The 57,259-nt window shown below is 65.2% G+C and carries 52 protein-coding genes and 1 tRNA gene (1 of these 53 only partly in view); 27 read left to right on the forward strand and 26 right to left on the reverse strand.

Features of this window, described 5'->3' with window-relative positions; translation table 11 throughout:
• The first annotated feature begins 127 nt into the window (after window positions 1-127).
• From ASD67_RS09940 to ASD67_RS09970, 7 genes are all read left to right on the forward strand, one after another.
• Window positions 128-856, forward strand: a complete 729-nt coding sequence (locus tag ASD67_RS09940; RefSeq protein WP_156377638.1) for a hypothetical protein — start codon at window positions 128-130, stop codon at window positions 854-856.
• 2 nt (window positions 857-858) lie between these two features.
• Window positions 859-1,965: a glycosyltransferase gene (locus ASD67_RS09945; RefSeq protein ID WP_056346428.1), complete on the forward strand. Its 1,107-nt coding sequence runs from the start codon at window positions 859-861 to the stop codon at window positions 1,963-1,965.
• Entirely contained in the window at window positions 1,962-2,714 is a 753-nt protein-coding gene (locus ASD67_RS09950; RefSeq protein WP_056346430.1) for a DUF2334 domain-containing protein, read from the forward strand. The genes ASD67_RS09945 and ASD67_RS09950 overlap by 4 nt, the downstream gene beginning before the upstream one ends.
• A 232-nt stretch (window positions 2,715-2,946) precedes the next feature.
• Window positions 2,947-3,702: a hypothetical protein gene (locus ASD67_RS09955; protein ID WP_235535623.1), complete on the forward strand. Its 756-nt coding sequence runs from the start codon at window positions 2,947-2,949 to the stop codon at window positions 3,700-3,702.
• Window positions 3,699-4,220 carry a DUF2141 domain-containing protein gene (locus ASD67_RS09960; RefSeq protein WP_327197010.1) on the forward strand — a complete coding sequence of 174 codons (522 nt, stop codon included), beginning with the start codon at window positions 3,699-3,701 and terminating at the stop codon, window positions 4,218-4,220. The genes ASD67_RS09955 and ASD67_RS09960 overlap by 4 nt, the downstream gene beginning before the upstream one ends.
• Window positions 4,217-5,389, forward strand: coding sequence for a glycosyltransferase (locus ASD67_RS09965; protein ID WP_056346435.1), 1,173 nt, complete (start codon window positions 4,217-4,219; stop codon window positions 5,387-5,389). The genes ASD67_RS09960 and ASD67_RS09965 overlap by 4 nt, the downstream gene beginning before the upstream one ends.
• Window positions 5,389-6,588: an LptF/LptG family permease gene (locus ASD67_RS09970; RefSeq protein WP_056346437.1), complete on the forward strand. Its 1,200-nt coding sequence runs from the start codon at window positions 5,389-5,391 to the stop codon at window positions 6,586-6,588. Before ASD67_RS09965 ends, ASD67_RS09970 begins: the two co-directional genes overlap by 1 nt.
• Before the next feature lie 159 nt (window positions 6,589-6,747).
• Here the strand turns inward: ASD67_RS09970 and ASD67_RS09975 are convergent, their stop codons facing one another.
• Complete coding sequence (locus ASD67_RS09975; RefSeq protein ID WP_056346439.1) at window positions 6,748-7,479, reverse strand: HAD family hydrolase; 732 nt, start codon at window positions 7,477-7,479, stop codon at window positions 6,748-6,750.
• Window positions 7,480-7,566: 87 nt separating this feature from the next.
• On the opposite strand from ASD67_RS09975, the gene ASD67_RS09980 reads away from it, so the two are divergent.
• The 8 genes from ASD67_RS09980 to ASD67_RS10015 all read left to right on the forward strand — a co-directional run bounded on the left by ASD67_RS09980 (window position 7,567) and on the right by ASD67_RS10015 (window position 16,702).
• Window positions 7,567-8,769 carry a hypothetical protein gene (locus ASD67_RS09980; RefSeq protein WP_056346441.1) on the forward strand — a complete coding sequence of 401 codons (1,203 nt, stop codon included), beginning with the start codon at window positions 7,567-7,569 and terminating at the stop codon, window positions 8,767-8,769.
• Window positions 8,750-10,075 (forward strand): lipopolysaccharide biosynthesis protein, encoded by a 1,326-nt coding sequence (locus ASD67_RS09985; protein WP_056346442.1) that lies wholly within the window; start codon window positions 8,750-8,752, stop codon window positions 10,073-10,075. Before ASD67_RS09980 ends, ASD67_RS09985 begins: the two co-directional genes overlap by 20 nt.
• 113 nt (window positions 10,076-10,188) lie before the next feature.
• Window positions 10,189-10,767, forward strand: coding sequence for an RNA polymerase sigma factor (locus tag ASD67_RS09990; protein WP_082545002.1), 579 nt, complete (start codon window positions 10,189-10,191; stop codon window positions 10,765-10,767).
• Window positions 10,754-11,704, forward strand: a complete 951-nt coding sequence (locus tag ASD67_RS09995) for a FecR family protein (protein WP_056346444.1) — start codon at window positions 10,754-10,756, stop codon at window positions 11,702-11,704. Before ASD67_RS09990 ends, ASD67_RS09995 begins: the two co-directional genes overlap by 14 nt.
• A 4-nt stretch (window positions 11,705-11,708) precedes the next feature.
• Complete coding sequence (locus ASD67_RS10000) at window positions 11,709-14,090, forward strand: TonB-dependent receptor domain-containing protein (protein WP_056346446.1); 2,382 nt, start codon at window positions 11,709-11,711, stop codon at window positions 14,088-14,090.
• Between the two features lie 65 nt (window positions 14,091-14,155).
• A complete protein-coding gene (locus tag ASD67_RS10005; protein ID WP_235535624.1) occupies window positions 14,156-14,890 on the forward strand; it encodes a phosphatase PAP2 family protein in 735 nt (244 codons plus the stop codon).
• Entirely contained in the window at window positions 14,887-15,303 is a 417-nt protein-coding gene (locus ASD67_RS10010) for a hypothetical protein (protein ID WP_056346447.1), read from the forward strand. Before ASD67_RS10005 ends, ASD67_RS10010 begins: the two co-directional genes overlap by 4 nt.
• A gap of 1,012 nt (window positions 15,304-16,315) precedes the next feature.
• Window positions 16,316-16,702 (forward strand): lasso peptide biosynthesis B2 protein, encoded by a 387-nt coding sequence (locus ASD67_RS10015; RefSeq protein ID WP_156377639.1) that lies wholly within the window; start codon window positions 16,316-16,318, stop codon window positions 16,700-16,702.
• Here the strand turns inward: ASD67_RS10015 and ASD67_RS10020 are convergent.
• Entirely contained in the window at window positions 16,650-17,741 is a 1,092-nt protein-coding gene (locus ASD67_RS10020) for a 50S ribosomal protein L11 methyltransferase (protein ID WP_082544940.1), read from the reverse strand. The genes ASD67_RS10015 and ASD67_RS10020 overlap by 53 nt on opposite strands.
• 85 nt (window positions 17,742-17,826) lie before the next feature.
• On the opposite strand from ASD67_RS10020, the gene ASD67_RS10025 reads away from it, so the two are divergent.
• Window positions 17,827-18,453: a 2OG-Fe(II) oxygenase gene (locus ASD67_RS10025; protein WP_056346453.1), complete on the forward strand. Its 627-nt coding sequence runs from the start codon at window positions 17,827-17,829 to the stop codon at window positions 18,451-18,453.
• Here ASD67_RS10025 and ASD67_RS10030 read toward each other — a convergent pair.
• Window positions 18,443-20,401 (reverse strand): acyltransferase family protein, encoded by a 1,959-nt coding sequence (locus ASD67_RS10030; protein ID WP_056346455.1) that lies wholly within the window; start codon window positions 20,399-20,401, stop codon window positions 18,443-18,445. The genes ASD67_RS10025 and ASD67_RS10030 overlap by 11 nt on opposite strands.
• 61 nt (window positions 20,402-20,462) lie before the next feature.
• On the opposite strand from ASD67_RS10030, the gene ASD67_RS23325 reads away from it, so the two are divergent.
• The 3 genes from ASD67_RS23325 to ASD67_RS10045 are packed head-to-tail and all read left to right on the forward strand — an operon-like array spanning window position 20,463 to window position 22,933.
• Entirely contained in the window at window positions 20,463-20,741 is a 279-nt protein-coding gene (locus ASD67_RS23325; RefSeq protein WP_162248562.1) for a PqqD family protein, read from the forward strand.
• Complete coding sequence (locus tag ASD67_RS10040; RefSeq protein WP_056346460.1) at window positions 20,738-22,645, forward strand: asparagine synthetase B family protein; 1,908 nt, start codon at window positions 20,738-20,740, stop codon at window positions 22,643-22,645. The genes ASD67_RS23325 and ASD67_RS10040 overlap by 4 nt, the downstream gene beginning before the upstream one ends.
• Window positions 22,646-22,657: 12 nt before the next feature.
• Window positions 22,658-22,933: a PqqD family protein gene (locus tag ASD67_RS10045; protein WP_056346462.1), complete on the forward strand. Its 276-nt coding sequence runs from the start codon at window positions 22,658-22,660 to the stop codon at window positions 22,931-22,933.
• A gap of 11 nt (window positions 22,934-22,944) precedes the next feature.
• Here ASD67_RS10045 and ASD67_RS10050 read toward each other — a convergent pair whose 3' ends face one another.
• The 7 genes from ASD67_RS10050 to moaA all read right to left on the reverse strand — a co-directional run bounded on the left by ASD67_RS10050 (window position 22,945) and on the right by moaA (window position 28,575).
• Entirely contained in the window at window positions 22,945-23,763 is an 819-nt protein-coding gene (locus ASD67_RS10050; RefSeq protein ID WP_056346463.1) for a Stf0 family sulfotransferase, read from the reverse strand.
• Entirely contained in the window at window positions 23,760-24,656 is an 897-nt protein-coding gene (locus tag ASD67_RS23330; protein ID WP_162248563.1) for a hypothetical protein, read from the reverse strand. The genes ASD67_RS10050 and ASD67_RS23330 overlap by 4 nt, the downstream gene beginning before the upstream one ends.
• Window positions 24,657-24,767: 111 nt before the next feature.
• Window positions 24,768-24,929: a hypothetical protein gene (locus ASD67_RS23020; RefSeq protein ID WP_156377640.1), complete on the reverse strand. Its 162-nt coding sequence runs from the start codon at window positions 24,927-24,929 to the stop codon at window positions 24,768-24,770.
• Window positions 24,930-25,347: 418 nt separating this feature from the next.
• Entirely contained in the window at window positions 25,348-26,274 is a 927-nt protein-coding gene (locus ASD67_RS10060; RefSeq protein WP_082544943.1) for a lipid kinase, read from the reverse strand.
• 341 nt (window positions 26,275-26,615) lie between these two features.
• Window positions 26,616-26,690 (reverse strand) — tRNA-Asn (locus ASD67_RS10065).
• Between the two features lie 61 nt (window positions 26,691-26,751).
• Window positions 26,752-27,522, reverse strand: a complete 771-nt coding sequence (locus tag ASD67_RS10070) for an NAD kinase (RefSeq protein ID WP_200938004.1) — start codon at window positions 27,520-27,522, stop codon at window positions 26,752-26,754.
• Between the two features lie 39 nt (window positions 27,523-27,561).
• The gene (moaA, locus tag ASD67_RS10075; protein WP_056346471.1) at window positions 27,562-28,575 is read right to left on the reverse strand and encodes a GTP 3',8-cyclase MoaA; all 1,014 of its coding nucleotides are present in this window, start codon (window positions 28,573-28,575) and stop codon (window positions 27,562-27,564) included.
• 62 nt (window positions 28,576-28,637) lie between these two features.
• Between moaA and ASD67_RS10080 the strand changes: the two genes are divergently transcribed.
• Window positions 28,638-29,834, forward strand: a complete 1,197-nt coding sequence (locus ASD67_RS10080) for a GGDEF domain-containing phosphodiesterase (protein WP_056346473.1) — start codon at window positions 28,638-28,640, stop codon at window positions 29,832-29,834.
• 69 nt (window positions 29,835-29,903) lie between these two features.
• On the opposite strand, the gene mfd is transcribed toward ASD67_RS10080, so the two are convergent.
• Both mfd and ASD67_RS10090 read right to left on the reverse strand, forming a co-directional pair.
• Entirely contained in the window at window positions 29,904-33,398 is a 3,495-nt protein-coding gene (gene mfd, locus ASD67_RS10085) for a transcription-repair coupling factor (protein WP_056346475.1), read from the reverse strand.
• Window positions 33,395-33,661 (reverse strand): FAD assembly factor SdhE, encoded by a 267-nt coding sequence (locus ASD67_RS10090; RefSeq protein WP_056346477.1) that lies wholly within the window; start codon window positions 33,659-33,661, stop codon window positions 33,395-33,397. Before ASD67_RS10090 ends, mfd begins: the two co-directional genes overlap by 4 nt.
• Window positions 33,662-33,736: 75 nt before the next feature.
• Between ASD67_RS10090 and recG the strand changes: the two genes are divergently transcribed.
• Window positions 33,737-35,803, forward strand: a complete 2,067-nt coding sequence (gene recG, locus ASD67_RS10095) for an ATP-dependent DNA helicase RecG (protein ID WP_056346479.1) — start codon at window positions 33,737-33,739, stop codon at window positions 35,801-35,803.
• Here recG and ASD67_RS10100 read toward each other — a convergent pair.
• Window positions 35,800-36,138: a PilZ domain-containing protein gene (locus tag ASD67_RS10100; protein ID WP_056346480.1), complete on the reverse strand. Its 339-nt coding sequence runs from the start codon at window positions 36,136-36,138 to the stop codon at window positions 35,800-35,802. The genes recG and ASD67_RS10100 overlap by 4 nt on opposite strands.
• A gap of 75 nt (window positions 36,139-36,213) precedes the next feature.
• A complete protein-coding gene (tyrS, locus tag ASD67_RS10105) occupies window positions 36,214-37,437 on the reverse strand; it encodes a tyrosine--tRNA ligase (RefSeq protein WP_056346482.1) in 1,224 nt (407 codons plus the stop codon).
• 81 nt (window positions 37,438-37,518) lie between these two features.
• Between tyrS and ASD67_RS10110 the strand changes: the two genes are divergently transcribed.
• From ASD67_RS10110 to ASD67_RS10120, 3 genes are read left to right on the forward strand one after another with little or no spacing between them, the layout of a single operon-like run.
• Complete coding sequence (locus ASD67_RS10110) at window positions 37,519-38,046, forward strand: DOMON-like domain-containing protein (RefSeq protein WP_235535625.1); 528 nt, start codon at window positions 37,519-37,521, stop codon at window positions 38,044-38,046.
• Window positions 38,043-39,251 carry an exo-beta-N-acetylmuramidase NamZ family protein gene (locus tag ASD67_RS10115; protein WP_056346484.1) on the forward strand — a complete coding sequence of 403 codons (1,209 nt, stop codon included), beginning with the start codon at window positions 38,043-38,045 and terminating at the stop codon, window positions 39,249-39,251. The genes ASD67_RS10110 and ASD67_RS10115 overlap by 4 nt, the downstream gene beginning before the upstream one ends.
• 10 nt (window positions 39,252-39,261) lie before the next feature.
• Window positions 39,262-40,506 (forward strand): M24 family metallopeptidase, encoded by a 1,245-nt coding sequence (locus ASD67_RS10120; protein ID WP_082545006.1) that lies wholly within the window; start codon window positions 39,262-39,264, stop codon window positions 40,504-40,506.
• An 88-nt stretch (window positions 40,507-40,594) separates the two neighbouring features.
• Here the strand turns inward: ASD67_RS10120 and ASD67_RS10125 are convergent, their stop codons facing one another.
• From ASD67_RS10125 to ASD67_RS10135, 3 genes are read right to left on the reverse strand one after another with little or no spacing between them, the layout of a single operon-like run.
• Window positions 40,595-41,452: a DUF817 domain-containing protein gene (locus ASD67_RS10125; protein ID WP_056346487.1), complete on the reverse strand. Its 858-nt coding sequence runs from the start codon at window positions 41,450-41,452 to the stop codon at window positions 40,595-40,597.
• Entirely contained in the window at window positions 41,445-42,251 is an 807-nt protein-coding gene (locus ASD67_RS10130; RefSeq protein WP_082544944.1) for a lipid II flippase Amj family protein, read from the reverse strand. The genes ASD67_RS10125 and ASD67_RS10130 overlap by 8 nt, the downstream gene beginning before the upstream one ends.
• 31 nt (window positions 42,252-42,282) lie before the next feature.
• Window positions 42,283-43,461, reverse strand: coding sequence for a vWA domain-containing protein (locus ASD67_RS10135; RefSeq protein ID WP_056346489.1), 1,179 nt, complete (start codon window positions 43,459-43,461; stop codon window positions 42,283-42,285).
• A gap of 1,065 nt (window positions 43,462-44,526) precedes the next feature.
• On the opposite strand from ASD67_RS10135, the gene ASD67_RS10140 reads away from it, so the two are divergent.
• Entirely contained in the window at window positions 44,527-45,924 is a 1,398-nt protein-coding gene (locus ASD67_RS10140) for a methyl-accepting chemotaxis protein (RefSeq protein WP_056346490.1), read from the forward strand.
• A gap of 145 nt (window positions 45,925-46,069) precedes the next feature.
• Here the strand turns inward: ASD67_RS10140 and ASD67_RS10145 are convergent, their stop codons facing one another.
• The 5 genes from ASD67_RS10145 to ASD67_RS10165 form a co-directional block, all read right to left on the reverse strand.
• Window positions 46,070-46,915, reverse strand: a complete 846-nt coding sequence (locus ASD67_RS10145) for an AAA family ATPase (protein ID WP_056346491.1) — start codon at window positions 46,913-46,915, stop codon at window positions 46,070-46,072.
• A gap of 82 nt (window positions 46,916-46,997) precedes the next feature.
• Entirely contained in the window at window positions 46,998-47,669 is a 672-nt protein-coding gene (locus ASD67_RS10150; protein WP_082545007.1) for a DUF6975 family protein, read from the reverse strand.
• A 248-nt stretch (window positions 47,670-47,917) separates the two neighbouring features.
• Complete coding sequence (locus ASD67_RS10155; RefSeq protein ID WP_056346493.1) at window positions 47,918-48,214, reverse strand: PspC domain-containing protein; 297 nt, start codon at window positions 48,212-48,214, stop codon at window positions 47,918-47,920.
• 313 nt (window positions 48,215-48,527) lie between these two features.
• Window positions 48,528-49,304 carry a formyltransferase family protein gene (locus tag ASD67_RS10160; protein ID WP_056346495.1) on the reverse strand — a complete coding sequence of 259 codons (777 nt, stop codon included), beginning with the start codon at window positions 49,302-49,304 and terminating at the stop codon, window positions 48,528-48,530.
• A complete protein-coding gene (locus tag ASD67_RS10165; protein ID WP_056346497.1) occupies window positions 49,301-50,152 on the reverse strand; it encodes a polysaccharide deacetylase family protein in 852 nt (283 codons plus the stop codon). The genes ASD67_RS10160 and ASD67_RS10165 overlap by 4 nt, the downstream gene beginning before the upstream one ends.
• 209 nt (window positions 50,153-50,361) lie before the next feature.
• Here ASD67_RS10165 and ASD67_RS10170 point away from each other — a divergent pair, with 209 nt between their 5' ends.
• Window positions 50,362-51,240, forward strand: a complete 879-nt coding sequence (locus ASD67_RS10170; RefSeq protein ID WP_056346499.1) for an OmpA family protein — start codon at window positions 50,362-50,364, stop codon at window positions 51,238-51,240.
• Window positions 51,241-51,355: 115 nt separating this feature from the next.
• On the opposite strand, the gene rpoD is transcribed toward ASD67_RS10170, so the two are convergent.
• The 4 genes from rpoD to ASD67_RS10190 all read right to left on the reverse strand — a co-directional run bounded on the left by rpoD (window position 51,356) and on the right by ASD67_RS10190 (window position 56,244).
• Window positions 51,356-53,383 carry an RNA polymerase sigma factor RpoD gene (gene rpoD, locus ASD67_RS10175; protein WP_056346500.1) on the reverse strand — a complete coding sequence of 676 codons (2,028 nt, stop codon included), beginning with the start codon at window positions 53,381-53,383 and terminating at the stop codon, window positions 51,356-51,358.
• Between the two features lie 30 nt (window positions 53,384-53,413).
• The gene (dnaG, locus tag ASD67_RS10180) at window positions 53,414-55,300 is read right to left on the reverse strand and encodes a DNA primase (RefSeq protein ID WP_056346502.1); all 1,887 of its coding nucleotides are present in this window, start codon (window positions 55,298-55,300) and stop codon (window positions 53,414-53,416) included.
• Window positions 55,297-55,686, reverse strand: coding sequence for an endonuclease domain-containing protein (locus ASD67_RS10185; protein WP_056346504.1), 390 nt, complete (start codon window positions 55,684-55,686; stop codon window positions 55,297-55,299). Before ASD67_RS10185 ends, dnaG begins: the two co-directional genes overlap by 4 nt.
• Before the next feature lie 105 nt (window positions 55,687-55,791).
• Entirely contained in the window at window positions 55,792-56,244 is a 453-nt protein-coding gene (locus ASD67_RS10190; RefSeq protein WP_056346506.1) for a GatB/YqeY domain-containing protein, read from the reverse strand.
• Between the two features lie 132 nt (window positions 56,245-56,376).
• Here ASD67_RS10190 and carA point away from each other — a divergent pair, with 132 nt between their 5' ends.
• Window positions 56,377-57,259 carry the 5' portion of a glutamine-hydrolyzing carbamoyl-phosphate synthase small subunit gene (carA, locus tag ASD67_RS10195; protein WP_056346508.1) on the forward strand. Its footprint extends 314 nt past the window's final position, so 883 of the gene's 1,197 nt are visible here — the first part of the coding sequence; the start codon lies at window positions 56,377-56,379; its stop codon lies beyond the right edge, outside the window.

A 57,259-nucleotide genomic window follows, 5' to 3' on the forward strand; every position in this document is an offset into this window, starting at 1 on the left:
GCACTTCGTCGGGGGAGGTGTGGAAAAGCGAGGTCGATGGCGTCTGATCCCTCGAGCGCCTGGCTGGCAGGCGCCCCACGAACCCGGGGGATATGTCATGAGGGTTTTGGCGACTGGTGCCGCTGCGATGAGCGCCCTGCTGTTTCCCGGCTCCTTGATGGCGCAGGAGGCAGCGCCAAATATTGCCGTCACACATGTGGCGCTGTCCCATCCCGCCCGCTCAGGGGAGAGGGCGCCGCTTGCGATCCTGCCGGCCGAAGATTTGGCAACAAGCACGTCCGAGGCCATGACGACGAGCGGCGGCGTGGCCGCCCTCGGGATCGTCAAAAGTCACGCGGTCGGCCGCGAATGGGAAGGCGGTGCCTTCCATCTCGCCGCCATGCGAGGACGGTCGGAGTCCGCGAGAACGGCAGCGCAAAGTTTCGATTATCAGCGCTTCGCGATGATGGCGATCGGTGCCGACGTGTCCCAGGATATCTCCGATCGCGACACGCTGACGCTTGCCGGCACCTATGCTGCCGAGCGGCGGCGCCCGGCGTTCATCGTCGGCCCGCACCGCTATTATCGTACCGACGAGCGCGCCGCCGTCCTTCACTGGACCCGCGATGATCGCCTCGATCTGGCGGGCACCCTGTTCGACACCGGCCCGGCGAAACCGCGGACGGCAGCCGAGCGCTTCGCCGATCTTGCCGGCGGCGCGCCGCGCGCGGTTCGCGGCTGGGGACTGACGGCCAGCCTTTACCCCACGGGTGAACCCGACCGCTTGTCGGTCGGCATCGATTTTCGCGACCAGCAGGACCGCGACATCGGGCACCGGGACGCACGCGTCCAGATATTCCTGAGGAAGAAATTCTGACCATGACCCATGCCGAGCATATCGCGATCATTCTCCATGATTTCTCGACCGGAGGCAGCGAACGTATCGCCATTCGCCTTGCCAATCGCTGGGCGGAACGGGGCCGGCGGGTGACGATCATTTGCGGAACGCAGATGGGCGCGGCACGCGCGCTCGTCGGCCCCGGCGTCGCGGTCAAGACCTGCTCGCCCGAAACATGGCGCAGCCCCTGGTCGCGCGTACAGCTCGGGTGGCGCATGGCGCGGATCGTGCGGGCCGAGGCACCCGACATCGTCTTTTCGCCGGGCAATTTCCACCTCATCATTCTCGCCTTCCTGGCGCGCCAGCGCTTCGCCAAACGGCCGATCTTCGTGAGCAAGCTCAGCAACCCGATCCGCCGTGGCGGGCTTCGGCGCCTCATGCGCGGACTCGCCGATGCGGCGATCCGGCTCGCCGCCGCGCCGACCGATATGCTGGTCGCGATGTCGCCGTCGCTGTTCGCGGAAGCCCGGTCGGTGTTCCCGGGCCACGCCGTTACCGAAATCGCCGAACCCATCCTCGAGGATGATATCGCCGCGGCGCATAGCCGCGCCGGCCTCGAGCCGGCACCGCTCATTCTCTGCGCGGCGCGTCTCGCCCCGCAGAAGGACCTGATCACCGCCATCCGTGCCTTCGCCGAACTCCCTCCGGCGCTGAAGGCACGGTTGCTGATCCTTGGCGAAGGGCCGCTGCGCGGCCGGCTCGAACGCGAAGCCGAAAGACTGGGCGTCGCGGCGCGGGTCGAGATGCCGGGCCATGTTCCCGATATCGCGCCCTATCTTGCGCGCGCCGACCTCTATCTGATGAGCTCGCATTATGAAGGCTATCCCGCAGTCCTCGTCGAAGCGATCGCAGCGGGGGTCCCGATCGTGACGACCGATTGTTCGCTCGCCTTGCCCGAAATCTTCCCGTCGCCCGAACTGGGGGCCATCGTCCGCCAGCGTCAGCCCGAAGCCATCGCGGCAGCTATCGTCGCGCAGCTTCGCCGATCGCCGCCCTCACCAAATGCCGCGCGCAAGGTCACCGATCGGCACAAGCTCGGTGCCTCGGCGGCCGACTATCTCGCGCTCTTCGACCGGCTGGTCCTGTGACCGCGCGACGTCTTCTTGCCTCGATCCACGATGTCACCCCGGTTCACGCCGAGCGGCTCGATCGACTCGTTCCCATCGTCGAAGCGATCGTGGGTCCGGGACGTTACGCTCTCCTCGTCGTTCCCGATTTTCATCGGCAGGGGTTGCTGACGGGACATCCGCAGTTCGTCCGCCGTCTGCGCGGCTGGGCCGACGCGGGCTGCGAAATATTCCTGCATGGCTTCACCCATGTCGACGAGAGTCGCCACGCAGGTGTCGCGGCGCGGCGGAAAGCTTCGCGCATGACGGCGGGGGAGGGCGAATTTCTCGGCCTCTCGACGCGCGAGGCCGAAGCGCGAATAGTGGAAGGCCGCGACATGATCGAGCAGTCGATCGGCCGGCCGATCGCCGGCTTCGTCGCGCCTGCGTGGCTCTACGGCGAGGATAGTCTTGCTGCGCTCGCGGCGCAGAATATCCGCACGATCGAGGATCATTTTCGCGTCTGGAATCCCCAGAATTCGGAAGTATTCGCGCGGGGGCCGGTCGTGACTTACGCCAGCCGGTCGCGCATGCGTATCGCGAGCTCGATCCTGTGGTCGCGCCTCGCGACCGTGCTGCTCGCGCGCGCATCGACGGTGCGCCTTGCCGTCCATCCGCACGACGTCGATTCGCCTCGGCTGATGCGCGAAATTGCGCGCGCGCTCGGTACTTTTGCGCGTTCGCACCAGCCGGCCACCTACGCCGACCTGGCGTCCGGCCGATTTTCCTGAATCGCTGGTGCGGATTTGCCGGGGGCTCGGCGTCAGTCCCTCAGTTACCGCTGCCAAAAGGTGATCGATGGCTTCTCAAGCATTGGGTGCAACGCCAAATAGATGGGCAGAGCGCCTTCGCCCTCTCCTCCAAGAGCAACATCCCTGGCAAAAATATCTTTCTCTCGGCCTGTCGCTCGCGCTCCTTGCCGCGCTCGGTTCGAAGCTTTCGAGTATCGGCCTGGCCGGACTCGTGCGGGGTGTCCCCGCGTCGCCGGTCTTCTGGATAGCCTTTGCCGCTTATTATCTCGCGCTGCCGGCCTCCGAATGGCTGATATTCCGGCGCCTGTGGAACATTCCGCGCGCCGGTTTCGCCGCGCTGCTGCGCAAGCTTGTCAGCAACGAGATATTGTTCGGCTATAGCGGCGAGGCCTATTTTTACGGCTGGGCGCGGCGCCATGCGAAGATGGCGGCGGCGCCTTTCGGCGCGATCAAGGATGTCAGCATCCTGTCGGCGGTCGCCGGCAATCTCGTGACGCTCGTGATGCTCGCGCTTGCCTGGCCGGTTGTTGGACAGGTCGCTCCCGAGTTCCACGGCCGAACCGTTGCGCTGTCCGCGGCGGTCATCATCGGTCTCTCACTGGCGCTGCTCGCTTTCAGGCACCGCATCTTCTCGCTCTCGCGCCCGGAACTGCGCATGATCTTCGGCGTGCACATAGGACGACTGATGCTGACCACCTTGCTGTCGGGTGTGATGTGGCACAGCGCGCTGCCTGCCGTGTCCATGGGCTGGCTGCTCATCCTCGCCACACTGCAACTGCTCGTGACGCGCCTGCCATTCGTGCCGAACAAGGATCTTGTCTTCGCCAGCGTTGCGCTCTTCCTGATCGGCCATGATGGTGCGATCGGGCCGCTGATCGCTATGATCGCCGGGTTGATCCTGCTCGTGCATATTGTTCTCGGTGCGATTCTGACCTTGGCCGAGCTTGCGACGGCGCATCGGTCGTGAAGGCGGTGATTGCACCCATGGCGCTGCTGCTGATCGCTGCGGCGCCCGTCAAACCCGACCCATCGCTCGGCAAGGCCGAGGCCGCTTGCCGGACGCATGAAACAGCGCCCGCGGTGCTCGTTTCGGTGACCGGGCTCAAGGATCGCAAGGGCCTCATACGCGCCGAACTCTATCCGGCTAACGACAGCGATTTCCTCGCCGACGATGCGGTCCTGATCAACGCGCAAAAGACCTTCCGCCGTGTCGATCAGGACCTGCCGGCATTGGGTCCGGTCACGCTTTGCCTCCGCGTCCCGGGGCCGGGGCGCTACAGCCTGTCGGTCCTCCACGACCGCAACCGCAATCTCAAATGGGACAAATTGTCCGACGGCCTCGGGTTTGGCGGCAATCCGAAGCTCGGCTGGTCGAAACCCAAGGCAGTGGCCGCGTCGGTCGTGGTCGGCACCGGGCCGACACGTACCGAGGTCGTCATGAATTATCTGAGCGGCCTCAAATATAAGCCACTGGAGCGTCAATGAAGATCGTCGACGTCTGCGCCTTTTACACGCCGCACGGCGGCGGGGTAAAAACCTATATCGACCGCAAGCTCGCGACCGGCGCGGCGATGGGGCATGAGATCGTCGTCATTGCGCCGGGTTCGCACAACCATGTCGAGCGGCGGACGGAAGGCGGCAGGATCGTCCATGTCGCCAGTCCGCAGTTGCTCGTCGACCGGCGCTATCGCTATTTCGAAGACGCGGGCGCCGTCCATGCCCGGCTCGATGCCGAGCGCCCCGACATGGTCGAGGCGTCATCGCCCTGGCGGACCGCCAATATCGTCGCCGACTGGCAGGGCGACGCGCCCAGAGCCCTGATCATGCATGCCGATCCGCTGGCGGCCTATGCCTATCGCTGGTTCGGTCGTTTCGGCAGCCGCGAGACGATCGACAAGGGCTTCGACCTCTTCTGGCGCCATTTGCGGCGGCTCGGCGCACGGTTCGACTGCGTTGTCAGTGCCAACCGTCATCTTTCGGCGCGATTGCAGGCTGGGGGCGTGGCTGGCGTGGAGACGATTCCGATGGGGGTCGATCCGGATATCTTCTCGCCGATACACCGCGATCCCGGCCTGAGGCGCGATCTGCTCGCGCGCTGCGCGCTGCCCGAAAGCGCGACCCTGTTGATCGGGGTCGGCCGCCACAGCGGCGAAAAGCGCTGGCCGCTGGTGATCGATGCCTGCCTCGCGGCGTCGCAGCATCGTCCGATCGGACTGGTTCTCGTCGGCGACGGTCGCGATCGTGCGCGGCTTGTCCGCCAGATCGGGGACAATCCGCACGTCCATCTCCTGGCGCCGGTCGCCGATCGTGCCTTGCTGGCGCGCGTAATGGCCAGCGCCGACGCGATGATCCACGGCTGCGAAGCCGAAACCTTCGGCCTTGTCGCGGCGGAGGCCGCGGCATCGGGTCTGCCGTTGATCGTCCCCGACGAAGGCGGCGCTTCGGACTTTGTCCGCGGCGACAATGGCGAACTCTACGAAGCGGGCGATGCAGGTGCGGCGGCGCGTGCGATTGGCCGGCTCCTTGCGCGCGATCCGGCGGCGCTTGCGGCGGCCGCCGCCCGGCGCGCCGCGGACATCCCGCTCATCGACGATCATTTCGGCGCGCTGTTCGGCCGTTACCGTTCGTTCGCGTCGCTCCGCCGGGCCGCCTGATGTCCGCAATCGATCGCTATATCGCGCGGCGGCTCGCACGACCTTTTCTCGCGGTCAGCGTGATCATCGTCCTGCTGCTGACCCTCGAGAACAGCCGCCGGCTGATGACCCTGCTCGGCAATGTCGAGCAACCCGTGGCCGTGCTGATCAAGTTGATGCTCTACCTCATCCCCGAATATCTCGGGATCGGCCTGCTGATTGCGGTGTTCGTATCGGTCGCGGTCGTTTTTCGCGGCTTCGCTCTTCAGGGCGAGTTCGACATATTTGCGTCGATCGGTCTCTCCCCCGGCCGCTTGCTGCGCGTGCCATTGATGTTCGGGCTGGCGGTAGCGCTGCTTCATGCCGGCCTTCGCGCTTATATAGAACCGGCCGGCGAGCAGCGGCTCGATGCGCTTGGCACGTCGATCGCGCTCGGCAATCTCGGCCTTTCCATCGCGCCGGGCGAGTTTCTGCGTCCCCGACCCGGAACGATGTTTCATGTCGATGCCGTCGACCGGGCCACGGGCGTTTTTCGCGGGCTTCTTGTGCAGAGCCGCAGCCTGACGGTTGCCGCGCGCGAAGGGCGGGTGATCAACGGCGGACACGAGGGCGTCTTGCTGCGCCTGTTCGATGGCCATGTGGTCGCGACGCGCGCCGGCGGCCGGCTCGAAGCCACGTCTTTTCAAGCGATGGCGATGCCCATAGCGTTGATGGCGGCCAAGCCCGTCCATATGACGCCGCGCCATCGGAACGACCGGCTCATGTCCGGTGATCTGTGGCGCGCCGCATTTGACGCCCGGACGGGCTCCGAACGCGCGGCGGCACGCGCGGCGCTCGGTAATCGCTTTGTGACTGCCGCCTTTATCGCTCTTGTCCCGCTCTTCGCTTTTGCCCTCGGCGTTCCGCCCAAGCGATCGACGTCGGCGCTTGGGCTGGGCCTTGGCATCCTGCTGATCGTGGGCTTCGTCCAGACGATCGCCGCGATCGAGGATGGCGCTGACGCGTTCGCTCCCCTTTATCAGATCGCGGTCCTCCTCGGCTTTGCCTGTCTTGCCCTCGCGATGCTGCGCGCCCAGACCAATCGCGGGCCCGGGGCCATAGAGGCGATGCTGGTGTCGGCGAGCCAACCCGCGCGCCATCTGTCGTACTGGTTCCGGTTCGACCGCTTGATGATGCGGCTGCCCACCGACCGGAGGCCGCTATTGACGACAGGCCGATGACGGAGGCGGGCCCGCGGGACGGTCTTCTACCCTGTTCGTCGGCGCGGCCTGGCGGCGGTTCGCGCGATGTGAACGCCTTCCATTGGCTGCCACATGCGCCCGCCTGGTGGAACCTGCTGCGCTTCGCGACACGCGACTGCCGGAACTGACGGCCGTTCGTCAGCCGCTTATCGCACGCCGCTCGCGTAGGCGTCTTGCGGGCGCTGTCTTTGGCTGGCGCCAATCATAGACCGTCCATCCACGCCGCAGCGCCAGATGGAGCAACCGCCGCGACGGATTGACCGCCACCGCTTCATCGGCCCATTCGAAGGTGGGAAGGTCCGAGAGATCGTCCGAAAAGAAGCGGATATGGACGTCCGCGCGATCGATATCCTGTCCCGCAAGCCAATGTTCGAGCATCCGGCGTTTGTCCGCACCATAGCAATTCGCGCCGGCGATCCGCGTGGTGAGGTCGCGCCCGCGCCATATCGATGCGGTACCCACCACATCGGTGACGCCGAGCCGTTCGGCGATGGCCTCGAGATAGAAAAGATGGGCGGCCGAGGCGATGACGACGCGCCGTCCGGCCGCGCGCTCGGCGGCGATGCTCGCGATGGCATCCGGATGGATATTGTGCGCGAGGCTCTGCTCGGCATAAGCCCGCGCAAGGTCGGTCACGGCGTCGCGATCGACGGCGCTTCCGAGCATCAGGCGCTGCATCGCCTGTTTGAGCTGTTTGCGCGAAAGCAAGCGTGCCTTGTACGCTGCCATCAAGGCGACCACGAGCGGCGCGAAGACAAGCCGCCATGGCGCACGCCTCCGCGCCGCGAAAAGCAGGAACGGCGACCAGGTGCCGTAGATGGTCAAAGTGCGGTCGAGATCGAAGATCGAGAGCGGACGCGATGATGTCATGGGCGATTTCCTCCGCAAGGTAGGACGCCGCCGGAATTATTTTCCGCACTTGCTGCGGATATCGCGCCGCCGCGGCGTCGTTCCCCCATGCGGATCGGCTTTCTCTTCAACCACGACCAGATTCACCAGATGGCGCACAGCTTGCCGGTTGCGATGGCGCTCGCGCGTGCGGACACAGGCGCCGAGATCATCGTCGCAACCACCAACGACCTGCTGGCGCACGAGGCGATCCGGTTGATGGGTGGTGCCGTGCCGGTTGGCATCCGCCTTATTGCGCTCGGGTTGCGCTCGCCCGCGTCGCGGGGCCTCAACGCGGTGCTCGGATCGATTCTCCCGGCCGCCAAATTGCTGGTCTACCGCGATAATCTCGATTTCTTCCGCTCGCTCGATTTGCTTGTCGTGACCGAGCGGACGTCGCTCATCCTCAAGACGCGCTATGGCCTCTCATCGCTCCGCATGGTGCTGACCGATCATGGCGCCGGTGACCGGGCCATCGGTTTCGGCAAGTCCGCGGCGCTGTTCGACCATATATTGGCGGCGGGTCCGAAGATCCGCGACCGGCTGACCCGGGAAGCGGGGGTGTGTCCGGATCGCCTGACGATCACCGGCTATCCCAAGTTCGATATCACGGCGGGGCAGGGGCGACCGATCAAGTTTCGTGGCAGCAATCGGCCGATCGTGCTCTACAATCCCCACGTCTCCCCCCATCTCTCATCCTGGTACACACAAGGCCGGGCGGTGCTCGACTATTTTCTCGGGTCCGACCGCTACAATCTGATCTTCGCACCGCACATCATGATGTTCGAAAGGCGGATGGCGGTGACGATCGACAAGCTCCGTTTCGGGCTGCCCGGAAAGCTGCACGCCCGCTACGCGTCGGCGCCGAATATCCATATCGATCTCGGCAGCGCGGCGCTTACCGACATGAGCTACACCAATGGCGCGGACATTTACCTCGGCGACGTGAGCAGCCAGATTTATGAGTTTCTGAAATCGCCGCGGCCCTGCCTTTTCCTCAACAGCCAAGGCATCGATCCCGACCGGGATCCCAATTTTGCGCACTGGCAGTCAGGGCCGGTGATCGCGGAAGCCGGCGATCTTGATCGCGGTCTGGAGGAGGCCGTGGCGGATCATCCGGGCCGCTATCGATCGGTGCAGCGCCGGCTCTTCGATCATACATTCGACCTCACCGCCGAGCCATCGTCGGCGCGCGCCGCTCGCGCGATCGCTTGCCTTGCTCGCGGCGATTTACCCGACGGCAGGTCCGCCGATGGCCGCCTTGCTCACTGAGGCCGCAAAGGCGCCGTCGGGGCCGGTTCGCCGCATCTACGAAAATCTCGGGCTCCTGCTTGGCGGCAAGGCCGCCGCCGGCCTGATCAGTCTCGTCTATGTCGTCGCCGCCGCGCGTATCCTTGGCCCCGAACAATATGGCGTGCTGGTGCTCGTCAATTATTTCGCGATGCTGGTCGGCGGCCTGATCGCCTTTCCGGGCTGGCACGCGATCGTTCGCTACGGGGTCCAGCCCGCCGAGACCGATCATGCGAAGCTCATCCGTCTGCTTCGCTTTGCCGGCGCTATCGAGCTGGCGGCGGGCGTCGCTGCCGTCGTTGTCGCAGCGCTTGCGGTGCCGCTCGTCGGTCCGCTGCTCGGATGGTCGGCGGACGCGCAGGCGCTCGCGGTCCCCTATTGCTTTGCCGTTCTCGCGACAGTGCGCGCGACGCCGGGCGGCTATCTCCAGATATTGCGGCGCTTCGACCTCCTCGCGCTTCACAATCTGGTCACCCCGGTGATGCGGCTGCTCGGCACCCTGATCATCATATTCTTCGATCTGGGGCTTACCGCCTTTCTCGTCGCCTGGCTGCTAGCCGCGCTCGTCGAGGGGGCGTCGCTGTGGATCGCTGCCGCCTATCTCGCCCGACGGCATATGCTCGATGAGCCGTTGCTGGGCGCTGTCGCGGACGCGCGGCGCGAGCATGAGGGCCTCGGCCGCTTCATGCTCACCGCCAACGCCGATATCATGCTCGGCGATCTCACCGGCCGGCTGACGCCGCTCATTGTCGGGGCGATGCTCGGTCCGGCGGCGGCGGGCCTTTATTCGATCGCCCACCGCGCGACGATCGTCATTTCGCAGCCGGCGCAAATGCTGGGGCAAGCCGCCTATGCCGAACTGGCGCGGCTCGCCGCCGGTGGCGGAGCCGGGCGGGCCATCCGGCAAGCGCTTGGTCGCTGTCTCGGCATCGCACTCGCCACGGCGCTGCCCCTTCTCGTCATCCTGGCTTTCTTCTCGCGCGAGATAGCGGTGCTGATCGGCGGGCAAGCCTTCGCCGGCGCCGCCTCGGTCATGCTCTGGCTGACGCTTGCCCGCGTGGTCGCTATGACGGGACCACCGACAAGTGCAGCGTTGATCGCTATCGGGCGGCCCGGCCTGTCGGTGACGGCCAATATGATCGCCGGGCTTGGCCTCATGCCGCTGCTGCCTCTGTTTACCCGCTTCGCCGGACTCGTGGGCGCCGGCTATCACGCCTTGCTGCAGGCGGTGGTCGCCGCCGGCCTGCTCGGCTTCGCTCTGTGGCGGGTGACGGATCGTCCGCAATGAGCGCGCCGCTCGCCCTGGCCGCTTCGCGCCGCCTCACGCCTTTCATATTCGGGCCATATGAGGCAGACACTATGCCTTGCCGCAAGGGCGAAGACGGAAGAGCGCAGCGTTTGATGACCAAAGTCGGCGGGCTCGAAGCGATTTTCATGGCCAATCGGCTGGCTTTGTCGCGCTATCTGCGTGTTCGTCTCCGCGGCGATGGCGACGGCGAGGACATCCTGCAGGAACTGTGGTTGAAGCTCGCCGATATCGACGCGAACCTGATCGCCGAGCCGCTGGCCTATCTCTATCGAACCGCCGAAAATCTGGTCCTCGACCGGCGCCGTTCGGCGCAGCGTCGTACCGCGCGCGAGCAGGAATGGACGAAGGGGCATATCGACGGCAGCATGGCCGCGCCGCGCGATGCCCAGCCATCGGCCGAACGCATGCTCGTGGCGCGCGACCAGCTCAGGCGGGTCGATGCGGTGCTCGACGCCTTGCCAGAGCGTACCGCCTTCGCCTTCCGGGCGGTGCGGATCGACGGCATGCCGCAAAAGCAGATCGCCGCCCAAATGGGGATCAGCGTAAGCGCGGTCGAGAAGCATTTGCAACGGGGATACCGCGCGGTTCTGGAGCTCAAGCAACAGCTGGATGTGGATATCGACGCGCCGCAACGTCAGGTGGCCGAAGGAATTGATGATGGGGACCGGTAGCATCATGGACGAGGCCATCGCATGGCATGTGCGGTTGCAGGGCCCGGCAGCCGACGGTGTTCTGTGGGCCGAGTTCACGGCATGGATGGAAGCCGATTCGGCGCACGTCGATGCTTATGATGCCGTCGCTCTCGCCGATGACCGTCTTTCGGACGAACTGGCCGAGACCAGGGCGTCCGAGAATGATGCACCGCTCGCGACCAATGATAATGAGCCCGGTGCCCGTCCCTGGTATCGCCGCACCGCATTTCTCTCGATCGCAGCCAGTCTTATCCTTGCGCTCTTCCTGTCGCCGATGCTGCTGCGGTCGCCGGGGATGGAGGCGATCACGACCCAACCGGGCGAAACGCGCGAAATCGCCCTTGGCGACGGATCGACGATCGGCCTCAACGGCGGAACCACCATTCACCTCGATCGCAAGGCCGAACGCTTCGCGCGCCTCGACAGCGGCGAGGCGATCTTCACGATCAAGCATGACAGCGCGCGGCCGTTCGTCGTCGAGACGGGAGACGGAACGCTCCGCGACCTCGGCACGATCTTCAACGTGCGCCAGTCGGCAAGCGGCCTCGAGGTCGGCGTGTCGGAAGGCATCGTCCAATATGATCCGGGCGCCGCGGCGGTCACGGTAACGGCAGGCAAGCAGCTCCGCGTCCAGCGCGGCAAGTCCAGGGCGGTCGTGACGGCCATCGACCCGGCCTCGGTCGGCGGATGGCGGCAGGGGAGGCTGAGCTATCATGATGCGTCGCTCGCCACGATCGCGCTCGATCTCACGCGTTCGCTTGGCACGCCGGTAACGGTCTCGCCGGACCTCGCAAGCCGGCGCTTTTCAGGCGTCATCCGCGTCGATCGCGACGAAGCGAAGCTCTTCCGGCAACTGGAGTCCTTGCTTGGCGTCCATGCGCGCCATAGTGCCAAAGGATGGCAATTGACGCGCTAGTCCGGTGACCTGGAACCATATCCTCCCCGTTGCGGCCATCGCCATCGTTGCCGCTAGCCCGGCGGCGGCAGCGGAAAGCCGCAACTTCAATATTCCTGCCCAGCGCCTCGACAATGCGCTCATTGCACTCGGGAACGAGACACAAATTTCGATCGGCGGCATCGACCAGCGTCTGGCGGGCGCGCGCAGCAAGCCGGTTCGCGGCCGCATGACGATCGCACAGGCGCTCACGACGATGCTCCGGGGTACCGGCTTCACCTATCAGATCGTCGATGCCGAGACGGTTCGCATCGTTCCGGTGCCGAAACCCCGCGCACGGCCGAAGCCCGTCCCGACGCCAAGGCCGACGCCAGTCGCGCCGCGTATCGAAGCGCCGATACCGCCTCCCGTCGAAATCGTCGTCACCGCGACGAAGCAAGGCCAGCCGCTCGACAGCTATCCAGGCACCGCGCATATCGAATCGATAGGGAGCGCCGGTCTCGGAGAGAGCCAAGGCACCGCCGCGTTCGTCGCGCGCATCCCGACCTTGACCTCGACCAATCTGGGGCCGGGCCGCAACAAATTGTTCGTGCGCGGGATCGCCGACAGCAGCTTCTCCGGACCGACCCAGTCGACCGTCGGCATCTATCTCGGCGACCTTCGGCTCACCTATAATGCGCCCGAGCCTGATCTACGCCTCTATGACATCGACCGCATCGAAGTGATCGAGGGGCCGCAGGGGACGCTCTATGGCGCCGGGGCGCTCGGCGGGATTATCCGGATCGTTCCGAAAATGGCCGACGCGGGCGCCTTTCACGCTTCGGCGACCGCAGGTCGATCCGCAACGCGCGGTGCTGCACCGGGCTATGATCTTGGAGGGATGGTCAATATCCCGATCCTGACCGATCGAGTGGCGCTCCGCGTTGTCGGCTACAAGCAGGTCGAAGGGGGCTATATTGACAACAGCACCCTTGGAACCGAGAACACCAACCGGACGCGTCTCGACGGCGCACGCGCGAACCTGCGGATCGAGCCGGGCGACAACTGGACCATCGACGTCAATGCGTTGCTCCAGAATATCGACACGCGCGACGGCCAATATGCCGAAACCGATCAGCCGCGTCGCACGCATGCCGCCAACATCGCCCAGCCGCACGACAATGACTTCAAGGCGGCGGGAGTCGAAGTGGCGAAGGACTGGGGCGACCTCAAACTCATCTCGTCGACGGGCATCGTCGACCATGATCTGTCGGAAGTCTTCGATGCGACAGGCTATGGCGGCAATTCCGAGATCCAGATCTTCGAGGGCCATGAGGCCATTCGCCTGCTGACCCACGAGACGCGCCTCTCGCACCGCGGACCGTCTGGTAACAGCTGGGTCGCGGGTTTCGGTCTCGTCCGCAACATCGATCGCATCGATCGCCGCCTCGGCCCGCTCGACGCGCCCGCAACGCTTGCTCGGCTGCGCAACCAGAAGACCGAAATAGCGGTCTTCGGTGAGGCGACACAGCGCATTGCCTCGCGCCTGTCGGGAACGCTCGGCGCACGTGTCGTCTTTGCCGAGACGATCGGCGAACTGATGGGCGGATCGGGCGAGGATTTCGAACCGAAGCGGCGGCAGGTCCGTTTCCTGCCAACCGCAGCGCTGTCCTGGAAACCCAATTCGGATCTTCTGACCTTCCTTCGCTATCAGAGCGGATTCCGGAGTGGGGGGATCGCCATCACCGCTGGCCAAACCAATGCCGCGCAGCGCTTCGATTCGGATTCAATCCACACCGCCGAACTCGGGATCAGGCTTGGCAGCGAAAGCGATACCGCCAGCCCCCGCTTTTCTGGGGGCGTCACAACCTTCTATTCGATCTGGACCGACATTCAGGCAGACCTCATCGGATCCGACGGACTGCCCTTCACCGAAAATATCGGACGCGGGAGGATTTATGGCGCTGAGATCAATGCGCGCTGGCGCGCTAGCGATCACCTGTTCTTCGACGGAGCGCTGTTCGTCAATCGCAGCGCGCTGACTAACCCCGCCGAAGGACTCGAAGAAGCCGACGAACGGCCGCTGCCGAATATTGCGCGGACCGGCGCGCGTTTTACGGCGGCTTGGGAGATGCCATTGTCCTCCAGCCTGACGTTCAAGCTCGACGGTACGGTCCGCCTGATCGGCGCGTCGAGCCTGGGCACGACGGCACCGCTCATCCTTGAGCATGGCGAAACGACCCAGGTCGACCTGTCCGCATCGCTCGTCGCATCGCAAGGCTGGGCCATCTCGCTCGACGCCACGAACCTGCTCAACGCCAGCGGTAACACCTTCTCCTACGGCAACCCTTTTACTGTCGCCGACGGCAAGCAGATCACGCCGCTGCGACCGCTCACGATCCGATTGGGCATTCGAGCCGGCTTCTGACGTGCGCACCCCGTGTCAAAGGACAGGCCGATGTTTGAACGACCCATGCCGCGAGAGATACGAAATTGAAGAAGATCCTGAAACTGCTGAACTCGGAGCGATTGCTGGCGCGTCGGCCGGATATTCTCCTTACGGCGGCGATGGCGCTCGCGGCGCTCGTCGCGCTCGGTATCTTCAAGCTGGCGTCGGAAATCGCCGAGGGTGAACTCAATGCCTATGATACCCCCGGGCTGCATTGGGTGCGGGCCATATTCGGCGAGAGCAGCGGCATGCGCGCGGCCATGCTCGATCTGACCGCATTGGGCGACGTCACCACCTTGACGCTGGTCGTCGTTTTTTCCGCGGGCTTGCTTATGACGCTCAAGCGGGGACAATTCGCATTGTTCCTCGTCGCCCAATGCGTATCGGGAGCGCTTGTGATGAGCTTGCTGAAGGTGTGGTTTGGAAGGGCACGGCCGACGGTCGTCGAGCATTGGGCCTCTTATGGCAGTGCGAGCTTCCCGAGCGGCCACGCAGCGAATTCCGCCATCGTCTATTTGTCCATCGCCATTCTCGTCGCCGGATTGGCGCCGAGCCGGTCGAGCCGCATCTATGTCGCGGGAGCCGCGGGATTGCTCGTCGTGTCGATCGGCATCTCGCGCCTGTATCTCGGCGTTCATTGGCCGAGCGACGTCCTCGCCGGTTGGGCCTTCGGTGGCGGATGGGCCCTGATGTGCTGGAGCATCATGTGGAGGATGGCGCCGCTCACGGCTCGCGCGGCCATCAACTTGGCGACTTTCCCTGGACGCCGAAATCAGTGAAGAAGAAGGATCTCGATGGTCGAGCGGCGGTAGCGATTGTGGACGCCACGGAATTTTGGGGCGTCTGCACAACTTTGCATCGAACCATCGAGCAGCGTGCAGAGGGTTGGGTGTTGCGGGCCAGTTTCAGTGATCTGGCGCTTCACCGAAGCCGTAAATATGTCGATCTTGCCAGCCTTCCCGACATGGTGGCTGCGGTGTCTTTGATCCTTGCCGTTGATGCCGAGCGGATCCTTCGACGCGCAACCGAAGCAGATTCTCTGCCCAAGGTTACGATGGAAATTTCGCAGGGCGATCTTCCGGAAGATATGAGAGATTATTTTGCGCAGGAGATCGCCGATATGCTCACCCGCCGCGCGGTTGCGATAGAGCCAAAAGGCGAGGGAGGGACGGCGAGTATCGTATTGGGCTAGGAGAACCTGGTACTTCCAGATTGTTCCAGCATTGCGTCCTAGCCGACCATTTGAGAGATTGATGTCTCGGCTACATGGTCTTCTATGCGCCTGATGTCGGTCGTTCGGATCGTAGCCAATTGAGGCCTGAAAGCTGCCGTTCAGGCGCCGACGCCGCTGAAACTTCTCAACCTTTGTTGAAGGATCGCGATGGCTAGGCATTGAGATCGTCTCGGTCTATCTTTGAAAGCAGATATCGATCCCGCTGCGCGCGAGCCAACGCATCTCGGATGAGGAATGACGTCGTCACGATTGCCCTCCTCGTCGAACATCGCTTTCCTTCCCCTGTTCCGGCCCCGTACGGCCACGATGCGCAGTCGCCTTTTTGGGGTTCGGGCGCCGTTGAGCAACTTTTTGGGTCGCGGCTCCCTGAAGCGGCACAGATCCTGTGCGACATCTCGATGGGCACTACCATCCGTGCGAGCTTCGAAACCTCGGTGCACCTTCCAATACGTGTTTGAAGCATCGCAATATCGTCGCAGCCAATGCCGAGCGGATCATCGCGGAACCGTCAATATGGGAAGGTGGCGTTCGGATGCTAAAAGCCGGAAGCCCGGACGCATGGCGGGCCATCTCCGATGCCGCTGAAATGCGGCATCAAAACAAGAACATGATCGAAAATGCGAGAATTGGCGCCAAGGAATCGCAAAAAGCTGTGCGATGCGCCGTGAGGACCGAGCCTCGCTAGAACCCTATGATCCGAATTGACCCGAACGGTGTTTCCTCGGTTCCTGAAGGCAAATTGGGCCATGGGCTGCTTCGTAGCGATCAAACTCTTGTGCCGACCGAGTTCAGTATTAAAACCGGGCCATGAGCTGCCCCTGCTCCCGTCGGACGCTGCCATGAGGGGCTACTTATCCCCTTGGGTCCCTGTCGCAGTGCGATCAGCGGACGCTGCGCCACGGTCGCACCGGTGACCGGCTTCGCGCGCTTGCCGTTTGAAAGGCAGAAATTGCTGGTCACGGCGACGCTGATGCTCGCCCTTGTCGCCTTGCTGCGCCGCTTTTTTCCCTTTCGCGCCATCGCCGCGCGGACGCGGCATCCGGACGCGCCCCATGCGGCCCCGGCGCGGCAAGAGGAACTGATCGCGGCGATCCGCTGGGCGATCTGGGCGGCGGCCCGGCGCGTTCCTTGGCGCGCGCAATGTTTCGAGCAGGGCTTCGCCGCGCAATGGTTGCTGACGCGTCGGCATGTGCCGACCACCCTCCATTATGGCGTGGCCAACCGCGCCGACGAAGGCATGGTCGCGCATGTGTGGGTGCGCGCCGGGGATGTCGACGTTGTCGGTTGCAACGGGATCGACGAATTTACCGAGCTGGCGCGGTTTCCGCTGGCACCGGCGGATCGATCCACAGCCTGACATTCGCCATGTCGTGCTGGCCGAGGACGGGAATGTCCTGCCCGTCCTGTGGGTCGAGCATGGTTTCGAAGGCGTGGAACACCGCCGCCCAGGCCGAGGGGGGCGCTTCGGTCGACGGCCGGTTTTCATAAGCGGTGACGCCGTCCATATCGAGCGTGATCCACTGGACCAGGCCGTTGGCCGGTTGTCCTGTCGCGCGCAGCGTCGCCTGCGCGCGGTCGCCGCTCCATGGGGCGGTCGAGGTGAAATCGAATGCGAACAGGTCGACGGCATCGCTTGCCAGCGTCAGGCCGCGACGATTGGTGGGGATACGGAAATTGGGTTCGCGCAGGTCGTCGAAGGCCGACAGGTTGAAGCCCGACACCGTACCGATCGTCCTGGGGAAATCGGCGAGATGCGCGAGCGCGACGCGGATCGTGCCCTGTGCCGGAATGATGATCCCGCCCGGCTTGACGAGGCGCGCGATGGCATCTTCCATCGCAGGGAGCACCCCTTCGCCGAGCATTTCATTGCTGACGATTTCGGAGACGAGGATATCGACCGGGCCGTCCAGCTCGCCGACATCGACATCCTTCGAATGTTTGTCGATCACGGTGATTCGGTGGGCAAATCCGTTGCGCGCGACAATTTCGCGCGCAGTCATCGCCACCGCCGGTTCCATTTCACAGGTATAGACATGCGCCGCCCCGGCGCGGGCCGCCATCATCGCGAGCAATCCGCTGCCCGTCCCGATTTCGAGCACCCGGCTGCCCGGCGTCACCGCGCGTTGCAGCGCCTGGTCATAGGCAAGGTTGCGCGCCAGATCGGCGACGATGACGAAATGCCATTGCGGCACGTCGGTCGTGATGACGTGGCGCGCGATCGTGCGCGCCGCCACATCGCTGTCGGGCAAAGCCAGCACCTGCGCCGCGATTTCGCCCGCGCGCGATTTCCAGCCGTCGCTGCTGAACAACAGGGAAAGGGCGGCGAGCGCGGGGGCGTTGCCGTCGGCCTGGCGGACGAGGGCTTCAAACCCGTGCAATCGATCATCTTTGTTCATCGGCGCAATATATCGGGACGCGGCATCGCCACCAGCAAAAGTTGCGGCTTTACGCCGGGACGGTTGTCAGGAAGAAGAGTCGGTCATGGTGGAACCCAGCCTGGTATGCCCGCTCCGGATCGGCATCGCGCGAACCGAGGTCGACGAGAGCGACGCGACGATCGCCGATATGCGCGTGGCGCTGCTGCGCGATGGCGCGGTGTCGTTCCGGCCGGCGTGGGACGACGGGCTGCTCGACACGCTGCTGCAACTGTGCCGGGCCGCCGACTTCCTGCCCGAAACCATAGCGCGCGTGGGGGAGCGGACATATGAGGGGGGCGACAAGGCGGGGCGGCTGCTGCGCTTCCTGCTCGAGCGGCCAAGCTTCCTCCTTTGGGCGCAGGCGATCGCCGGCTGCGAAACGCTGCATCATGTTACCGGCCTGATCGGCGAAATGGCGCCCGGGACGCAGCAGGGGCTCGACTGGCACGACGATCTGAACGACGGCGGATTGCGCCGGCTGGCGGTGACGGTTCACCTGAGCGATGCGCCCTGTGAGGGCGGCAGTTTCGAGATTCGCGAAAAGGGTTCGGATCGCACGCTGTTCCGGCAGGATGCCCAACCCGCCGGGACGATGACGCTGTTTCGCATCGGTCCGCGGCTGCACCACCGCGTCACCCCGCTGACCGGCGGCGGACCGCGCCGGGTGTTCGGGGGCTGGCTCAGCCGATGACGGGCTGCAGCGCCGGCGCCAGATAGGCCGACCCGTCGAGGGTCAGATGCCCCTGATTGCGATAAAGCAGCCGCCCGTCGATGGCGGCGGGGCAGCGGTCGTGCGGACACAGGCGGTCGAGCGGCGACCAGAGGCGCACATCGGGGCGCTGGGTCGCGATTTCGTCGAGGGCGCGATCGACCGCGGCGGCACGACGCTCGATCGCGGCGCGCGGCTCGGCGCAGCTGTCGGCGCCTCGGCGGACCGTGCAGCGCAGGACGTCGCGGCTGTGCAGGGGCACGTCGCGCGCGATGATCACGCGCAGGCCCAGGCGTCGCGCGGCGTCGACGTCGGCGGCGAGCTGCCGTTCCCATCCAGCCTGCCGGGCGTCCCAGCCGCCCGCGAACAGCAGGGTGCGCAGATTGCGATGGCCCCGTAGACCGGCCAGTTCGGCGCGGACCCGATGTTCGAATGCGGCGCATGCCATCCAGCGCGGATCGCCCCGGCGGACACCAAGGGGCGAACCGCCCGGCGCGCAGCCCGGTTCGGTCCGCGTCAGGATGTGGATGCTCGCCTGCCTGCCCGCGAGGTCGAGCGCGTGGCCGAGCTGGGCGGCATGCGAATCGCCCCATAGCAACAGCGCCGGCCCGCCCGCCGGAGCGCCCGACGCGCAGGGCGCGGGATCGTTGCAAAAGGGAAAGTCGCGCACCGCGCCGCTGCGCGCCGCCCGATATTGCGCCATCAGCGATCCCGCCGGGCTCGGCCGGGCGGCCCAGACCCACAGCGCCGCAGCGAGCGCAAGGCCCGCGACGAGCAGCGCACCGCCGCTTGCGAGCGAGCGGGTGGTGTCGCCAAACCCCGCCACGCGCCGCTCGCGGATCGGCATTTCGACCCGGTGGTACATGATGATGGCGAGCAGCAGGGCGAGCAGGACGAGGCCGGTGTCGCGAACGACATGGATGCCGCCGCCCCATTGGATGCGGACGAAGGCCAGCAGCGGCCAGTGCCACAGATACCAGCCGTAGGAGACCTTGCCGAGACCGGCGATCCAGCGCTGCGACAGCAATCGCGGCACGGCCCCGCGCGGGTCGGCGCCGCCGGCGGCGATCAGCGCGACACTGCCGACGACAGGCAGGGCGGCACGGAAGGAGGGAAAGGGGGTGTGGGCGTCATAGACGAGGATGGCGAGGAGGATCGCCGTGACCCCGAGCGGGGCGAGCCAGCGCGCGCGCGCGGCCGATAGCGGCGGGGCCATGGCGAGCAGGCAACCGGCGCCGAGCTCCCAGGCGCGGGCGGGCAGCAGGAAGAAGGCCGCGCGCGAAGGACCCTGCACGATCGCGAGGGCCAGCGAGGCCGCGACGGCGGCGATGAGGAGAAGGCGCAGCGCGGGAAGGACAGGCCGGTTTCGCCGTCGTGCCAGCGCCGCGGTGCCGGCAAACGCCAGCGGCCAGAGCAGGTAGAATTGTTCTTCCACGCCGAGCGTCCAGAGATGCTGGAGCGGGAGCAGTGTGCTGGCGGGCTCGAAATAGCCGGTCCCGACGGTCCAGAAATGGATATTGGCGGCAAAGAGCAGCGCCATGATCGCCGATCGGGCGAGCGCGACCTGTTCGTCGGGCAGCAGCCAGAGGAAGCCGGCCACCAGCGTCGCGGCGACCACCAGCAGCAGCGCGGGCAGCAGGCGTCGGACGCGCCGCGCGTAGAAATCGGCGAGGCCGATCCGTCCGTGCGCATCATATTCGTCCGCGAGCAGCCGCGTGATCAGAAAGCCCGAGATGACGAAGAAAATGTCGACGCCGACAAATCCCCCGGCGGAGAAGGGCAGGTTGATGTGGCAGGCGACCACCGCCGATATCGCGATCCCGCGCAGGCCGTCGATATCGGCACGATGTTCGGTGGTCCGCGCGATAGGGTTTCGCTCCAAGAAGATGCCGGGGATCGAGCGGACAGGATTGGCGGACTTGTCGCGCACTGTTATCGTCAGGTCAATTCCGACAAGATGTCGGTCGAATGCCAGACCGGGGATGCATGACGTGGACGGAGATGAGCGGCGTTTCGCCCCGAGCAAGGCAATGGTGTGGACCGACAATGGCGGCCCGATCCTGTTGTTCGACCAGGACCGGGGCAGCTATCACTCGCTCAACAAACAGGCGTCGGAAATGTGGCGGATGATCGCTGACGGCGCGAACCGCACGCAGATCGTTGCGGCGCTGGCGTCATCCTATGAAGCGCCGGAGGGCGTCCTCGCGGCCGATGTCGCCGATTTTCTGGACAGCGCGACGGCAAGCGGCCTGATCGTCGTTCGCGCATGAGCGGTATCGCCGGGCTGGTCTTTGCGAGCGGGCGGCCGGTCACGGCGGACATGCTGGACCGCCTGGCCGCCGCCACCCCGCACCTCGGGATCGACGGCGTCGGCCGCTGGCACGACGGCCCTGCGGGTTTCGTCCGCTTTGCGCTGCACACCACCCCCGAGGCGACGACCGAAGCGCAGCCGCACGCCGATCGCGCGTCGGGCGCGGTGATCCTGTTCGACGGGCGCCTCGACAATCGCGACGCGTTGCGCGAGGCGCTGGGTCCCGCCGATCCCGGTGCGGCGGCACCCGATTGCGTCATCGTAGTGGCCGCGCATGGCCGTTTCGGCGACGAGCTGCCGCAACGGCTGGTCGGCGACTATGCGCTGGCGATCTGGCAACCAGGCACGCGCCGCCTGTTTGCGGCGCGTTCGCCGGTCGGGATGCGCCCCTTTTTGTGGACTCGGCAGGACGATTTTTTCGCCTTTGCGAGCGAGCCGTCGACGCTGATCCGCGGGCTCGGCTTGCCGAAGCGCCTGAACGAAGGCGCGATCGGCGAGCATCTGGCGGCGCGTTTCGTGACCGATACGGAGACTTTGTGGGACGGCATATACCGCCTGCCGCCGGGACATGCGCTTTGCATCGACGATGGCAGGGTGCGGAGCTGGTGCTGGAACGCGGGGCCGTTCGCGGACCATATGGACTTGTCCGAATCGGAACATGTCGAACAGTTTCGCACGCTGTTCGACCAGGCGCTGATCGCGACGACGCGGTCGGAGCGACCGGTCGCGGCGCAATTGTCGGGTGGCCTCGATTCATCGGCGGTCGTCTGCCGCATCGACCAACTCGTCCGCGACGGGCATATCGGGGCGATGGTCGAGGCGGTATCGGCGCGCTACCCCGGCGAAATCTGTGACGAAGGCGAATGGATCGCCGAGGTCGAGGCGCAATGCGGGATTCGATCGACCATGGTCGAAGGGGCACCGTTCGATGCGATGAAGGCAGCGACATGGTGCGCGCAGACGCTGCACCTGCCGCTGCGCCCCAACACGGCGGGGACGGTCGAGTCGGTGTGCCGCCATATGAACGATCGCGGCCTGCGCGTCGCCCTGACCGGCGAGGGCGGCGACGACTGGCTGGCCGGATCGCGCGCGCACTGGCCCGACCTGTTCCGGCGCGGAAGATGGGGCGGCCTGGCAAGCGAAGCCGGGGCCGCCGGCGCGGGATGGGGCCGGCCAGTGCGCGCGACGCGGGCGATATTGGCCGGTGCGGTAGGACCGTTGCTGTCACGATCGCGGCGCGAACGGCTGTTGCGCCCGCATCTCGATTTTTCCCAAGACACGCCGCCATGGCTTTCGCCCGACTGGGCCCGCCGGATCGACCTTGCGGATCGCTGGGCCGACGCGCCGCGCCCGCCGGCGCTCGGCTCCTTCTCGCAGACCCAGCGCTATCGCGTCTATTCGCTGGCGCGGCGGCACATCAACATGGACAATGTATTCAGCTATGCCGCGAGCCGGGGCATCGAGTTTCGCCATCCCTTTCACGATCTGCGGCTGACGCGTTTCCTGATGGGCGCGGCGGGCGACATGTTGCGGCGCGGCGACAGCAAGAAATATCTGCTGCGCGAAGCGATGCGCGACGCCCTGCCCGAAAGGATCCGGCAGCGGACCGACAAGGCCAATATTTCGGCCCCGATCATCGACGCGGTGACGGAAAGACTGGAAAAGCGCCCCTTTCGCGATATGCATGGGGTCCGCAACGGATGGGTCGATGCGGCTGTTCTCGAGCAAATCCAGGCCGAACATCTCGTCTGGCGCGGGGCGGGCGGCGGCGCGCCGCCCGTGTCGGCCTATGCGGCGGTCTGGAACATGGTTGCGACCGACATGTGGCTTGAATATGCGTTCGAAAATGAACGCGGCGAATGAAGGACGATCCCGATGATGACAGAAACCAGCGTGGTGGCGCGTGTCGATACGATGGTGTCGTCGGAAGTCGATGGCGAGGTCGTCATCATGAGCATCGAGAGCGGCCATTTCTTTCGGCTGAATCATAGCGCGTCGCGCATCTGGGACCTGCTCGATACACCCAAGGACTTGGCGACCCTGTGCCGCCATCTGGGCGACCGGTTCGAAATGGATGCCGCCGACGGGCAGGCGGACGTGGTCGAATTCGTGAGCGCGATGCAGGCGAAGGGGCTGTTGACGGTCAACTGACCGGCGGCGCGTCATGCCGTCCGGGCGGCATGGTCCTCGAGGAATTGCAGCATCAGGGCGTCGCTGGTGCCGTTCGACTGGCGCCGCATCCGCTGTGGCAGGGGCACGGGGTTCGTCGCCCCCAGATCGACCAGCAGCGCACCGATGACGCCTTCGGGATCGGCGACCATATCCTCATAGGCGATCATTCGCGGCGCGATGCCATTGGCGGCGAAGAAGCCGCGCCAATGGCCATGGCTGAACGCGCCGAAGGCGAGCAGGGCCATGATGCGATCATAATCATAGGCGGCCTGCCCCGAGGCGGGCCTGCTCTGCGATCCGTCGATCACGCGCCATATCCCGGTCTGCGTGGCGACCAGCGACGACACCGCCTGACGCAGGCCGTCGCGGCGATAGAGATAGACATAGTGCGGATTGGGCAGGATGGCCGTCAGCATCGCCGCCATCGCGCGATAATCCTCCGCCGGGACCGCGTCGGCGGGGCGTTCCAGTCGCGCCGGGTCGTGATCCGGCTGCGTTTCCAGAACGAGTTCGGCGATATCCTGCCAGAACATTTTGATCGACAAGGTGCCATTGGCGTCGGTGCGGTGGCGGTGCATCGCGGCGACGTAGCGATCGAGATCGGGCGTCTGCCACCGTTCGGCGAGGGTGGGACGAAATCCGCGATGCAGATATTCGAGCGGGCATCCCAGCCCGCCGGCAAAGGCGATGGCTTCGCCGAGCAGCGTGCTGCCCGATCGCGGATGGCTGGCGATGATCAGGCTTTTGCGCGGCGCACCGGCCCATGGCGCATAGTCGGCCGCGGCCAGCGAAAGGTCATATTGGGTCACGCCGCCCGCCGATCGATCAGCGGCGCGACCGTGTCGACGACGGCGGGCAGCATGGCATAGGTGCGGGGGTAGGACAGGGCAAAGACGGGCACGTCCGCCGCGACCCGATTGAAGCGGCGCATCAGGTCGGCGTTTTCGACGGGGTCGCGCGGATTGAACGGGACGATCTGCGAGCAGATCATCACCAGCACCTCGGGCCCCGCCAGCGGTTCCAGTCGGATCGCGCTGTCGTCGGTTGCCGCCGACAGAAGAATGATGGCGTTCAGCGGCAGCGGAGCCGACGGACCCGCCGCAGGACGATAGGCATATTTTCCTTCATATCCCGCCATCGGCGACAGATGCGCGGCGGAAATATCCAGCCCGTCGACTGCATCCTGCCACAGCGACACGCCGGGCACGCCGCCAAGCGCCAGCGGGCAGTCGCCATCGTCGAGGATCGACATGTCGTCGCTGAAAATCCGCCAGCCGAGATTGCGCGCGAGGGCCGCGGTCGTCGTCGACTTGCCCGAGCTGGAGGCTCCAAGCAACAGCAAGGCACCGGCGTCGTCGCCTAGGGTCGCCGCGTGAATGGGCAGGCGGCCGTGCAAATAGCAAAGTTTGGGGAGGATGCGGCGCACCAGGATTTCAGCAAGCAGCGACAGATCCGATGGTTGCGGACAATGACAGACCAGCCGCCGCCCCGTCGCATCGACACGGACGCCGGTCGCCCGATGGCGAAAAATCCAGTCCGACCCGAAGGAATGGAGCGCCAGACCATAGCGGCCGGCCGACTGATGGATCAGGCGCCCGTCGGGCAGATCGTCGAACGACAGTTCGATATGGATGTCGGCGATGGCGCGAGCGATGGTGGCCGGCAGCGCTACCAGAAAAGGCAGGGGGAATGACGACGACAAGTGCAGGCCGCCGAATTCATAAGAGCATACGGCCGCCGGTCGATCACGAACGGCCCGCGAGCAGGCGGGATCGGTCAAAACACAAGCCCCTGTCTAGGGCTTTGGTGCGGCTCAGCTCAGGTTGCTGATGCCGTCGCCGATGCGGTAGCTGATCCCGCGGGCAACCGTCACCGGCTGAAAATCGGCGATTTCCGGCTTGATCCACGCTTCCTTCGCACTCGCCAAGACTTCGTTCGTGTTGTGAACAATGTCTGCAGTTTCTTTGTTGGACATGCCGTTTCCCCTAGTGAACTCGGTTACCATAAGCGGGGATTGCCGGGTGCACAAGCGATTACGCCAGTTACAAACTATGACCGATTGTTGATGGTTCGGGATTGCGGTTCGGCTGCCCCGAACCGTGATCTGTGCTTGAGAGAATTTTCTGCATCATCATCAGTCTCAGGACCTAGGCGAACCCCAATTGGCGACTATCGAACCACGGTCTACCTTCGCATCGCCAAGAGGGCTCCGTCTCGCAGGGCCCCTCCCTAAGCTGCCACGGTGCGTGTTGAACGGCATCGTCTGACGAGCCGATCTGTGCCATTGGATGTTGGCCTTGTCAGCGGCGCCTGGTCCTCGATGGTGCGAGCGGAAACGGCAGCAGCCATTCACCTTCCCGAAACCTGCCAGTCCGCAACCGGCCAAAGATTTCTCAGCTGTGGTACAGACGCACCGGGTACTTAGCGGCCTCGGCGTCGGACGGAGTAAATACGGTCACGGCGGCAGGAAGCACGCGGAAATGGGCGGGTGTCGCGGTCACGATCTCGCCGTCGGTGTTGATCGGCATTGGGAGCCGCGTTTCAATGTCGAACTCCACACACCTTGCGGTGCGAACCTCCTTCCACGCGCCGTGGGTGCCGGTCCGAAAGGCGCGGACCATGACGGCCAGCTTCCAGAGATTTCGCATCTCCAGGCTATAGAGGTCGAGCGTGCCGTCATCGATAGCGGCCGTTTTCTCAACGACATTGCCGCCGCCGTATAGGCGGCCGTTCCCGATCGCGATCTGGTAGGTTTTGACTATCGTCCCGCTTCCCTTTTCGACGATCCTCGCGCGAAAACGCCGGGCGCCCGCCAGGATGCGGAGCGCGGCAACGGCATAGCCGAGCCGCCCGAAGCGCTTCTTGATGCCGGGATCAAGCCTTTGCGCCAATTCGCTGCTCAACCCGATGCTCGCGACGTTGAAGAAGGCATGGCCGTTCACGGTGCCGACGTCGATCTGTCTCTTATGGCCGGCGACGATAACGTCTGCGGCGGCGGCGAAGTCGAGCGGGATCGAGAGCGTCCGGGCCAGATCGTTGGCCGTACCCGCGGGGATAATGCCGAGCGGCAGCCCGCTATCGATGATCGCCGGCGCGGCCGATGAGATCGACCCGTCGCCGCCGCAAACCACAACAGCGTCCGCGGTTCGATGAAGGCGCGTGATGTCGCTCGCAATCTCGGGGAGATTCTCGAAGGGTTCGACGGTGACGGTAAGGCCGCCGGCTTCTAGCCGGCCACACACCGGTTCGAGCGCGCTTTCGCCTTGCCGCGCTCTCGCATTGTGAAGCAGCAGGACGCGCTTGCCTGTTTGTGATGGCATTGACCGAACCTTCGGGGAAAGATGCGCCGGGCCATGCCGGCTATACCCAATCCGCATCCAAGGCCAGAAGGTATGATGGGTGCCGGTAGGGGTTATAGCTCGATCTCGGCATATCGGGCACCCGGGACGCGTTTCCTGTTCTTTCCTAACGCCGGTCTTTCTACTCCATAGCCCTATCAGTCAATTTTGCCTTTGGAGAGCAAAGCAAACTACGATAATTTACGTGCAAATAGGACTGGCATCGATTGTCGACGCCGACGAATCAAATCGGGGCTCGACGAGCCGCAAACCACGCAAAGCTAGGGTGCTTTGGCGTAGGCTTTCGTATGTCTGGAAAGAAATGGCTCCCCGGGTAGGATTCGAACCTACGGCCGCTCGATTAACAGTCGAGAGCTCTACCGCTGAGCTACCGAGGAACATGCCGGCGAGCCGGACAAGGCGGCCCCTTTGCCGCCGCGCGCGGCATTTTGCAAGACCTCAAACGATAAATTGTTCCATCGCGATGCGTTCGTCGAGCCCCTGGTCGGGATCGAACAGCAAAGTCAGCGGGCGGCTGCGGTCGGTGGTCACCAAAACCGTCTTCACATCGCGGATTTCGCGCTGGTCGGCGACCGCGCTGACCGGGCGTTTGGCGGCCTCGCGGACGTTGAAGCGGATGCTCGTCGATTCGGGGACCAGCGCGCCGCGCCAGCGCCGCGGGCGAAAGGGGCTGATCGGGGTCAGCGCCAGCATCTGCGATTCGAGCGGCAGGATCGGGCCGTTGGCGCTGAGGTTGTACGCGGTCGATCCCGCCGGGGTCGACACCAGCACGCCGTCGCATGCCAGTTCCTCGAGCATCGTCTTTTCGTTGATCATCACCTCGAGCTTCGCCGCCTGGCGCGTTTCGCGGAGCAGCGAGATTTCGTTGATCGCGGGCAATATATGGCGCTCGCCGCTGATCGTGGTGATGTCGCCCGACAGCGGATGGATGAGGAAGGGCCGGGCTGCGGCGAGCCGGTCGAGCAGCCCTTCGACGCGAAACTCGTTCATCAGGAAGCCGATGGTGCCGCGGTTCATCCCGAACACCGGCAAGCTGCGCCGCTGGTCGAGCAGCTGGTGCAGCATGTGGAGCAGGAACCCGTCGCCGCCGAGCACGATCAACAGATCGGCGTCGTTGAGTTCGACGAAGTCGTAGAGCGGGCGCAATTCGGCCTCGGCCTCCATCGCGACGGGCGAATTCGACGCGACGAGCGCGATCTTGCGTTGCATATTGGTCAGGTCCCCGTGCCTTTAAACTGGGGCGGGGTGTCAGCCGCCCGTTGCACTCATATGACGCGCGACCGCCGGTTTGGACTTTCGGTCGATATGAAAGTCATGCGCGCGGGGTTTGCCAGCCAATGCGCCGTCAATCAAGCCGTCGACTGCATGCGCGCCGCCGTCGCGCAGCGCGGCGCGCAGGTCGACATGATCCTCCTGGCCGAGGCACATATAGATGCGCCCCTCGACGGTCAGGCGGATGCGGTTGCAGGTCGTGCAGAAATTGTCGCTGAGCGGGGTGATCAGGCCGAGGGTCACCGGACTGTCCTCGACCGCGAAATAGCGCGCCGGGCCGCCGGTCTTTTTGTCGATCGGGAAGATCGCGCGTTCGGCCCGCAGCGGCGCGACGAACGCGTGGAGCGGGATATAATGGTCGCTGCGGTCGTCGGCGATGTCGCCGAGCGGCATGGTTTCGATCAGCGTCAGGTCGCAGCCGTTGGCGGCGCACCAGGCCAGCATCGGCAGCAACTGATCCTCGTTGAGTCCCGCGAGCGCGACCATGTTGATCTTGACGGCAAGGCCCGCATGCCGCGCCGCGGCGACGCCCTTCAGCGCGACGTCGAGGTCGCCGACGCGCGTGATGTGGCGGAAGGCGGCCGGGTCGAGTGTGTCGAGGCTGACGTTGATTCGGCGCACGCCCGCGGCGGCGAGTATCGGCGCATATTCGGCGAGCCGCATAGCGTTGGTGGTCAGCGTCAGTTCGTCGAGTCCCTCGCCGATCAGCGCGCCGAGTCGCTCCGCGAGCGTGTCGATGCCGCGCCGGACCAGCGGTTCGCCACCGGTCAGGCGGATGCGGCGGATACCGCGCGCGACGAAGCGCTCGGCGAGCTCGGCCATTTCCTCGATGCTAAGAACTGCCGATTTTGGCAGAAAAATCATGTCCTCCGCCATGCAGTAACGACAGCGGAGGTCGCAGCGGTCGGTCACCGACAGGCGCAGATAATCGATCCGGCGGCCATGGCCGTCGGTAAGGGGTACCGGGGACGAGGGTGACAACGGAGCCATCTTTGTAAACCTTGCTGCAAAATGCAGGGGATTGGCAAGCAATGCCTGCTATGGGAGCGCCGATGAATCGCGCAGTTGACACCTTCTCCGCCGCCGTCGGCCACCTTGAATCGCTTCATTTGCGGCATGATGCCGATGTCGGCGTCATCCTGGTCCAGGTCGACCAGCTCGCGCGGATCAACAACAGTGCCGGCACCGCGGCGGGCGATGCGGTGCTCGAAGAGATCGGACGGCGGCTTGAAAATTTCGCCGGCGACGAGTTCGGACGGGGATCGCACGTCGACCGGCTCGACGGCCCGCGCTTCCTGATCGTCCCCGCCGCCGCGCTGTCGCTCGGCGCGCTGAGGGCGCAGGAGCGTGCGCTGCATGTCGCGCTCGCCGAACCGATGGTCGGCGATCCCAACGGCCGGCTGGCGATTCGCATCGCAGCCGCGCAGATCGTCCGCGAGGAATCGGTCGCCGAACAGTTGCGCACCGCGAGCGACCAGCTTGCCCGCCCCGCGTCGGCGCGCGACGGCGCGATGGTCAAGGCGGCGCTCGAGCGCGACGAGGTCGTCATCTTCTACCAACCGCAATATGACGTCGCGACCGGCGAAATGACCGGGGTCGAGGCGCTGCTGCGCTGGCAGCATCCCGAACTCGGGCTGCTCGGTGCCGGGGCGCTGGTCACCGCGGCGCGCGCGGCGCGGATGGAATGCGAACTGACCGAACAGGCGCACAGGGTCGCGATGGCCGAGATGGCGAAATGGCCCAAGCCGCTGTCGAAGCTGCGCGTGTCGCTCAACATCACCGCCGCCGACCTTGGCGATCCCGATTTCGCCGATCGGTTCGCCGCGATGGCAAAAAGCGCGGGGGTTGATCCCGACCGGCTGACCCTCGAACTCACCGAACAGGCGATGCTCAGCGATCCCGCGAGCGCCGCCGAACAACTCGCGCAGATCCGCGCGCTGGGTAGCGCGATCGCGATCGACGATTTCGGCACGGGCTATTCCAGCCTGTCGCTGCTCGCGCGGCTGCCGATCGATTATCTCAAGATCGACAGCGGCTTCACGCGCACCATCGACGGCAGCGACCGCGACCGAATCGTCGTGCGGGCGATCGTCGACCTTGCACGCGCGCTGGGGTTGCTGGTGGTGGCCGAGGGGATCGAGAATGAGGCCCAGCTCGTCCGGCTGGGCGAACTGGGGGTTGCCACCTGGCAGGGATTTTTGAAATCGGGGCCGGTGCCGTGGGATCAGTTGCTGGCGCTGATGGAATAGCCCTCGTCGCCCCCGCGAAGGCGGGGGCCCGCAAGGTGGCTGGCGGCCCCCGCCTTCGCGGGGGCGAAGCTAGCCCGCCTGCTTCGCCAGCTTCCCCAACCCCTTCGACAATTGCAGCGCGCCGTTCAGCCGCGCCCCAGTGCTCACCCAATCGCCGCTGATCGACAGCTTGTTGTCGGGGCGAATGCGCGCGCGGCCCTTCAGCCTTTCGACATAGGCAATCAGACCGGGAACGTTGGCGAATTGGTCGCCGTGGAAGCTGACGAGGGCGCCCTTGGTACCGACGTCGAGCTTGGCGATGCCGGCGGCCTTGGCATTGGCCTTGATCTCCATCAGCTGGACGAGGTTCGCCGTCTCGGGCGGCAGCGGGCCGAAGCGATCGATCATCTCGGCCGCGAAGGCGTCGAGCGCGGGGCGATCCTGCGCGTCGTTGAGGCGGCGGTACAGCGCCATCCGCAGCGGCAAATCGGGGACATAATCCTCGGGGATCAGGATCGGCGCGTCGACGGTGATCGTCGGCGACAAGGCTTCGCGCGGTGGCAGCTTTCCGGCGCCCTCGGCCTTGGCGACCAAAATCGCCTCCTCCAGCATCGACTGATAAAGTTCGAAACCGACCTCGCGGATATGCCCCGACTGTTCGTCGCCCACCAGGTTGCCGGCACCGCGGATGTCGAGGTCGTGGCTCGCGAGCTGGAAACCCGCCCCCAATGTGTCGAGGTCGCCGAGCAATTTCAGCCGCTTTTCCGCGGTGTCGGTAATCGCGCCATGTTCGGGGGTGGTGAGATAGGCGTAGGCGCGCGTCTTCGCGCGCCCGACGCGGCCGCGCAGCTGATACAGCTGGGCGAGGCCGAAACGGTCGGCGCGGTGGATGATCAGGGTATTGGCACTCGGAATGTCGAGACCGCTCTCGACGATGGTGGTGGACAACAGCACGTCATATTTGCGGTCGTAGAAGGCGCTCATCCGGTCCTCGACCTCGGTCGGGGTCATCTGGCCGTGCGCGACGACATATTTGATTTCGGGAACGCGGTTGCGCAGGAATTCCTCGATATCGGGCAGGTCCTTGATCCGCGGCACGACGAAGAAGCTCTGCCCGCCGCGATCATGCTCGCGCAGCAACGCTTCGCGCAGCACGACCGCATCCCACGGCGCCACGTAAGTACGCACCGCCAGGCGATCGACCGGCGGCGTCTGGATCACGCTGAGTTCGCGCAGGCCCGACATGGCCATCTGCAAGGTGCGGGGGATTGGGGTCGCGGTGAGCGTCAGGACGTGGACGTCGGTCTTGAGCTGCTTCAACCGCTCCTTGTGGACGACGCCGAAGCGCTGTTCCTCGTCGACGATGACCAGGCCGAGGTTCTTGAACTCGACCGATTTCGCGATCACCGCATGGGTGCCGACGACGATGTCGATCTGCCCGCTCGTCAGGCCGTCGCGTGTCTTCTGCGCCTCGGCGCCTGGGACAAGGCGCGAAAGACGACCGACGTTGATCGGAAAGCCTTTGAAGCGCTCGACGAAGTTGGTGAAATGCTGGCGCGCCAGAAGCGTGGTCGGACAGACGAGTGCGACCTGCACCCCCGCCATCGCCGCGACGAAGGCGGCGCGCAGCGCGACTTCGGTCTTGCCGAAACCGACGTCGCCGCACACCAGCCGGTCCATCGGGCGCCCCGACGCCATGTCGGCGAGCACGTCGCCGATCGCGCGGTCCTGATCGTCGGTTTCCTGATAGGGGAAGCGGTCGGCGAAGGCGGGGTAGGCGGCGTCGGCGGCGAGCAATTCGCCCGAGCGCAACGCGCGCTGCGCCGCGGTCGCGAGCAATTCGCCCGCGATCTCGCGAATACGCTCCTTCATCCGTGCCTTGCGGCGCTGCCAGGCTTCGCCGCCCAGCTTGTCGAGACCGACGCCGTCGCTCTCGCCGCCGTAGCGCGACAGGACGTCTAGATTTTCGACCGGGACATAGAGCTTGTCGCCGCCCGCGTAAGTGAGAGCGACGCAATCATGGGGGCTGTTGCCCACCGGGATCGAGGTCAGCCCCTCATACCGCCCGATGCCATGATCGAGATGGACGACGAGATCGCCGACGCTAAGCGTCGCAAGTTCGGCAAGGAAGGCATCGGCGCTCTTGCGGCGCTTTTGCCGCCGGACAAGGCGCTCGCCGAGGATGTCCTGCTCGGTGAGCAGACTGATCGCGTCGGACGCGAAGCCATGGTCGAGCGGCAGCACGACCATCGCGGTGGCGCCGCCGGTCTCGGCCGAGGCGGTGCCGAGCGCGTCCTGCCAGCCGTCGGCGGGGGCGAGCGAGGTCACGCCATGATCGCGCAGCAGCCCCGACAGGCGATCGCGCGCGCCGACCGAATAGCTGGCGATGATCGTCCGGCGCCCCTTGCGGCGTTCGTCCGACAGATGATCGGCGACCTTGTGATAGACATTGAGGTCGGCGGCGCGCTCGGGGGTGAAATCGCGCGCGGCGAAGGTTTCGAGATCGATGATCGTCGCCGCGGGCGGAACATCGAAGGGCGTGACGATGTGGATCGGGCGGCTGGCGGCGGCCGCGCCCCAATCCGTCTCGGTCAGGTAGAGCGTTTCGGGCGTCAGCGGGCGGTAGCTGCCCGGCGATTCGCGTTCGGCGGCGACGCGGTTGGCGTGATAGTCGGCGATCGCGGCGAAGCGCGTCTCGGCGGTCGCCTCGGTGCGGTGCCCACGCAGCACCGGGGTCGCGGGGTCTATATGGTCGAACAGGGTGGCGAGCCGTTCCTCGAACAGTGGCAACCAATGGTCCATGCCCGCCTGCCGCCGGCCCTCGCTGACCGCCTGATACAGCGGATCGCCGGTCGACTGCCCGCCAAACAGGTCGCGATAGGCCGAGCGGAAGCGCTTGATCGTCGCCTCGTCGAGCAGGGTTTCGGACGCGGGCAGCAGCTGCAGCGCCTTGGCTGGGCCGAGGCTGCGCTGGTCGGCGGGATCGAAGCGGCGGATGCTTTCGATCTCGTCGCCGAAGAAATCGACCCGCAGCCCGTTCTCCTCGCCGGCGGGGAACAGGTCGAGGATACCGCCGCGCACCGCGAACTCGCCCTGGTCGGCGACGGTGTCGACGCGGCTGAAGCCGTTGGCGACGAGCAGCTCGGCCAGCGCGTCGCGGTCGATCCGCTGACCTGCCGCCAGCGTCGTCGCGAGCTGGCGGATGCGGAACGGGGTCAGCGTGCGCTGGGTGATCGCGGCGACGGTGGTCAGGATCAGTTCGCCGCGTTTGGCGGGCTGTTGCAGCGCGGACAGCGTCGCCAGCCGGTCGGCGCTGACCCGCATCGACGGTCCGGCGCGATCATAGGGCAGGCAATCCCACGCCGGGAAGCGATGGACGGCGAGGTCGGGCGCAAAGAAGGGCGCAGCATCGGCGATCGCCTGCATCGCGGTATCGTCGGTCGCGACATAGACCAGCCTTTTGTCGCTGGCGCGCGCGAGGTCGGCGAGCAGCAGCGGCAGGAACCCGTCGGCGGCGCGCGCCAGTGTCAGCGGTGCGGGGGCCGACGCGATGGCGGCAAATATGTCGGCGGCGCTTCGCGTCATGGCAGCGGGATATAGTCCAGCCGGCGCATCGCGGCGATCATCTCGGGGCGGTCGAGATGCGCGGGCGGTTCGCCGGTCCCGAGCGCCCAGCTCATGATGTCGACATCGTCCTCGTCGACGACGATTTCGTACCAGGCGATCTCGTCTTCGCTCCATTTGGCCGAATAGCGGTCGAAAAAGCCGCCGATCATATAGTCGGCCTCGCGCGTGCCGCGGTGCCAGGCACGGAATTTCAGGCGTTTGAGGCGGTCGGTGGCGGACATGGCGCGAATCCCGATAGCCCATGTCGCCGGGAGTGGCGCACGGGGCAAGCAAGCGATAGATGGGACGCAGTAGCCATGCGACCCGAGATACTCAATCCGCTCTTTGCCGCGCTGACCGACCTCAAGGGCGTCGGACCGCAGCTTGCCAAGCCGCTGACGCGGCTGGGGCTGGAGCGCGTCGTCGACGTGCTGTTCCACCTGCCTACTGGACTGGTGCAACGCTACCCGATCGATCGGCTCGACGATGCGCAGGTCGGGCAGCAGATCATCGTCACGCTGACCGCGCAGGAGTATCGCTCGGGCCGCAGTCCCCGCGCGCCGTTCGGGGTCGAGGCGTTCGACAGCGCGGGCGACCATGTCCGGCTCGTCTATTTCGGGCGCACTGCGGGGCTCGCCAAAAAGCTCTTCCCGCTCGGCGAGGTAAGACGGGTCTCGGGTCGGCTCGACAGCTATGGCGACATGCGCCAGATCGTCCATCCCGACCATGTTGCCGAGATGGACAGCGCGGAAGCGATCGCTACCAGCGAGTCGGTCTATCCGCTGACCGAGGGCCTCACCAATGCGCGGCTGACCCAACTGGTCGAGATCGCGCTCGAACGGCGGCCCGAGCTGACCGAGTGGATCGACGGACCGCTGCTGGCGCTGCGTGAATGGCCGGCGTGGAACGAGGCGCTGACCCGCGCGCATGCCAGCCCGCACGACGCGGCGGCGCATGACCGGCTCGCCTATGACGAGATTTTCGCGAGCCAGGTTGCGCTGATGCTGATCCGGCAGGGGCTGCGTAACCGCAAGGGGCGCGCGATCGTCGGCGATGCGCGGCTCACCGGCGCGCTGCGCCTGCCGTTCGGGCTGACCGGCGCACAGGAGCGGGTGGGGCGCGAGATCGCCGCCGACATGGGCCGCGACACCCCGATGCTGCGGATGCTGCAGGGCGATGTCGGGTCGGGCAAGACGCTCGTCGCGCTGCGCGCGATGCTGGCGGCGGTCGAGGCGGGAACGCAGGCGGCGCTGCTTGCGCCGACCGAGATCTTGGCGCGCCAGCATTATGCGACCTTGCAGGCGATGCTCGCGGGTCTGCCGGTCACCATCGCGATCCTGACCGGGCGCGACAAGGGGCGGGTGCGCGAATCGACGCTGATGGGCCTCGCCGACGGCAGCATCGACATCCTTGTCGGCACCCACGCGATTTTCCAGGAGGCGGTGACCTATCGCGACCTCGCGCTCGTCGTGGTCGACGAACAGCATCGTTTCGGCGTCGCGCAGCGGCTGATGCTCACGGGCAAGGCGGCGCGTCCCCCGCACCTGTTGGTGATGACCGCGACCCCGATCCCGCGCACGCTGCTGCTCGCCAACCATGGCGAGATGGACGTGTCGCGGATCGACGAAATGCCGCCGGGCCGCACCCCGGTCGACACGCGCGTCGTCTCGGTCGATCGACTCGACGAAGTGGTCGACGGGCTGGCACGGCATCTCGCCAGCGGAGCGCAGGCCTATTGGGTGTGCCCGCTGGTCGCCGAGAGCGAGACCAGCGAACTCGCGGCGGCGGAGGAACGCGCGGAACTGCTGCGCCTGCGGCTCGGCGCCGATCGGGTCGGGCTGGTGCATGGCCGGATGAAGGGACCCGACAAGGATGCGGTGATGGCGCGCTTCCAGGCGGGCGAGATCGGCGTGCTCGTCGCTACCACGGTGATCGAGGTCGGGGTCGACGTGCCGGCGGCAAGCCTGATGGTGATCGAGCATGCGGAGAATTTCGGCCTCGCCCAGCTGCATCAGCTGCGCGGCCGCGTGGGGCGCGGTACCGCGAAATCGGTGTGCCTGTTGTTGCGCTCGCAGGCCCTTTCGGAAACCGCGCGCGAGCGGCTGGCGCTGATGCGCGACACCAATGACGGGTTCGTGATCGCCGAGAAGGATCTGGAACTGCGCGGCGGCGGCGAACTGCTCGGGCTCAAGCAGTCGGGCGATGCCGATTATCGCGTTGCCAGCCCCGAGCAACTGGTGCGCTTGTTGCCGATCGCCCATGACGATGCGCGCCTGTTCATCGAACGCGACGGCGGCATCGAAGGGACGCGCGGGGAGGCGGTGCGTCTTTGTCTCTATCTGTTTGAGCGCGATGCGGCGGTGCCGCTGCTGCGCAGCGGTTAGGCGTCGCCGCGGGCGCCCATCGCGCGGATCATCGGCAGATAATCCTCGACCGCGATCATCTTTGCGAACTGCACCCCTGTCTTGCCGCCGAGCGACCAGATCACGCTGGCGGCGATGCGGCCGATGATCGGCATGCGGAACACGATCATGTCGCCGATCTCCAGCCCGCGCTCATAGCGCATCAACAGGCCGTCGGCGCTGATATTGACGCAAGTGCACATTTCCTGGCCGCCGTCGGGCAGGATGAAGGGCAGGCGGCAATAGACGTCGCTACGCGCCGCGAGGCGCTGGTCGAGGCCGACATAATGGGCCTTGTTGGTGTCGATCTTACGCATGACGATGCCTTTGCTGGTCAGGCCGGGAGCATCGGACAGATTTCGCTAAGAATAGGTAAACGCTGCGGCAAGGTGTTAGCCGGTGACGAGGCCGTGCTTCTTGGTGCCGAGGCTCACCGGGACCGGCTCGGCGGCGGGCAGGATGACATGATTCGCGTCGCGGATCACGACACCGCCCACCTTCACCGCGCCCTCGTCGAGCTTGCGCCGCGCTTCCTTGTTCGATGCCGCAAAGCCGAGTTCGCGCAGCGCGTCGAGGATGCGAATCCCCTCGGCGGGCGCCGCGACCTGTGGCAAGTCGCCGCCGATCTGGCCCTTTTCAAAGGTTTGCGCGGCGGTTTCCGATGCGGTCCGCGCGGCTTCTTCGCCGCGGCACAGCGCGGTCGCGGCATCGGCGAGGATTTTCTTCGCGTCGTTGATCGCGGCGCCCTCGAGCGTTTCGAGGCGCGAGATCTCGTCGATCGGCAGGTCGGTGAACAGGCGCAGGAACTTGCCGACGTCGCGGTCGTCGGTGTTGCGCCAGAACTGCCAATAGTCAAAATGGGACAGTTGCGCGGGATTGAGCCACACCGCGCCGGCGGCGGTTTTGCCCATCTTGGTGCCTGCGGCGGTGGTCAGCAGCGGAGTCGTTAGCCCGAACAGGTCGGCGCCGTCCATGCGGCGGCCGAGTTCCATGCCGTTGACGATATTGCCCCACTGGTCGGAGCCGCCCATCTGCAACCGCACGCCCATTTGCTTCGACAGGTGGCGGAAGTCATAGCCTTGCAGGATCATGTAGTTGAATTCGAGGAAGGTCATCGGCTGTTCGCGCTCGAGCCGCAGCTTGACCGAATCGAAGGTCATCATGCGGTTGATCGTGAAGTGGGTGCCGACTTCCTGCAGCAGTTCGATATAGCCGAGCTGGCCGAGCCAGTCCTGATTGTCGACCATCACCGCGTCGGTCGGGCCGTCGCCGAAGGTCAGATATTGCTGGAAGATGCTGAAGATCGACGCGATGTTCGCGGCAATCGTCTCATCCGACAGCATCTTGCGGCTCTCGTCGCGCCCGGTCGGGTCGCCGATCCGCGTCGTCCCGCCCCCCATCAGCACGATCGGCTTGTGCCCCGTCTGCTGCAGCCGACGCAGCATCATGATCTGCACCAGGCTGCCGACATGCAGCGAGGGTGCTGTCGCATCGAAGCCGATATAGGCGGGAATGATCTGCTGCGTGGCGAGGGCGTCGAGACCGTCGGCATCGGTGGTCTGGTGGATGTAGCCGCGCTCGTCGAGCACGCGCAGAAGATCGGATTTGTAGGTCATAGCGGGCGGGCGCTTAGCATGCGCGCGAAATTCCTCAAACCCGTCATTCCCGCGTTCGTGCGATTGGCGTAGGGATGGGTCATGCTGTTGACTTGCCATCCCGACACGCCTTGCTCGGCCGACCTGTTCCTTTCGGTCGATGCGGTTCGCAACCAGCCGGGATCGCTCTACCTGCGCTTCATCATCGACGGCGAGATGGACAGGATCGTCATGCCGCCGCGCCGCGCTCTCGGGCGCACCGACGGGCTGTGGCAGACGACCTGCTGCGAGGCGTTCGTGAAGCCTGCGGGGCGCAGCGACTATCTGGAATTCAACCTGTCGCCCTCGACCGCTTGGGCGTCCTATTGGTTCGACGATTATCGCGCCGGGATGCGCGAGGCCGATGTGGTCCCCGATTTCGACCGCGTCGGCGGCATAATTCAGGCGCTGTTCGACTTTTCGGGCCAGCCCGGCCTCGACGATGCCGACTGGCAGGTCGGCCTGTCGGTGGTGATCGAGGAGAAGACCGGCACCAAAAGCTATTGGGCGCTGGCTCACGCCCCCGGCAAACCCGACTTCCATCATCCCGATTGCTTTGCGCTGACGCTTGGGGCACCCGATCCGGCATGACTGTCCAATTCGGTATCGACCGCCTGCTCGCCGACCCTGCGCTTCGCAAACCGCTCGAGGGCCAGCGCGTCGCGCTGCTCGCGCATCCGGCGTCGGTCACAGCCGACCTGACGCACAGCCTCGATGCCTTGGTCGCAGCCGGGATCAACGTCACCGCGGTATTCGGGCCGCAGCATGGCGTGCGCGGCGACCTGCAGGACAATATGATGGAGTCGCCCGACTTCACCGACCCGACTTACGGCATGCCGGTGTTCAGCCTCTATGGCGAAGTACGCCGCCCGTCGGGGCAGTCGATGCACACGTTCGACGTGATGCTGGTCGACTTGCAGGATCTGGGGTGCCGCATCTACACCTATGTGACGACCCTGCTCTATATCCTCGAAGCCGCGTCGGAGCATGGCAAAGCCGTGTGGGTGCTCGACCGGCCGAACCCCGCGGGGCGCCCGGTCGAAGGGACGTTGCTGCAACAGGGCTGGGAGAGCTTCGTCGGCGCAGGGCCGATGGTGATGCGCCACGGATTGACGATGGGCGAGATGGGGCGCTGGTTCATCCGGCAATTCAACCTCGACGTTGATTATCGCGTGATCGGGATGGAGGGGTGGCAGCCCGATGGACCGGGCTTTGGCTGGCCGGCCGACCGCGTGTGGATCAACCCCAGCCCCAATGCCGCGAACCTCAACATGGCGCGCGCCTATGCGGGGACGGTGATGATCGAGGGTGCGACGCTCAGCGAGGGCAGGGGCACGACGCGCCCGCTCGAACTGTTCGGGGCGCCCGATATCGACGCCAAGGCGGTGATCGCCGAGATGCAGCGGCTCGCGCCCGAATGGCTCGCGGGATGCAGGCTGCGCGACATCTGGTTCGAGCCGACCTTCCACAAGCATATGAAGGTGCTGAACAGCGGAGTGTTCATCCATGCCGAGGGGGCGTGGTACGACCATGCCGCGTTCCGGCCCTGGCGGGTGCAGGCGCTGGGGTTTAAGGCGATCCGCTCGCTGTACCCCGACTATCCGATCTGGCGCGGCACCGACTTCAAATATGAATATACCGACGATGTGCTGGCGATCGACGTGATCAACGGCGGCAGCGGCTTGCGCACGTGGGTCGACGATGCCGGGGCGGTGGCGGGCGATCTCGATGCGCTGGCCGGACCCGACGAGGCAGCGTGGCGCGAAGAGATCGCCGACCTGCTGATCTATGTATGAGGGGATGACGATGCAGCGGCGCCACTTTCTGGGAACTGCGGCGCTGACCGGGCTGGCGACGACGTTGCCGGCATCTGTGCTCGCGGTCGACACGGCGGGTCTGCCCAACCTCGCGGCGAAGGCGGTGCCGATCGGCAAGGCCGAGCGGCAGGCGCGGATCGCCAAGGCGAAGGAACTGATGGCGGCGAACGATATCGGCGCGCTGCTGATTGAGCCGGGGTCGAGCCTCATCTATTTCACCGGCGTGCAATGGTGGCGGAGCGAACGGCTGACCGCCGCGGTGCTGACGCGCGAAGGCGAGGTGGCCATCGTCACGCCGTCCTTTGAGGAGCCGTCGGTGCGCGAGAGCCTGGGCATCGAGGCCGAAGTGCTGACGTGGAACGAGGATGAGAACCCGCTCGCCGCGGTTGCCGCCTGGCTTGGCAAGCGCGGGCTGGCCAAGGGACGGATCGGGGTCGAGGAAACGGTGCGCTATTTTGCGGTCGATGGACTCAAAAAGGCGATGCCGGATGCGACGGTGGTCAACGGTGCCCCCGTGGTGCGCGGGTGCCGGATGCACAAATCGGCGGCTGAGATCGCGCTGATGCAGGTCGCCGCTGACATCACGCTCGCTGCTTATCGCCACACCGCGCCGCGGGTCGAGGTGGGGATGACCCCGGCCGATATCGGCGGACTCATGAAGGCCGCGACGCAGGCGCTCGGCGGGCAGAGCGAGTTCGAGCTGATCCTGCTTGGTGAGGCGAGCGCCTATCCGCATGGGTCCGGCAAGCCGCAGGCGGTGAAGGACGGCGAGGTCGTGCTGTTGGATTGCGGCGCGACCGTTCATGGCTATCAGTCCGACATCTCGCGGACCTTCGTCCACGGCAACGCAAGTCCCCGCCAGCGGCAGGTGTGGGACCAGATGCGCAAGGGGCAGGATGTCGCTTTCGCTGCGGCGAAGCTTGGTACGCCGGCGGGCCAGGTCGATGACGCGGTGCGTGGCTTTTATCAGGGGCTTGGATGGGGGCCGGGGTACAAGCTTCCGGGAACCTCGCATCGCACCGGGCATGGCATCGGGCTCGATGGGCACGAACCGGTCAATCTGGTGCATGGCGAAACGACGCCGTTGGCGCCGGGCATGTGTTTCTCGAACGAACCGGGAATCTACATTCCCGGCGAGTTCGGGATCCGGCTCGAGGATTGCTTCTACATGACCGAGAGCGGGCCGCAATGGTTCAGCGAACCGCCGCCGTCGATCGACCGGCCGTTCGATTAACCCGTCGCCCCCGCGAAGGCGGGGGNGCGGTTTACGCGTCGATGCCGAGCAAGACCGACAACGGCCCCCGCCTTCGCGGGGGCGACGGTTATCCAGCGGTATCCGGCGCCTTCGGTCGTTGCACCAAGCTGACCAGCACGAACGAGATGATCATCAGCAGATACCAGCTGCCAAGCTTCTCGACGCCGACCATATGCCAGCCGTCATTCTGGCTCGGGTATGTCCAGGCGCGGGCGAAGGTCCCGATATTCTCGGCGAACCAGATGAACAGCGCGACGAGGCCCCAGCCGACCAGCAAGGGCATGCGGCGGCGGATGTGGAGCGGGCGGAACCACACCTGGCAGCGCCAGAAGAGCAAGGCGGTCGCGGCGAAGAGCAGCCAGCGGATATCGGGCAGCCAATGGTGCGCGAAGAAATTGATATAGATCGCGGCGGCCAGCGCATAGGTCGCCCAGGCTGGTGGATAGCCAGTGAAGCGGAAGTCGAAGATGCGCCAGACGCGGGCGATGAAGCTGCCCACCGCGGCATACATGAAGCCCGAGAAGAGCGGGACGGCGCCGATGTGGAGCAGGCTGGCCTCGGGATATTGCCAGGACCCGGCGGCGGTCTTGAACAATTCCATCACCGTGCCGACGATGTGGAAGATCAGGATGACGACGGCTTCGCGCGGTGTTTCGAGCCGGAACGCGAGCATGCCAATCTGGATCAGCACCGCGCCGATGGTGATCGCGTCGTAGCGGTGGATCGCCGCATTGTCGGGCCAGAAGAGATGGGTGCCGAGCAGCAGAGCGAGCATCAGCCCGCCGAACAGGCACGCCCAGCCCTGTTTGAAGCCGAAGACGAGAAATTCGAGGAACCAGCCGCGCGGCCCGGGTTCGACCGCCATCGCCTCGAGCCGCAAACGGACGGCGTGGAAACGCGACTGGCTGCGCCGCATTTCAGACATGCACGGCGACGTAGGCGATCAACAAGGCGGCGGGGAGGAGCAGCGCCTGGGCGAGAATAGTGCCGGCAAGGCGGCTGAGCGAAATGAGCATGATCGCGCGGCGGAAGTCGGCCTCGGCGACATGGCCCTCGACCGCGTCGTCGGTCATGACCGAGAGCTGCGGATCGATGAAGGCGAAGAGCAATATCGTCGCGAAGCCGTTGATCAGCGCTGACAGCTGCGACGCGGTGACGCGAAATTCGGGGGCGAGATAGCCGGCGTAGAGCGAGGCGACGACGCCGACGGCGAGCAGCGACTGCGCGAGGCAATTGGCGATCAGCACGCCCCAGCCGATCCCCTTGGGCATCTTCCAGCTTTTGAGGTGCGCGAGGCTGGGGAAGCGGAGCGACTGGCGCAGGGTGCGCAACCCGCTCGGGCTCAGAGCCTTCAGCGCCAGTTTCGTCGTCGAGCGGTTGGTCTGATACCAGCCGATCGCGGCGGCGAACATACGCTGGCCGGTGGGCACGAGCAGGATGCCGACCAGCGTCGCGACGCTCGCCGCGGCGAGCACGAACTGCATGTCGATGAACAGTGAGGCGCCGCTGCCGTCGTGGATGCGGGTCTCGATCCGCTTGGCGAGGAAGGGGCCGAGGAAGCTGTTCGAGGTGCGCGAGAAGAGCACGAGGATGTTGAACAGCGCGAAGGACATCGCGATGCGCCGGGTGCGTACGCCGGCGATGCGCGCGGCATAGGCGAGCGCGCCGATCAGGTTGATGAACGCGGTCAGCAGCAGGATGGTGACGAGGGGGAGGTCGATCATTGCGGCGCCCCTACTCCAAGCAATCGCTACGTCAATGCTTTCGCGTCAGTTCGCGCGTCGCCTTGTCGAGACCTTCGAGGGTCAGCCCATACATGCGGTCATTCATCAGCTGTTTGATCAGCTTGACCGACTGGGTGTAACCCCAATGCTGTTCGGGCACCGGGTTCAGCCACACCGCGGCGGGATAGACATGGGTGATCCGCTGGAGCCAGACCGCGCCCGATTCCTCGTTGAAATGTTCGACGCTGCCGCCCGGATGGGTGATTTCATAAGCGCTCATCGACGCGTCGCCGACGAATATCACTTTGTAATCATGTCCATATTTGTGGAGAATGTCCCACATCTGGTGGCGTTCGGACCAGCGGCGCTTATTGTCCTTCCACACGCCTTCATAGGGGCAATTGTGGAAGTAGAAGAATTCGAGATTCTTGAATTCGGTCGTCGCGGCGCTGAACAATTCCTCGCACAGCTTGATGAACGGATCCATCGAGCCGCCGACGTCGAGGAACAGCAGCAGCTTGACCGCATTGCGCCGTTCGGGGCGCATCTGGATGTCGAGCCAGCCCTGGCGCGCGGTGCCGTCGATCGTGCCGGGAATATCGAGTTCGTCGGCGGCGCCCTCGCGCGCGAATTTGCGCAGGCGGCGGAGCGCGATCTTGATGTTGCGGGTGCCGAGTTCCTTGGTGTTGTCGAGATTGGCGAACTCGCGCTTTTCCCAGACCTTCAGCGCGCGCTTATGCTTGCTTTCGCCGCCGATGCGCACGCCCTCGGGGTTATAGCCCGAATTGCCGAAGGGCGAGGTGCCGCCGGTACCGATCCACTTGCTGCCGCCCTCGTGGCGCTTTTGCTGCTCCTCGAGCCGCTCCTTCAGCGTCTCCATGATCTTGTCCCAGTCGCCGAGCGACTCGATCGCCGCCATTTCCTCGGGCGTCAGAAACTTCTCGGCGACCGCCTTCAGCCAGTCGGCGGGGACGTCGACGGGGTTCTGGCCGTAATCGGTGAGCAGGCCCTTGAAGACCTTGTTGAACACCTGGTCGAAGCGGTCGAGCAGCCCCTCGTCCTTCACATAGATCGCGCGGCTGAGGTAATAGAATTGCTCGGGGCTGCGGTCGATCGCCTCGCGGTCGAGCGCCTCCAGCAGGAGCAGATGCTCCTTCATGCTCACGGGAATGCCCGCGGTGCGGAGTTCTTCGAGGAAGCCGAACAGCATGGCTATGGCCTATCGTGTCGCGGGGGCGGGCGCAACTGCTTTACGTAAACGGAAAGGGCGTCGCGTCGGGAAGAGGAAATGGCGGAAAACTGGGCAACTTCATTCGCGAATTGCGGTGGCGACGTGGATTGGCTGCTCGCATAAAGCCACAAAAGCCCCGCATGAACGCGCTCCAAGTGAGGCCTTTGTGGCCTTAAGGNGGAGATCCGGGAAATGGGGGTCGGGTTGCGAGGCCGGGTCATCCAACAGGGTAGATCATGGCGGGATTTATTAGGAAAGCGGTTTTTGATCGGGTTGGCGCAAATGGCAGCTAACGACCGATAGCGGACGTGCTGGATTCAACGGTGTGGACGTGCCGAACTATTGATCACTTTAAGAAGGGATCATCGACGTTGAGATGATCCAGACCCGCGACTTCAAAAGCGCACTTCCGAAGTTCTCGAACGGCTGCTGCGGAGCCATCCAGTGAGAAAGCAGACACCTTTTCTTGCCCTGTTAGAAAGCCGATCGCGGTTGCCCTCGCGAAGTTTTCGACCGTGGAAACGGGAAGTTTCTCCGACCAAAAATAGCGGGCGCCTGATTCAATGACCCCGACGTGAAATTCCCTACCGATCCAATTTTCGCTAATGCTGAGTGGCTGCATCAAGATACGCAACGAGACCTTATCGCCCGATTTAAGGGACGTGGCCTTGCTATTCGAGAAGCCTACAGTGGCGAATTTCCCTACCGCGCTGTAGCTAATGTAGACATGTGAGGGATTGCCCGTCTCGCGATTTCGAAAGTAGGATGTGGCTTTACAAGCTTTCCCCGTCACTTCCGAGATTAACCATCCATTCACGTTAACGTCTTCTCTGGNCCGATCAGTACTCTCATGGACAACCTACCCGAAACCCCCATCCACTACGAAATTCTGTCGGTACCACAGTAATTTCGTTGGTGACTAAACGCTATCGCGAATGTCCGCTCCCCACCCCAAAGCCGACCTTTGACGCTCTCCGCCCCATTGACCCCGCGTTAACCATTATCGGTCATCACCTGCAGATTAATCCAAAGGTGGGTGGCGCAATGAAATTCGAGTCCATAAATCCGGCGGCTCCGATCCTCGACCAGTCGGTCGCGGGCGACTGCGGCGAGCTGGCCGTCGGGTGCAGCGAGGCGGCGGGGCGGATCAAGCGCTCGACCGACCAGATGGATCGCCAGATCGTCGAACTCGGGCGGCTCGAGGAGTTCGTCGTCAGCCTCGAGGCCGACCAGCGCCAGATCGCCGATTCGACCGACGAGGCGAAATTGCTGTCGGCGCGCGCCTGCGAACAACTCGATACCGGCGCCGAGCGCGTCAACACCGCGGTCACCGAATTCCGGTCGGTCATCGACCTCGTCGCGCGCCTCGGCACCCACGTCACCAATTTCGCCGCGGTGATGGCGCAGGTGCAGCAGGTCAGCCAGTCGATCGAACAGATCGCCAAGACCACCAACATGCTGGCGCTCAACGCCGCGATCGAGGCCGAGCGCGCCGGCGACGCCGGGCGGACCTTCGCCGTGGTCGCCGCCGAGGTGAAGAAGCTGGCGCAGAACACGCGCAGTGCGACCGACGAAATCCGCCGCAGCATCGGCAGTCTCGCCGCCGAGGCGGGCGGGCTGGTCACCGAGATCCAGTCGGGGGTCGAGCAATCGAGCCGTGCCGAAGCGCAGTTCGAGACGATCACCGACGCGCTGCACGATGCGACGCATCTCGTCGCGCTGCTCGACGACCAGAGCGACCGCATCGCGCAGTCGAGCGCGATGGTCCATGCCAATGGCGCCAAGGTTCGCGACGCGGTCGACCGCGTCGTCACCTCGGTGCGCGACAATAGTGCCACTTTGGGCGGGACCCGCGATTCGATCCTGAAGATGGAAAATGTGTCGAACCGCATGTTCAACGCGGTGATTTCGGCCGGGGTCAGCCCGCGCGATTCGGCCGTCGTCGACCTTGCCGCGCGGGTGCGCGACCAGTTCGTCGCCATCGCCGAGCTGGCGGTCGCCAAGGGCGAGCTTTCGATGGAGCAATTGTTCGACCAGAATTATGTCCGCGTGCCGGGGTCGAACCCCGAACGGTTCCGCACCAGCCTGTGCGATTGGGCCGACACCAATTGGCGGCCGCTGTTCGACCATATCGTCGGCAACCATCCCGAGGTGAAGATGTCCTCGGCGGGCGACATGAACGGATTCCTGCCGACCCACATCACCGACTGCTCGCGCGCGCCGACCGGCGACGTCGTCCATGACACCGCGCACTGCCGCAATGGCCGCATTCTGTTCGACGACACCGACAAGGCGGCGAAAAAGAGCCAGGCGCCCTATTTCATGGCGGTCTATCGCCAGGAAGGCGACGGCACCAATTATGTCACGGTGCGCAACGTTTACATGCCGGTGGTGATCAACGGGCGCCGCTGGGGCGACGTCGAGGTGGCGTACCAGCTTTGAGATTATCCTCCCTGCCGCGAAGCGGTGGGGAGGTGGCAGCGCGAAGCGCTGACGGAGGGGCGATGGAACTACCGTCGCGGCCCCTCCACCACTCGCTTCGCGAGCGGTCCCCCTCCCCATCGCTGCGCGACAGGGAGGATTTTAATCAGCTACCCTGACGGCGCGCCATGAAGGCGAGCTTTTCGAACAGCATCACGTCCTGCTCATTCTTGAGCAGCGCGCCGTGGAGCGGCGGGATCGCCTTGCCGACGTCACGATTCTGGAGGACTTCGATCGGCATGTCCTCGTTGAGGAGCAATTTCAGCCAATCGATCAGTTCGCTGGTCGAGGGCTTTTTCTTGAGGCCGGGGACGTCGCGGACTTCGTAGAAGATGTCCATCGCGCGGCTGACCAGCGTCTTCTGGATGCCCGGGAAGTGAACCTCGACGATCGATGCCATCGTGTCGCGGTCGGGGAATTTGATATAATGGAAGAAACAGCGGCGCAGGAAGGCGTCGGGCAGTTCCTTTTCATTGTTCGAGGTGATGACGACGATCGGGCGTTCCTTCGCGACGATCGTCTCGTCGGTCTCATAGACGTGGAACGCCATGCGATCGAGTTCCTGAAGCAGGTCGTTCGGGAATTCGATGTCGGCCTTGTCGATTTCGTCGATCAGCAGCACGGGCAGCTTCGGGGCGGTGAACGCCTCCCACAATTTGCCCTTGCGGATATAGTTGCGGATGTCGTGGACGCGCTCTTCGCCGAGTTGGCCGTCGCGCAGGCGCGCAACCGCGTCATATTCATACAGGCCCTGCTGCGCCTTGGTGGTCGATTTGATATTCCAGGTGATCAGCGGCGCGTCGAACGCTTTCGCGATTTCCTCGGCCAGCACGGTCTTACCCGTACCGGGTTCGCCCTTCACGAGCAGCGGGCGGCGCAGCAACGTCGCGGCGTTGACCGCGACCTTGAGGTCGTCGGTGGCGATATAAGCGCTGGTACCTTCGAAACGCATGGCCGGAGAGCCTTTCCCTTAACGTGAACGTCAAGGGGCATAGCGAGGGTGTCGGGGGCGCGCAAGCGCGCCTGACGAAGCGTCAGCTAATCGCGCGGCTCGCGGCGCGGGCTTCGAGCAGGTCCCACAGGCCGCTGTGCTGGGCGACCAGCTGCTGCGCGCCGAACAGCATGGCGCGTTCGGCGGCGGGGGTGTCGGCGACCGCGCCGGCGAGCCGCGCGGTATCGCGCAGGTCGGGCAGTGTGCAGCGCGGCGGTGCCATGTCGAGCCGCTGGGCGCTGATGTCGAGCAGCACGCGGATCGTGCGCCAGTCGAGCGTCAATGCGATCGCCGCGCCGACGGCGCAGCCGTGACGGTCCGATTCGGCGAGCATGTCGAGCGCCTTGCGCTGCGCCGCGACGGCCGCTTCGCACTGGTCCTGTCCCTGGGTGCTCGGTACCGGGCCGACCGCGGCGGCGATTTTCGACAGGAAGGCGCGTTCCTCGACAAAAGCTTCGGCGGCCTCGTCCATCCATACGCGTGAAACGGGGTCGACGGCCTTGCGCGCCGCGCTGTCGATCACGCCCGGATGGCGGCCATGGAGCAGGCACAGGAAATGCACGGCGTCGGCGAGGTTGCGCATCGCGTCGGGGCCGTTCGACAGTCCGCCGCTGCGGACGTGGCGGTGCGCGCCGGTGCCGTCGCTGGCGACCAGCGTATCGAGCATTTCGGCGACGCTGCGCGTCTGCGGCTGGAACTGGGGCGATTGGCTCAACGCTTCATCCTTGGCTTCGGGCAGCATCGGCTGCCGAACTTCAACCACCAGCCATAGAGCAACGTCGTAAACACCACGTTTATAGGCGGCGCGCCAATCGACGAATCCTTGTGTCAGTCAGAGACACAAGAGACCGGCAAGCGGGGGATGCTTGCCGGTCCCTGGTGCTGCACCGGCCCGTTTTGGGGGCGGTGCGGATCGGTGCGCGGGCGGGCGCGGGGGAGAGGGAGAGCCCGCCCGGGCGCCGGTCAAGCCGCGAGGGCAAATTCCTTGCCGTCTTCCTCGGCGCGTTCGCGCGTCGCGACCGCGGTGAGCGCCGGCTGTGCGGCGGCAGCGGCCTTCTTCGCGGGGAAGATCAGGCGCGAGGCGAGGACGATCAGGCCGAGGCCGAAATAGACGGCGAAGGTCTGAACCGGGAAGAAGAAGAGCGGCGCGATGAAGGCGACCCGGAACCATGTCGGGTTGATCCCGAAATCCTGGCCGAGGGCCTCGCAGATCCCGAACATCGTGTCGCGGCGGCGGAAGAGGTTGGTTTCGGTTTCCATTTTTTCGTCTTTCCTGGGGCCGCGGGGGCCGCCCCGCGTTCATGCCCATAGCTAAGCAACGGGCGTGCCAATTTTACTCTTTCCCGAATTTCCTAGGCTTTTTCGTCGCGCTGGCGCGGCGATGACCGCCTGGGTCCGGGTGATTTCCCACCGAGTGGGAATATCGGCCATTTGTTCGGAGCGTGCGTGCGGCAGCTCCTATCGCTGTCGCGGCGCCGCGTCGTCGCATCGGCCGGGCCGCTATTTGGGAGGCGAAGGTGAAGATTATAAGACCGGCAAGAAAAATAATTGTGCAGCGCACAAAATCTGGTGGTCAGCCTTGCCGACTCTCGCGCCACAGCCGCTTGTTGTTGCGTTCGATGCGCAGATATTGGCCGAAGGTCGGGGTGGTGAAGTGCCGATCGGCCTTTTGCGCCGTTGCCGCCGCGGCGTGGGCGTCCCAGTCGGCGAGCAGCGCGGCAAAGGCCTCGGGCAATTGCTCGCGCACCTTGTCGTTGGTGCGACGGATCGTGTCGGCGAGTTTCGGCTGGAAGTCGATGTCGACCGCGCGTTTGTAAAGGATCTCGCCGGTGTCGATGCCCTTGTCGATGCGGTGGATCGTATAGCCGGTCTGGGTCCGCCCGAAATAGATCGGCCAGATCACGCTCTGCGCGCCCGGATATTCGGGGAGGAGTTCGCCGTGGAAATTGACGAAACCCTGATGCGGCACGGTGAAGACGCGCGAGGCGATATAGCTGTTGCCGACCGACAGGCCGACATCGGGAGCATATTGCTTCAGCGCCGCGACCGTTTCGTCGCAATTGACCCGCGGCACGGTGACGACGGGAATGCCATGCGCCTTCGCGACCTCGCGCGCGTCGGTGCGCATGTCATGGCCGAACCATTTGCGGATTCGGATGCCGTTGAGCGCGCCGAGCAGGCCGATCTTCCACATCTTTTGCAGCATCTTCTTGCGGCTGCGTTTGGCGACGACGGTTTCCGACACGATCAGGCAGACAAGTTCGATCTCGGGCACGCGGGTGAGCCGGTCGAGCACGACGCCCGAGCCGCCGACCGGGCCGCTGGTCATCAAAGCGACGCGCAGGGTCATGCCTCGCGAAACCCCCGGGCCCAGACCATCAGTTCGTGGAGCGGCCAGTGGAATTCGAGCTGGTGGCGCGGGATGTTCATGACGTCGGTCGCGCCCGGCCGGACGGCGCCGCGCACCGCGCTGAAATTGCTGGTGAAGCCTGCCGCCGCGATCGCCGCGCGGCCCGTGTCGTCGATGTCGCTCGCGGTGCCATAGGGCCAGGCGAAGCTGTCGCATGTCTGGCCGACATGGCCTTCGATGATCGCCCTGGCGCCGGCGATTTCGTCGGCGAGCCTGGCGCCGTCGCCCGATATCTTCGACAGCCGTGCATGGGTGCGGGTGTGGCAGCCGATCTCGCCGATCCCCTCGGCCGCGGCTTTCGCCTGCGGCCAGTCGAGGGTGCGGACGCGGGCGCGATAGGCGGGCATATGCGCGAAATAGCGGTTCAGCGTGTCGGGGTCGGCGTCGATCAGGTCGGTCGCGACGAACATGGTATAGGGGACGCGCTCGTCCTCCATCACCGGCCCGCCGTCCTCATAGACGCTGGCGAAGCCGTCGTCGAAGCTGAGGTGGAAGAAGCGGCCGTCGGACGGCTTGCCGTCGGCGATGATCGTGCGCAGCGTTGCAGTATCGACGAACTCACCCTCCTGCTTCGCGGCGCGCAGGAAGGCGCGAAAGGTCGGCACCGTATCGGAAAACACCGCATGGGCGTAGAGGCAGCGCACGAAGGGCGTCGTTGCCGGCCCTTGCCGCAGCGCCTCCAACCGGATGCGCGCCGCGCGCGCCGCGCCGCGCGCTTTGGCGCGCCAGCCGCTGACGGGCGCCCAGGCTTCGGCGGCGGTTTCGGCGAAGATCGTTGGGTCGCGCATCGTCACGCCAATGGCAAATCATCGGCGGGCGCACAAAGCATTTGTCGCGGCGCTTCGATCGACGCGCGCATGAAATGGCGCCGGTACGGGATCGTTTGCATCGGTTCGCCGCACGACGCGCTCCAATTATCCCCATCGGTCTTGCCGGAAATATTGATGTGCCGGAAAGGGCGAGGCGACACGCGGGGGCGGCTTTGCAGGAGTAGCGTATGAGTGCCGTTTCCAAAAGTCCGAGAATTTTTCTGTTGGCGGCGATGCTGGCCGGGACAGCGACGATCAGCGTGGCGGCGCAGCCGCAGGACCCGTCCGAGGGCGAGGTCATGACCACCGTCTATGGCACGCTGCCTTCGCCCGAAGAGATGACCGAAGGACCCAAGGTCGAAGGCATCATCTCGGCGCGCAGCGACGGCCGGATGCAGGTCACGACCGCCGACGGCAGCAACACGACGATCGCCATCGCCGACTATACGAAGATCAAAGGTAAGGGCGGGTTCCTGGGCCTCGGTCGCAGCAAGCTTGCGGCGGGTTCGCTGCTCAACGGTCTGCCGGTCGCCGTCGAGACCCTGCAGTGGGACGGCGGCCTGGTCGCGAACCAGATCGCGCTCAAGACCAAGGACCTCAGGACCGCGTCGATGATCCATACCGGCACCGACCAGCGCTTCGGCGAACAGGCGGCGGCGACCGAAGCGCTCCGCGGCCGTGTCGGCGACATCGACCAGTATAATGTCAAAAGCACGACGAACGTGAACTTCGACACCGGCAAGGCGGTGCTGTCGGCGCAGGCGCAATCCGATCTCTGCGCCGCCGCCTCGCAAGCCGAGGGCATGGATAACGCGCTGCTGCTGGTCGTCGGCTATACCGACGCGACCGGAAGCCAGGAATTCAACCAGGAGCTTAGCGAAAAGCGCGCGGCGCGCGTCGTCAACTATCTCCAGCAGTCCTGTGGCTGGAAACCCTATCGCATGCTGACCCCCACCGGGATGGCCGAAGCGGACCCGGCGGCGGACAATTCCACGGTCGAGGGCAAGGCCCAGAACCGCCGTGTTGCGGTGAATATCCTGGTCAGCAAGGGTCTGGACGGCATTTAGGACGCGCGGGGTGGGCGTCGCTCACCCCGTATCGAACGCGCAAAGGAAAAGGCGCGGGCATCACGCCCGCGCCTTTTTTTAACCTTCGTGTCCCGTCGCCCGAGAGCGACCTCGCTTATTGATCGAGGAACGAGCGCATCTTGCGGCTGCGGCTCGGGTGCTTCAGCTTGCGGAGCGCCTTCGCCTCGATCTGGCGGATACGTTCGCGGGTCACGCTGAACTGCTGGCCGACTTCCTCGAGCGTATGGTCGGTGTTCATGCCGATGCCGAAGCGCATGCGCAGCACGCGCTCCTCACGCGGGGTCAGCGATGCCAGGACGCGGGTGACCGTTTCCTTGAGGTTCGACTGCACCGCGGCATCGACCGGGATGACGGCGTTCTTGTCCTCGATGAAATCGCCGAGGTGGCTGTCTTCCTCGTCGCCGATCGGCGTTTCGAGGGAGATCGGCTCCTTGGCGATCTTCATCACCTTGCGGACCTTTTCGAGCGGCATCGACAGACGCTCGGCCATTTCCTCGGGGGTCGGCTCGCGGCCGCTTTCGTGGAGGAACTGGCGGCTGCAGCGCACCAGCTTGTTGATCGTCTCGATCATATGGACCGGAATGCGGATCGTGCGCGCCTGGTCGGCGATCGAGCGGGTGATCGCCTGACGGATCCACCAGGTCGCATAGGTCGAGAACTTGTAGCCGCGGCGATATTCGAATTTGTCGACCGCCTTCATCAGGCCGATATTGCCTTCCTGGATGAGGTCGAGGAACTGCAGGCCGCGGTTCGTGTATTTCTTGGCGATCGAGATGACGAGGCGCAGGTTCGCCTCGACCATTTCTTTCTTGGCGATGCGCGCTTCGCGTTCGCCCTTCTGGACCATGTTCACGACGCGGCGGAATTCGGTCAGGCTCATGCCCGCGGCCTGGGCGATTTCGCTGATTTCGATGCGGATACGGTCGACCGCGCCGGCTTCGTTCTCGGCGAACGCCGCCCATTTCTTGTCGATCGAACCCACGGCTTCGAGCCAGGTTTCCTCAAGCTCGCGCCCGACATAATTGTCGAGGAAGGCCTTGCGCGGCACCTTGTGGCGCTCGGCGAGGCGCAGCATCTGGCCGCCGAGTGCGGTCAGTCGGCGGTTGTAGCTGTAGAGCTGGTCGACGAGATATTCGATCTTGGTGTTGTGGAACTGCACGCCTTCGACCTGCGCGGTGAGGTCCTCGCGCAGCTTGTGATATTTCTTTTCCGACGCCGCGGGGAATTCGCCGATGCCCGACAAGGCGTCGAGGCGGGTTTCCTGCAGCTTCGAGAAGGCCTTGAAGCTCTTGGTGATGTTGGCGAATTTCTCGAGCGCGTCGGGCTTGAGCAATTCCTCCATCGCCGCGAGGCTGAGGGTATTGTCTTCCTCATCCTCTTCGAAGTTCTCGCGCTTGCCCGACGAGCCTTCGCCGTCCTCGTCGTCGCCGTCTGCGGCGGGCTCGTCCTCGACTTCGTCTTCGTCCTTGAACGAAACGCCGGCGGTCTTCTCGCTGATCTCGCCGTCGTCGGCTTCTTCGGCGTTCTCGAGATTCTCGGGCGCGGGGTCCTTCGACAGCATCGCTTCGAGATCGACGATCTCGCGCAGCTGCATGTCGCCGTTGTTCAGCGCGTTCGACCATTCGATGATCGCGTTGAAGGTCAGCGGGCTTTCGCACAGGCCGAGGATCATCGTGTCGCGGCCGGCCTCGATGCGCTTGGCGATCGCGATTTCGCCCTCGCGGCTCAGTAGTTCGACCGCGCCCATTTCGCGCAGGTACATGCGAACCGGGTCGTCGGTGCGGTCGACGACTTCCTTCTTCTTTTCGATCGCGGGGTTCGACACCGAACCCGAACCGGCGCTGACATCGACTTCGTCGTCGGGTTCGGCGTCGGCCTCTTCCTGCACATCCTCGTCGCTTTCGACGATGTTGATGCCCATGTCGGAAATCGCCGACATGATGTCCTCGATCTGTTCGGACGACATTTCGTCCTGCGGCAGCGCCGCGTTCAGTTCGTCATAGGTCAGGTAACCGCGCTTCTTGCCACGCGCGATCAGCTTTTTGACGTCGGCCTCGTTGAGGTCGATCAGCGGGCCGTCGGTATCGGCTTCGGTCTCGGCGGCGGTGTTCTTGGTGGCCATTCGTGGTTCCTGCCTAAAGGGCTCTAAATTTCAGACTTGGTGGCTGTTTTCGGACAGCGCGGCCAAGCGGCGGGTCAAATCCTCGTCCATCGCGCGCAGTTTCTGCTGCCGCGCCAGGCCTTCGTCGTCCATCGTGCGCTGGAAATCCGCGGTCGCCTCGGCGAGTCGGGCGCGGATTTCGGGCTGCGTCACGAGCACGCCGATATATTCGTCGAGGTCGCGAAGCGCGGTTTCCCGTGCCGTATCGGCCCCATCCTTGCTGTCCAGCATGCGATTGAACGAGAAGTGCATTCCATCGGCTCTGAGCAATGTCGTCGCCCTATTATACACTTTCATTGGCTCCAATATGGCAAGCAAGCCCTCAGTATCAAGCCCTTCTTGCCGCATTACCGTGTCAAGCATTGCGCCGAGCAGTTCGGCGTCGCCGGGATCGGCCACCGGGAGCCGGCTCAGCGCTTCCTCGTGACGGCGCAGCATCGCCGGATAGCGCAGCAATCCGCCGAGCAGCGCGGCGAGCAGGTGGCCCGCGATACCCGCCTGCCCGATGCTGCGCGTTTCGTCGCCCGGGGGCTGCAATCGCGGGTCGGGGGCGAAGCGGCGGTTGCCGCCGCGTGGAGCCTGCGGTGCCCAGGGAACCCGCGGCCCGCGCTCGGGCTGCTTGCGCGCGAACAGCCCGTCGAGCCGTTCGCGGAACGCCTCGCGATAATGGTGGCGGACGTCGGCGTCCTCGATGCCGTCGGCATGCGCGAGCAGGCGGGTCTTGAGCGCGGCACGTTCCTCGGGGGTCGCGAGCGGCCCGGCCGCGACCTCATGCGCCCAGAGGCGCTCGACGAGAGGCTGCGCCTCGTCGAGCAGCGCGCCGAAGCCCTCGGCACCGCGGGCGCGGACGATGTCGTCGGGGTCCTGCCCGGCGGGCAGGGTCGCGAAGGCGAGGCTGAAGCCGGGGCGCAGCAGCGGCAACGCGCGCATCGCGGCGCGCATCGCGGCTTTCTGTCCGGCCGCGTCGCCGTCGAAGCAGAGAATGGGGACGGGGACCATCCGCCAGATCAGCCCGAGCTGCGCCTCGGTCAGCGCGGTGCCGAGCGGCGCGACGGCGTCGGCGATCCCCGCCTCGGCGAGCGCGATGACGTCCATATAGCCTTCGACGACGATGATCCGGTTCGTCTGCCGCGAGGCGGGCGACGCCTTGTCGAGATTGTAGAGCGTGCGGCCCTTGTCGAACAAAGGCGTGTCGGGCGAATTGAGATATTTGGGCTCGCCATCGCCCAATATGCGGCCGCCGAACGCGATCACCCGCCCGCGCGCGTCGCGGATCGGGATCATAAGGCGCCCGCGGAAGCGGTCGTAGGGGTCCTTGTCGTCGACCGAAATCAACATGCCCGATTCGACGAGCATCGCGGTCGGGAATTTCTTGAGCGCTTCTTTCAGCGCGCTGCGGCTGTCGGGGGCGAGGCCGAAACCGAAGGCTTGGCGTGTCGCGTCCGAAATGCCACGCTTCTTGAGATATTCGCGCGCCGGGGCGCCGTTGCTGCTGCCGAGTTGCTGGGTGAACCAGTCGGCGGCGCCCTGCACGACGTCGCGCAGGCTCGCCGCCTCCTCGGCCTTTTTCGCGGCGCGCGGATCGGCGGCGGGGACCTCCATGCCGGCCTCGCCGGCGAGTTCCTTGACCGCGTCCATGAACGACAGCCCGCGCTGGTCGGTCATCCAGCGGATCGCGTCGCCGTGCGCCGAGCAACCGAAGCAGTGGTAGAAGCCCTTTTCGTCGTTGATCGTGAAGCTGGGCGTCTTTTCGTTATGAAATGGACAGCACGCCTTATACTCGCGGCCGGCGCGGGTGACCTTCACCGTGCGGCCGATGAGGGTCGACAGCGTGACGCGCGAGCGGAGTTCGTCGAGCCATTGCGGGGTGAGGGTCATGGGTTCCCCTCCCGCTTGCGGGAGGGGTTAGGGGAGGGCATGTTTGCGAGAGCGCACTCGATTTCGCTTACAACCCCATCGATCCGCTCGATCACAACATTGTTCCAAAAGCGGATCACCCGATATCCCTGCGATTCCAGATAGGCCGAGCGCGCGGCATCTTTTGCTACCTCAACCGCGTGCTGGCCGCCATCGACTTCGATGATCAGTTTGGCGCTACGCGAGACGAAGTCGCAGATGAACGGGCCGATCGGGAATTGGCGATTGAAGCGGATGCCTGCGATCCTGCGATTGCTCAACTGCGCCCACAGCGCCCGTTCAGCTGGCGTCGCTTGGTTGCGCAATTCGCGGGAGCGCGCAGTCGGTCGCTTGTAGCCCTTGTCCAACAGGCCCTCCCCCGACCCCTCCCGCAAGCGGGAGGGGAGAATATGCGCTTGCGGCCCAACCCAGTTCCCCTCCCGCTTGCGGGAGGGGCTAGGGGAGGGCGTGTTTCAGCTCAAAGCCGCCTTCACCCAACCGCTCGCCTTGCTCATGTCGAGCTCGGACCCGTGCCGTTCCTTCACCGCCGCCATCACCTTGCCCATGTCCTTCAGGCTCGCCGCGCCCAGTTCGGCCGCGATCGCCTTGATCGCTGCCTGCGCTTCGTCGTCCGAAAGCTGTGCGGGCAGGAAATCCTCGATCACCACGACTTCCGCCGCCTCGATGTCGGCGAGTTCCTGGCGGCCGCCCTGTTCGTACATGGCGATCGACTCGCGGCGCTGCTTGACCATTTTCTGCAAGACGTCGGTGACCAGCACATCGTCGTCGGCCGGCGCGGTGCCGGTGCGCAGTTCGATGTCCTTGTCCTTGATCTTGGCCAGCATCAGCCGGATGGTGCCGAGCCGCGCCTTGTCGCCGGCTTTCATCGCGGCGACCTGCGCAGCCTTGATGTCGTCACGAATCATTACGTGTTCCCATGCGCTGCAAATTTCGGAAAGGCCCTCTCTAACGGCAATTTTCGAAATTCGATAGCTTGTGAATCACATTTTTGCTGCCTAGTTGATCGGCCGTTTAGCCCATCGTCCGGAGCATGTTGAATGGCACCAGCCAACCCCTCTGCCGCGCCCAAAAGCCAGCCTGCCGGCGCGACCGGCGTTCTCGTCCTTGCCGACGGGACGATCCTGTGGGGCATCGGATATGGCGCCGCGGGCGCGGGTGTGGGCGAGATTTGTTTCAACACCGCGATGACGGGCTATCAGGAAATCCTGACCGACCCGAGCTATGCGGGGCAGATCATCACCTTCACCTTTCCGCACATCGGCAATGTCGGCGCGAACCCCGAGGATATGGAGCGCGACAAGCGCGCCGCGATCGGGTGCATCACCCGCGAACTGCCGACCGCGCCGAGCAGCTTTCGCAGCGTCCAGACGCTGCCCGACTGGATGAAGGCGCAGGGGCTGATCGGCCTTGCCGGCATCGACACCCGCGCGCTGACCCGCCGCATCCGCGATGGCGGCGCGCCGACCGGCGTCGTCGCGCACAGCCCCGACGGCCAGTTCGACATCGACCGGCTGCTGCTGCTCGCGCAGGGCTGGCCGGGGTTGGAGGGGATGGACCTCGCCAAGACGGTGACCCGCGAACGCCAGGGCGCGTGGGATGCCGGGGTGTGGCACTTGGGGTCGGGCTATGACGTCTCTGCGCACAAGCGTGCCGATGATGCCGCGCCGCATGTCGTGGCGGTCGATTATGGCGCGAAGGACAATATCTTCCGCAATCTGGTCAAGGCCGGCGCGCGGGTAACGGTGGTGCCCGCGAAGACCAGCCTCGACGAGATCGTCGCGCTGCGCCCCGCGGGGGTGTTCCTGTCGAACGGTCCGGGCGATCCGGCAGCGACGGGCGACTATGCGGTGCCGGTGATCAAGGGGCTGCTCGAACGCAATGTGCCGATCTTCGGCATCTGCCTCGGCCACCAGCTGCTCG

The organism is Sphingopyxis sp. Root1497, from assembly GCF_001427085.1.
Taxonomy (GTDB): Bacteria; Pseudomonadota; Alphaproteobacteria; order Sphingomonadales; family Sphingomonadaceae; genus Sphingopyxis.

Excerpts from the sequence above, each read along its gene's own strand:
- ASD67_RS09940 (WP_156377638.1), top strand. The coding sequence starts at position 128 with ATGAGCGCCCTGCTGTTTCCCGGCTCCTTGATGGCGCAGGAGGCAGCG.
- ASD67_RS09945 (WP_056346428.1), top strand. The coding sequence starts at position 859 with ATGACCCATGCCGAGCATATCGCGATCATTCTCCATGATTTCTCGACC.
- ASD67_RS09965 (WP_056346435.1), top strand. The coding sequence starts at position 4,217 with ATGAAGATCGTCGACGTCTGCGCCTTTTACACGCCGCACGGCGGCGGG.
- ASD67_RS09970 (WP_056346437.1), top strand. The coding sequence starts at position 5,389 with ATGTCCGCAATCGATCGCTATATCGCGCGGCGGCTCGCACGACCTTTT.
- ASD67_RS09975 (WP_056346439.1), bottom strand. The coding sequence starts at position 7,479 with ATGACATCATCGCGTCCGCTCTCGATCTTCGATCTCGACCGCACTTTG.
- ASD67_RS09980 (WP_056346441.1), top strand. The coding sequence starts at position 7,567 with ATGCGGATCGGCTTTCTCTTCAACCACGACCAGATTCACCAGATGGCG.
- ASD67_RS09985 (WP_056346442.1), top strand. The coding sequence starts at position 8,750 with ATGGCCGCCTTGCTCACTGAGGCCGCAAAGGCGCCGTCGGGGCCGGTT.
- ASD67_RS09990 (WP_082545002.1), top strand. The coding sequence starts at position 10,189 with ATGACCAAAGTCGGCGGGCTCGAAGCGATTTTCATGGCCAATCGGCTG.
- ASD67_RS09995 (WP_056346444.1), top strand. The coding sequence starts at position 10,754 with ATGGGGACCGGTAGCATCATGGACGAGGCCATCGCATGGCATGTGCGG.
- ASD67_RS10015 (WP_156377639.1), top strand. The coding sequence starts at position 16,316 with ATGCTCGCCCTTGTCGCCTTGCTGCGCCGCTTTTTTCCCTTTCGCGCC.
- ASD67_RS10020 (WP_082544940.1), bottom strand. The coding sequence starts at position 17,741 with ATGAACAAAGATGATCGATTGCACGGGTTTGAAGCCCTCGTCCGCCAG.
- ASD67_RS10025 (WP_056346453.1), top strand. The coding sequence starts at position 17,827 with ATGGTGGAACCCAGCCTGGTATGCCCGCTCCGGATCGGCATCGCGCGA.
- ASD67_RS10040 (WP_056346460.1), top strand. The coding sequence starts at position 20,738 with ATGAGCGGTATCGCCGGGCTGGTCTTTGCGAGCGGGCGGCCGGTCACG.
- ASD67_RS10045 (WP_056346462.1), top strand. The coding sequence starts at position 22,658 with ATGATGACAGAAACCAGCGTGGTGGCGCGTGTCGATACGATGGTGTCG.
- ASD67_RS23020 (WP_156377640.1), bottom strand. The coding sequence starts at position 24,929 with ATGTCCAACAAAGAAACTGCAGACATTGTTCACAACACGAACGAAGTC.
- ASD67_RS10060 (WP_082544943.1), bottom strand. The coding sequence starts at position 26,274 with ATGCCATCACAAACAGGCAAGCGCGTCCTGCTGCTTCACAATGCGAGA.
- ASD67_RS10070 (WP_200938004.1), bottom strand. The coding sequence starts at position 27,522 with ATGCAACGCAAGATCGCGCTCGTCGCGTCGAATTCGCCCGTCGCGATG.
- moaA (WP_056346471.1), bottom strand. The coding sequence starts at position 28,575 with ATGGCTCCGTTGTCACCCTCGTCCCCGGTACCCCTTACCGACGGCCAT.
- ASD67_RS10080 (WP_056346473.1), top strand. The coding sequence starts at position 28,638 with ATGAATCGCGCAGTTGACACCTTCTCCGCCGCCGTCGGCCACCTTGAA.
- mfd (WP_056346475.1), bottom strand. The coding sequence starts at position 33,398 with ATGACGCGAAGCGCCGCCGACATATTTGCCGCCATCGCGTCGGCCCCC.
- ASD67_RS10090 (WP_056346477.1), bottom strand. The coding sequence starts at position 33,661 with ATGTCCGCCACCGACCGCCTCAAACGCCTGAAATTCCGTGCCTGGCAC.
- recG (WP_056346479.1), top strand. The coding sequence starts at position 33,737 with ATGCGACCCGAGATACTCAATCCGCTCTTTGCCGCGCTGACCGACCTC.
- ASD67_RS10100 (WP_056346480.1), bottom strand. The coding sequence starts at position 36,138 with ATGCGTAAGATCGACACCAACAAGGCCCATTATGTCGGCCTCGACCAG.
- tyrS (WP_056346482.1), bottom strand. The coding sequence starts at position 37,437 with ATGACCTACAAATCCGATCTTCTGCGCGTGCTCGACGAGCGCGGCTAC.
- ASD67_RS10110 (WP_235535625.1), top strand. The coding sequence starts at position 37,519 with ATGCTGTTGACTTGCCATCCCGACACGCCTTGCTCGGCCGACCTGTTC.
- ASD67_RS10115 (WP_056346484.1), top strand. The coding sequence starts at position 38,043 with ATGACTGTCCAATTCGGTATCGACCGCCTGCTCGCCGACCCTGCGCTT.
- ASD67_RS10120 (WP_082545006.1), top strand. The coding sequence starts at position 39,262 with ATGCAGCGGCGCCACTTTCTGGGAACTGCGGCGCTGACCGGGCTGGCG.
- ASD67_RS10125 (WP_056346487.1), bottom strand. The coding sequence starts at position 41,452 with ATGTCTGAAATGCGGCGCAGCCAGTCGCGTTTCCACGCCGTCCGTTTG.
- ASD67_RS10130 (WP_082544944.1), bottom strand. The coding sequence starts at position 42,251 with ATGATCGACCTCCCCCTCGTCACCATCCTGCTGCTGACCGCGTTCATC.
- ASD67_RS10135 (WP_056346489.1), bottom strand. The coding sequence starts at position 43,461 with ATGCTGTTCGGCTTCCTCGAAGAACTCCGCACCGCGGGCATTCCCGTG.
- ASD67_RS10140 (WP_056346490.1), top strand. The coding sequence starts at position 44,527 with ATGAAATTCGAGTCCATAAATCCGGCGGCTCCGATCCTCGACCAGTCG.
- ASD67_RS10145 (WP_056346491.1), bottom strand. The coding sequence starts at position 46,915 with ATGCGTTTCGAAGGTACCAGCGCTTATATCGCCACCGACGACCTCAAG.
- ASD67_RS10155 (WP_056346493.1), bottom strand. The coding sequence starts at position 48,214 with ATGGAAACCGAAACCAACCTCTTCCGCCGCCGCGACACGATGTTCGGG.
- ASD67_RS10160 (WP_056346495.1), bottom strand. The coding sequence starts at position 49,304 with ATGACCCTGCGCGTCGCTTTGATGACCAGCGGCCCGGTCGGCGGCTCG.
- ASD67_RS10165 (WP_056346497.1), bottom strand. The coding sequence starts at position 50,152 with ATGCGCGACCCAACGATCTTCGCCGAAACCGCCGCCGAAGCCTGGGCG.
- ASD67_RS10170 (WP_056346499.1), top strand. The coding sequence starts at position 50,362 with ATGAGTGCCGTTTCCAAAAGTCCGAGAATTTTTCTGTTGGCGGCGATG.
- rpoD (WP_056346500.1), bottom strand. The coding sequence starts at position 53,383 with ATGGCCACCAAGAACACCGCCGCCGAGACCGAAGCCGATACCGACGGC.
- dnaG (WP_056346502.1), bottom strand. The coding sequence starts at position 55,300 with ATGACCCTCACCCCGCAATGGCTCGACGAACTCCGCTCGCGCGTCACG.
- ASD67_RS10190 (WP_056346506.1), bottom strand. The coding sequence starts at position 56,244 with ATGATTCGTGACGACATCAAGGCTGCGCAGGTCGCCGCGATGAAAGCC.